Source organism: Flavobacterium soyae, from assembly GCF_021245985.1.
GTDB lineage: Bacteria > Bacteroidota > Bacteroidia > Flavobacteriales > Flavobacteriaceae > Flavobacterium > Flavobacterium soyae.
Genome location: NZ_JAJQXA010000003.1, coordinates 345,571 through 403,241, shown reverse-complemented (window position 1 = coordinate 403,241; position 57,671 = coordinate 345,571). Strand labels below are relative to the sequence as shown.

At 33.1% G+C, this 57,671-nt stretch carries 46 protein-coding genes, 2 tRNA genes and 1 other RNA gene (1 of these 49 running past the window's edge); 25 read left to right on the top strand and 24 right to left on the bottom strand.

All coding sequences use genetic code 11. The features are described 5' to 3' along the window. The 3 genes from LUU93_RS06125 to LUU93_RS06115 form a co-directional block, all read right to left on the bottom strand. Positions 1–523, bottom strand: partial view of a slipin family protein gene (locus LUU93_RS06125; RefSeq protein WP_232679366.1) — the beginning only. It extends 575 nt beyond the left edge of the window; 523 of the gene's 1,098 nt are visible here — the first part of the coding sequence; the start codon lies at positions 521–523; its stop codon lies off the left edge, out of view. A gap of 958 nt (positions 524–1,481) precedes the next feature. Then, a tRNA-Leu gene (locus LUU93_RS06120) sits at positions 1,482–1,555 on the bottom strand. Between the two features lie 315 nt (positions 1,556–1,870). Next, a tRNA-Asn gene (locus tag LUU93_RS06115) sits at positions 1,871–1,993 on the bottom strand. A gap of 925 nt (positions 1,994–2,918) precedes the next feature. Between LUU93_RS06115 and LUU93_RS06110 the strand changes: the two genes are divergently transcribed. Further along, positions 2,919–3,320: a helix-turn-helix domain-containing protein gene (locus tag LUU93_RS06110; protein WP_053471770.1), complete on the top strand. Its 402-nt coding sequence runs from the start codon at positions 2,919–2,921 to the stop codon at positions 3,318–3,320. 123 nt (positions 3,321–3,443) lie between these two features. On the opposite strand, the gene LUU93_RS06105 is transcribed toward LUU93_RS06110, so the two are convergent. The 5 genes from LUU93_RS06105 to LUU93_RS06085 form a co-directional block, all read right to left on the bottom strand. Next, the gene (locus LUU93_RS06105) at positions 3,444–5,468 is read right to left on the bottom strand and encodes a UvrD-helicase domain-containing protein (RefSeq protein ID WP_232679364.1); all 2,025 of its coding nucleotides are present in this window, start codon (positions 5,466–5,468) and stop codon (positions 3,444–3,446) included. Beyond that, a complete protein-coding gene (locus tag LUU93_RS06100; RefSeq protein WP_232679362.1) occupies positions 5,465–7,459 on the bottom strand; it encodes an ATP-dependent nuclease in 1,995 nt (664 codons plus the stop codon). Before LUU93_RS06100 ends, LUU93_RS06105 begins: the two co-directional genes overlap by 4 nt. A gap of 182 nt (positions 7,460–7,641) precedes the next feature. Continuing rightward, positions 7,642–8,439, bottom strand: coding sequence for a TatD family hydrolase (locus tag LUU93_RS06095; RefSeq protein ID WP_232679361.1), 798 nt, complete (start codon positions 8,437–8,439; stop codon positions 7,642–7,644). Between the two features lie 415 nt (positions 8,440–8,854). Then, positions 8,855–10,276 (bottom strand): RtcB family protein, encoded by a 1,422-nt coding sequence (locus LUU93_RS06090; protein WP_232679359.1) that lies wholly within the window; start codon positions 10,274–10,276, stop codon positions 8,855–8,857. Between the two features lie 1,035 nt (positions 10,277–11,311). Next, positions 11,312–12,838, bottom strand: coding sequence for a TROVE domain-containing protein (locus LUU93_RS06085; RefSeq protein ID WP_232679357.1), 1,527 nt, complete (start codon positions 12,836–12,838; stop codon positions 11,312–11,314). A gap of 122 nt (positions 12,839–12,960) precedes the next feature. Here LUU93_RS06085 and LUU93_RS06080 point away from each other — a divergent pair, with 122 nt between their 5' ends. From LUU93_RS06080 to LUU93_RS06045, 8 genes are all read left to right on the top strand, one after another. After that, positions 12,961–13,575, top strand: a complete 615-nt coding sequence (locus LUU93_RS06080) for an HD domain-containing protein (RefSeq protein ID WP_232679355.1) — start codon at positions 12,961–12,963, stop codon at positions 13,573–13,575. A 271-nt stretch (positions 13,576–13,846) separates the two neighbouring features. Further along, a complete protein-coding gene (locus LUU93_RS06075) occupies positions 13,847–14,884 on the top strand; it encodes a helix-turn-helix transcriptional regulator (protein ID WP_232679353.1) in 1,038 nt (345 codons plus the stop codon). 220 nt (positions 14,885–15,104) lie between these two features. Further along, positions 15,105–15,563, top strand: a complete 459-nt coding sequence (locus tag LUU93_RS06070; protein ID WP_232679351.1) for a MarR family winged helix-turn-helix transcriptional regulator — start codon at positions 15,105–15,107, stop codon at positions 15,561–15,563. Positions 15,564–15,615: 52 nt separating this feature from the next. After that, positions 15,616–18,006, top strand: coding sequence for a 3-hydroxyacyl-CoA dehydrogenase/enoyl-CoA hydratase family protein (locus LUU93_RS06065; protein ID WP_232679348.1), 2,391 nt, complete (start codon positions 15,616–15,618; stop codon positions 18,004–18,006). 30 nt (positions 18,007–18,036) lie between these two features. Further along, positions 18,037–18,417 carry a four helix bundle protein gene (locus LUU93_RS06060; protein WP_232679346.1) on the top strand — a complete coding sequence of 127 codons (381 nt, stop codon included), beginning with the start codon at positions 18,037–18,039 and terminating at the stop codon, positions 18,415–18,417. A gap of 32 nt (positions 18,418–18,449) precedes the next feature. Then, positions 18,450–19,631, top strand: a complete 1,182-nt coding sequence (locus tag LUU93_RS06055) for a thiolase family protein (protein ID WP_232679344.1) — start codon at positions 18,450–18,452, stop codon at positions 19,629–19,631. 168 nt (positions 19,632–19,799) lie between these two features. Continuing rightward, the gene (locus LUU93_RS06050; RefSeq protein ID WP_232679341.1) at positions 19,800–21,605 is read left to right on the top strand and encodes an acyl-CoA dehydrogenase FadE; all 1,806 of its coding nucleotides are present in this window, start codon (positions 19,800–19,802) and stop codon (positions 21,603–21,605) included. A gap of 438 nt (positions 21,606–22,043) precedes the next feature. Beyond that, positions 22,044–23,138, top strand: a complete 1,095-nt coding sequence (locus LUU93_RS06045; protein ID WP_232679339.1) for a glycoside hydrolase family 18 protein — start codon at positions 22,044–22,046, stop codon at positions 23,136–23,138. A gap of 53 nt (positions 23,139–23,191) precedes the next feature. Here LUU93_RS06045 and LUU93_RS06040 read toward each other — a convergent pair whose 3' ends face one another. The 3 genes from LUU93_RS06040 to LUU93_RS06030 form a co-directional block, all read right to left on the bottom strand. Continuing rightward, positions 23,192–23,677, bottom strand: coding sequence for a hypothetical protein (locus LUU93_RS06040; protein ID WP_232679337.1), 486 nt, complete (start codon positions 23,675–23,677; stop codon positions 23,192–23,194). 84 nt (positions 23,678–23,761) lie between these two features. Further along, a complete protein-coding gene (locus tag LUU93_RS06035) occupies positions 23,762–24,274 on the bottom strand; it encodes a DUF4251 domain-containing protein (RefSeq protein WP_232679335.1) in 513 nt (170 codons plus the stop codon). A 29-nt stretch (positions 24,275–24,303) separates the two neighbouring features. Beyond that, positions 24,304–24,741 (bottom strand): META domain-containing protein, encoded by a 438-nt coding sequence (locus LUU93_RS06030; RefSeq protein WP_232679333.1) that lies wholly within the window; start codon positions 24,739–24,741, stop codon positions 24,304–24,306. A 212-nt stretch (positions 24,742–24,953) separates the two neighbouring features. On the opposite strand from LUU93_RS06030, the gene LUU93_RS06025 reads away from it, so the two are divergent. Further along, positions 24,954–25,481 (top strand): superoxide dismutase family protein, encoded by a 528-nt coding sequence (locus LUU93_RS06025; RefSeq protein ID WP_232679331.1) that lies wholly within the window; start codon positions 24,954–24,956, stop codon positions 25,479–25,481. A 109-nt stretch (positions 25,482–25,590) separates the two neighbouring features. After that, a complete protein-coding gene (locus LUU93_RS06020) occupies positions 25,591–26,793 on the top strand; it encodes an LETM1-related biofilm-associated protein (RefSeq protein WP_232679329.1) in 1,203 nt (400 codons plus the stop codon). Between the two features lie 33 nt (positions 26,794–26,826). Here the strand turns inward: LUU93_RS06020 and can are convergent, their stop codons facing one another. From can to LUU93_RS06000, 4 genes are all read right to left on the bottom strand, one after another. Further along, entirely contained in the window at positions 26,827–27,465 is a 639-nt protein-coding gene (can, locus tag LUU93_RS06015; protein WP_232679327.1) for a carbonate dehydratase, read from the bottom strand. Positions 27,466–27,584: 119 nt separating this feature from the next. Continuing rightward, complete coding sequence (locus LUU93_RS06010) at positions 27,585–29,231, bottom strand: SulP family inorganic anion transporter (RefSeq protein ID WP_232679325.1); 1,647 nt, start codon at positions 29,229–29,231, stop codon at positions 27,585–27,587. A gap of 81 nt (positions 29,232–29,312) precedes the next feature. Beyond that, positions 29,313–29,597, bottom strand: coding sequence for a hypothetical protein (locus tag LUU93_RS06005; protein WP_232679323.1), 285 nt, complete (start codon positions 29,595–29,597; stop codon positions 29,313–29,315). A 133-nt stretch (positions 29,598–29,730) separates the two neighbouring features. Further along, the gene (locus LUU93_RS06000; RefSeq protein ID WP_180858241.1) at positions 29,731–30,210 is read right to left on the bottom strand and encodes a Dps family protein; all 480 of its coding nucleotides are present in this window, start codon (positions 30,208–30,210) and stop codon (positions 29,731–29,733) included. A 110-nt stretch (positions 30,211–30,320) separates the two neighbouring features. Between LUU93_RS06000 and LUU93_RS05995 the strand changes: the two genes are divergently transcribed. Then, entirely contained in the window at positions 30,321–31,268 is a 948-nt protein-coding gene (locus tag LUU93_RS05995) for a LysR substrate-binding domain-containing protein (protein WP_232679320.1), read from the top strand. A 28-nt stretch (positions 31,269–31,296) separates the two neighbouring features. Here the strand turns inward: LUU93_RS05995 and LUU93_RS05990 are convergent, their stop codons facing one another. Together LUU93_RS05990 and mnmC2 are read right to left on the bottom strand one after the other, a co-directional pair. After that, positions 31,297–31,494: a hypothetical protein gene (locus LUU93_RS05990; RefSeq protein ID WP_053471796.1), complete on the bottom strand. Its 198-nt coding sequence runs from the start codon at positions 31,492–31,494 to the stop codon at positions 31,297–31,299. 164 nt (positions 31,495–31,658) lie between these two features. Next, a complete protein-coding gene (mnmC2, locus tag LUU93_RS05985; protein ID WP_232679318.1) occupies positions 31,659–32,324 on the bottom strand; it encodes a tRNA (5-methylaminomethyl-2-thiouridine)(34)-methyltransferase MnmC2 in 666 nt (221 codons plus the stop codon). A gap of 311 nt (positions 32,325–32,635) precedes the next feature. On the opposite strand from mnmC2, the gene LUU93_RS05980 reads away from it, so the two are divergent. After that, positions 32,636–33,706 (top strand): branched-chain amino acid aminotransferase, encoded by a 1,071-nt coding sequence (locus LUU93_RS05980; protein ID WP_232679315.1) that lies wholly within the window; start codon positions 32,636–32,638, stop codon positions 33,704–33,706. Between the two features lie 240 nt (positions 33,707–33,946). Here LUU93_RS05980 and LUU93_RS05975 read toward each other — a convergent pair whose 3' ends face one another. Beyond that, positions 33,947–34,327 carry a pyrophosphohydrolase domain-containing protein gene (locus LUU93_RS05975; protein WP_053471798.1) on the bottom strand — a complete coding sequence of 127 codons (381 nt, stop codon included), beginning with the start codon at positions 34,325–34,327 and terminating at the stop codon, positions 33,947–33,949. A gap of 343 nt (positions 34,328–34,670) precedes the next feature. Between LUU93_RS05975 and LUU93_RS05965 the strand changes: the two genes are divergently transcribed. From LUU93_RS05965 to LUU93_RS05950, 4 genes are all read left to right on the top strand, one after another. Continuing rightward, the gene (locus LUU93_RS05965) at positions 34,671–35,888 is read left to right on the top strand and encodes an SRPBCC family protein (protein ID WP_232679313.1); all 1,218 of its coding nucleotides are present in this window, start codon (positions 34,671–34,673) and stop codon (positions 35,886–35,888) included. Positions 35,889–35,962: 74 nt separating this feature from the next. Beyond that, entirely contained in the window at positions 35,963–36,505 is a 543-nt protein-coding gene (locus LUU93_RS05960) for an RNA polymerase sigma factor (RefSeq protein WP_073484753.1), read from the top strand. A 33-nt stretch (positions 36,506–36,538) separates the two neighbouring features. Then, entirely contained in the window at positions 36,539–36,952 is a 414-nt protein-coding gene (locus LUU93_RS05955) for a hypothetical protein (RefSeq protein WP_232679311.1), read from the top strand. An 18-nt stretch (positions 36,953–36,970) separates the two neighbouring features. Further along, positions 36,971–37,426 (top strand): sensor of ECF-type sigma factor, encoded by a 456-nt coding sequence (locus LUU93_RS05950; protein ID WP_232679309.1) that lies wholly within the window; start codon positions 36,971–36,973, stop codon positions 37,424–37,426. A 76-nt stretch (positions 37,427–37,502) separates the two neighbouring features. On the opposite strand, the gene LUU93_RS05945 is transcribed toward LUU93_RS05950, so the two are convergent. Then, positions 37,503–38,564, bottom strand: coding sequence for a WD40/YVTN/BNR-like repeat-containing protein (locus LUU93_RS05945; protein WP_232679307.1), 1,062 nt, complete (start codon positions 38,562–38,564; stop codon positions 37,503–37,505). 239 nt (positions 38,565–38,803) lie between these two features. Here LUU93_RS05945 and LUU93_RS05940 point away from each other — a divergent pair, with 239 nt between their 5' ends. The 3 genes from LUU93_RS05940 to LUU93_RS05930 all read left to right on the top strand — a co-directional run bounded on the left by LUU93_RS05940 (position 38,804) and on the right by LUU93_RS05930 (position 43,603). Next, positions 38,804–40,123: a hypothetical protein gene (locus tag LUU93_RS05940; RefSeq protein ID WP_232679305.1), complete on the top strand. Its 1,320-nt coding sequence runs from the start codon at positions 38,804–38,806 to the stop codon at positions 40,121–40,123. 132 nt (positions 40,124–40,255) lie between these two features. After that, complete coding sequence (locus tag LUU93_RS05935) at positions 40,256–42,235, top strand: KUP/HAK/KT family potassium transporter (protein WP_232679303.1); 1,980 nt, start codon at positions 40,256–40,258, stop codon at positions 42,233–42,235. A gap of 150 nt (positions 42,236–42,385) precedes the next feature. Then, complete coding sequence (locus tag LUU93_RS05930; protein WP_232679301.1) at positions 42,386–43,603, top strand: RsmB/NOP family class I SAM-dependent RNA methyltransferase; 1,218 nt, start codon at positions 42,386–42,388, stop codon at positions 43,601–43,603. A gap of 671 nt (positions 43,604–44,274) precedes the next feature. Here the strand turns inward: LUU93_RS05930 and LUU93_RS05925 are convergent. Beyond that, the gene (locus tag LUU93_RS05925; RefSeq protein WP_232679299.1) at positions 44,275–45,315 is read right to left on the bottom strand and encodes an AMP-binding protein; all 1,041 of its coding nucleotides are present in this window, start codon (positions 45,313–45,315) and stop codon (positions 44,275–44,277) included. A gap of 7 nt (positions 45,316–45,322) precedes the next feature. Next, positions 45,323–46,276, bottom strand: a complete 954-nt coding sequence (locus tag LUU93_RS05920; protein WP_232679297.1) for a CPBP family intramembrane glutamic endopeptidase — start codon at positions 46,274–46,276, stop codon at positions 45,323–45,325. A gap of 115 nt (positions 46,277–46,391) precedes the next feature. On the opposite strand from LUU93_RS05920, the gene arsC reads away from it, so the two are divergent. Together arsC and LUU93_RS05910 are read left to right on the top strand one after the other, a co-directional pair. Further along, positions 46,392–46,736, top strand: coding sequence for an arsenate reductase (glutaredoxin) (gene arsC, locus LUU93_RS05915; RefSeq protein ID WP_232679295.1), 345 nt, complete (start codon positions 46,392–46,394; stop codon positions 46,734–46,736). A gap of 93 nt (positions 46,737–46,829) precedes the next feature. Beyond that, entirely contained in the window at positions 46,830–49,283 is a 2,454-nt protein-coding gene (locus LUU93_RS05910) for a TonB-dependent receptor (protein ID WP_232679293.1), read from the top strand. Between the two features lie 156 nt (positions 49,284–49,439). Here the strand turns inward: LUU93_RS05910 and LUU93_RS05905 are convergent, their stop codons facing one another. After that, positions 49,440–49,619: a hypothetical protein gene (locus LUU93_RS05905; protein WP_056202312.1), complete on the bottom strand. Its 180-nt coding sequence runs from the start codon at positions 49,617–49,619 to the stop codon at positions 49,440–49,442. A 471-nt stretch (positions 49,620–50,090) separates the two neighbouring features. Between LUU93_RS05905 and fumC the strand changes: the two genes are divergently transcribed. Continuing rightward, positions 50,091–51,476 carry a class II fumarate hydratase gene (fumC, locus tag LUU93_RS05900; RefSeq protein ID WP_232679291.1) on the top strand — a complete coding sequence of 462 codons (1,386 nt, stop codon included), beginning with the start codon at positions 50,091–50,093 and terminating at the stop codon, positions 51,474–51,476. Between the two features lie 121 nt (positions 51,477–51,597). On the opposite strand, the gene LUU93_RS05895 is transcribed toward fumC, so the two are convergent. Beyond that, positions 51,598–52,800, bottom strand: a complete 1,203-nt coding sequence (locus LUU93_RS05895; RefSeq protein WP_232679289.1) for an NAD(P)-dependent oxidoreductase — start codon at positions 52,798–52,800, stop codon at positions 51,598–51,600. Between the two features lie 241 nt (positions 52,801–53,041). Here LUU93_RS05895 and LUU93_RS05890 point away from each other — a divergent pair, with 241 nt between their 5' ends. Together LUU93_RS05890 and ssrA are read left to right on the top strand one after the other, a co-directional pair. Beyond that, positions 53,042–54,244 (top strand): serine hydrolase domain-containing protein, encoded by a 1,203-nt coding sequence (locus LUU93_RS05890; protein ID WP_232679287.1) that lies wholly within the window; start codon positions 53,042–53,044, stop codon positions 54,242–54,244. Positions 54,245–54,498: 254 nt separating this feature from the next. Beyond that, positions 54,499–54,896, top strand: a transfer-messenger RNA (tmRNA) gene (ssrA, locus tag LUU93_RS05885). A gap of 268 nt (positions 54,897–55,164) precedes the next feature. On the opposite strand, the gene LUU93_RS05880 is transcribed toward ssrA, so the two are convergent. Further along, on the bottom strand, positions 55,165–57,636 hold the full coding sequence (locus LUU93_RS05880) for a glycoside hydrolase family 95 protein (protein WP_232679285.1): 2,472 nt from the start codon (positions 57,634–57,636) through the stop codon (positions 55,165–55,167). Positions 57,637–57,671: the final 35 nt, after the last annotated feature.

Genomic DNA, 57,671 nt, shown 5'->3' with positions numbered 1-57,671 from the left:
TCGTTTTAACTTCGATCGTAATCGAGTTATTCCAAAAGTAATGCGTTCCGGATTTTAATTCTTTAACGAAGGTTCCATTCACAAACAACAAAGCTTTGTCGTTGCTTGCTACAATAAATTTTCTAACAAAGTATTTCAATTGATTATGTTCCAATAAGTTTACCGGAATATTTTCTGTGATTTCAATTTTAGAAAGATCTGCTTTTTTGAATTCGTTTTTCACAATTCCTTTCCAGAAAGGGTGTCTTCCCGGAGTCAGCGTTCCTTTAAAGTTTCCGTTTACGAAATGCAAAACAATCTCGTTATCGGCAGCCTCAACAACTTCTAACATTGAAGCCAGAACTTCATTCTGCAATAAAATGTTTAATTCAAAAGGAGCGTGAAAAATTGCATTCATATCATAGATCATCACATTTTTGTTTCCAAAAATCCAGTGCAAACCTTCTTCTAATACCTTAATTAATTTTCTGTTTTCGAAAAGCAAACCCACTTGGTATGCTTCGATTTTGATTTTTTTTATCATGGTTTATATTTTGTTTAATTTGTTTCACTTTTCAAGTTTCAAGTTTCAAGTTTTTGAAACATGTGAAAATCTTTGTTTATTTTTTGCCACAGATTTCACAGATTAGAATGATTCTCTTTATTCTATTCTCTTTATTCTATTCTCTTTATTCTATTCTCTTTATTCTATTCTCTTTATTCTATTCTCTTGCTTCTATTCTCTTGCTTCTATTCTCTCTTTCTAAATAAAAAAACCTCTTTGCCTTTCTCCTCCGAAAAAAACGGATGAAGAGTTTGTAATTTGTTTACCCGAATTGTTTTCGATTGTATTTTGCAGAGACGATCCCCAAATCATCTTAACAATCAAATCGAGAAGAAAACAAGTGTTTCAAAAAACATTGCTTTTCGCACTGGCTTTATCATGAGTGTGAAATTTTAGTCCCGAAGCCTCGGGAGAAAATCTTAGTTTCACTGACAAAGACAAATCAGCTTTTTTTCTGGTCATCTTTTTAAGAGTGATGGTCTCTTTCAACAGGTTTTTGAGACCCGCGTGACTAACCAATTGTCAAACTGAGCGTATCAGTACAGGATACGAACCTGCAAATTTCTATTGCTCTACCGAACTGAGCTATCGCATTGCTGCGAATGGGATTCGAACCCATGACCCATAGAGTGACGGATAATTTTTTGGAAAACCATCCAAAACCTCCAAACCAAGCTGCATAGAAAAACATAATTCGCTTTCGCGGAAAGTTCCCTACAATGGTGCTATACAGAAACACGCAACTGGGCTTGTTTGATATTTTTAATCAAAGCTGAAACTTTGATGTATTTCATTTTATAAAAGAACTTGTTTTATTTCCTGAACAAATATTCAAATTACACTGCGCAATTATTCTGCGTACTTTTTTTTCTGCCACCAAGGCGCCAAGGCACTAAGTTTGTTTCTCTTTGCGTCTTTGTGACTTTGTAGCGTATAGTACAGGAAGAGAGACTCGAACTCTCAAAAAACTGATTCTAAGTCAGCCGCGTCTACCAATTGCGCCATTCCTGCATTTTTTTTTCTGCCACTAAGGCACTAAGTTTATTTTTCTTAGCGTCTTTGCGTCTTTGCGCCTTTGCGCCTTTGCGAGAAAATTGCTCACCAGCTCTTTTTACAATACTTTGTTAATCTCTCGCAAAGTCGCAGAGTCGCAAAGTTTTTACTTTAAGTAAATCTGCTTAATCTGCGTGAAACAAAAAACTTTGCGTCTTTGTGCCTTTGCGGCAAACTCGCGGCCCATACGGGAGTCGAACCCGTTTCTCCCGAGAGACAGTAGGGAAGGTTAGCCAGTAACCCCAATGAGCAAGTTCCTTCTAGAGAACAATGCGATTTCGGAAGGATTATTCATGCTTCTATTATTGTTTTTTTTGTATTCATGAATGCTCCGCATTTCGAACCTTCAACCTATTGATTAACAGTCAAGCGCTCTGCCAATTGAGCTACGAAATCATAATTTTTGGGCATAAAAAAAGCACCCGGTTAAAGGTGCTTTATAAATTCAATATGATATAACTATCCTATTGCCTGTATTGATGCACCTGTGTTGTTAAACGTCCAAGATCGAATCTCGGGTCTAGCAGTTGTGTGTTATATATGTTGTTATGTAAAGCCATTTTATATGTTGTATTATATTTTGAAATCGTTGTTGATATTTGAATTTCTGTTTTCAATTTTTCTTCGGCAAAGATAAAGTCGAAAAAATCAATTATCCAAATCATTTTTAAAATTATTTTATTGATTATCAAATAGTTATACTCAAAATTAAAACATAGAAATCCTTGTCCGCATACTGGTGCAGATTCCTTTTTGTATCAAATGACTGTCTCTCATCAGATTACTTTTCAAGATTATATTTCGCTATTTAGATTATGCATTAAACATTTGGTCAATTATTTTTTTAATTATTTTTAGTTATGGTTTATTTTTTATCATTTTTCTTGTCATGTTGAGCGAAGTCGAAACATTTTTTTGTCACACTGAGCGAAGTCGAAGTGCCTAAAAACAAAAAAAGCGTCCCGAAATAAGGACGCTTTTATATTTTATGTTGAGTTGAACTCTAAAATTTACATTTCAATTTCATAAAAATACATGATACATCCTGATATTTTAGCCGGAAGATTTCCTGCTAAGTGATCAAAATATTGTCTTACTGAAAGTATCATCTGTATTTTTTGTTTTTTTATTACGGGTGCAAATGTAGAAGTTTTTTTCTATTTATATAATTCTCTTGTTAATTTTAAAAATGTTTTTTTAACTAAAGTAAGAAAAAGAGTATTTTTACTTTTTCAAAAAACAACAGAATTGTATTTTATCAAATCGATCTTGTATTTTACGGACACTTATTTTTCTCAAAAATTTTAAATATCTTTGAATTATGAGCACAGAAACCAGACCCAGAAATATTGGCCGAAATATCAGCCGAATAAGAGAGCTTCGCGGAATGAAACAAGGAGCACTTGCGGATGCCATTGGCACAAGCCAGCAGACTATTTCCAGCATTGAAACCAGCGAAACTGTTGATTTCGAAAAATTGGTACAAATTGCAAAAGCACTTGGCGTGACGGTAGAAGCTATTGAAAATTTTACGGAAGAATCTGTTTTTAATTTCTTTAATAACTTTTACGATAATAGTGCTAATAATGGTGCTCAAGGAAATACAACTAATAATCATTGTAACTTCAATCCTCTTGATAAAGTTGTAGAGCTTTATGAACGTTTGGTTCAGGCTGAAAAAGATAAGGTTGAATATTTAGAAAAATTGATGAAAGGGAAATAAAGATTTTTTTTTGTCTTTTATATGAAATTGGAAAAGCGCAAACTTTTAAAAAGGGTTTGCGCTTTTTCAATTCTATTAAATTGTTGATTTGAAGTTGAAAAATTCACCAAACATTTAAATCCATTATAAATTTACTTTTTCGATTTTAAATCCTTTAAAAAACTCTAGCAATTGTTGTTCTTCTTCATTATCAGAAACTAATCTAACACAAACTAAATTTTTAATTGCTCTTGAACATGCTACATAGAAAAGCTTTTGATTTTTGGATTTTTTATTTAAATCTTGTTCATTAATATCATAGATTGATTTAAAACTATATTTATTCCAAAAATATTCATCCATTACAACCATTACATTTTCAATTCCCGAACCTTTAGTTTTATGCATTGTAATATAGTTTGATTCAGTATTACCATCAATATAATTATAATAATTTAATATCTCTGCAAACTTCAATTCATCTGAAAACAATTTAATGTAGAAATTTTTCTTTTTCCTATTTTTATCAAACTCTTCAAATTCTTCTTCAGATATATTAGAATCTATTTTTGCAATTTTTGCAAAAGTATTTTCTCCTTTTGTGAATAGAGTTTCTAATTCTAAAAATCTCTTATCTGATTCAATATTTTTAAGAAAAGAATCCTTATTAAAAATGTAATTCAAATATGAATCTGATCTTTTTATTAACTTATTATTAAACGCGAAACGCAAAATTCTGTCAGCAGAACCAGTAGAATTTAATAATACATCAAAAATTCTTTTTACTCTAATCTTATCTCTAACAGATTTTAATTCAAAACCACATTTCTTCAATTTAGTAAGAACAAAATTATAATTTTTATTTTTATACGCTGCACAAAGATCATACAACTCAATCAATTGAATTCTTGCTAAAGTCTTTTCAATTTCTTCTTTAACTTCTGAATATCTGTCATTAAAAACTTCATAAAGAAAACTAAAACCTAATTCACTTGAAATAGACTTATTTGTCAGCATTAGCTTTTTAATTTCTGGATTATCAATTGAACATTTAGCAATTAACTTGTTGAGAACGTCAAAGTAATTACTTTTATCCTCAAAATTACTGTGCGTCGTTGGCTTTTTACCATAAATAGAGTAATAAAGTGTAACTTCTCCTTTCCTATTTTCAATAGTTTCCCCGTGTTTTAAAGCCAATTGCTGTTTCAAACCATCATTTCTGATTTTGTTAACGAAATCTATTACTTTATCAGAACATCTAAAATTATCTTCTTTTTCAATCTTAATTAATTTAAGTTCTTCTATTTCTTTTTCAACATCGCCAATCCCGTCATCGTAAATTCCTTGCATTGAATCACCGAAAAATCCAATTGTTGTCTTATTAACTTTGGGTAATGTGCTTAAAAAAACATCAACTATTTTTTCATTTGTATCCTGATATTCATCAATTAATACAAAGTCAAATTTATCACTAACAATTTTGCCTAGTAAATCATGCTTTTTAAAAAGTAAAGAAGCTACATATAATAATTCATCATGTCCAAAAGATAGTTCTTTAAAATTATTATAACGTGTCTCGTTATATCTTACTTTGTTATAATCGATTGATCTAATTTCTGATAATATAACTTGATTTAATTTTTCTATTTCTTCATTTAACTTATTATTAAAATCTATTGAAGTTTTATCATATTCTCTTTTACCTACAACTTTAGGCGTTTTATTTCCTGTGGTCGTAAACAGCATTCTGGAATATTTACCATAAGCTTTCTTAAACTTCTCATGCTCATTTAAATTATACTCTTTTTCATCATCTTCAAGATTAAAAATTGCTCTGTTCATTTGCTCAATTTTAAAAACTTCAAAAATTACCTCATGAATATTTTTTTTGTAATTTTTAATTAAATCATTCAAAAAAGAATGTATTGTACAAACTAAAAAGTTGCTTCTTTCTCCAATCCTAGCTTCTATTTCTTCTACAGCAACATTTGTAAGAGTAATACATATACCTTTTTTATCAGGATAATTTTCAGTAATATATTCAAGAATTTGTTTTAAGGATTCTGTTTTTCCACTACCTGCTCCGCCTTGCAAAACAAAATTTTGAAATTTCTCTTGAGGCTTTTGATTATTATCAATAACTACTTTTATTTTTTCAATTGCTATCATTTAGCTATCCATTTTAATCCTTCAACAATATATAATGGGGTTTTCCACTCTACCTTATCAGTTAATGCTAGATATAAGATTGAAGAAGCAAAATCCGATTTTCCATCATCCTTTAAAACTTCTTGATTTAATTCATAAAAATCAGTTCGTCCATCTATTAACTTATCTTTTTTCTTTAGTCCTGAAATATCATCTTTAGAATCAACTATCTTTTTTAAATTGATACTTAAAAAGGCATCTTCAAAACTTCTGCCATGATAATTCTCCTCTTCAATTTGATAAGCTATTTTTATAAAATAATTATCGTCTTGTAATGAATTTGCTTTAAGCGCTTCAAACCATTTTCCAAATTCAGGAGTTGTTAATCCTGGCTTATTTAAAAAATCAGCTATTGAATGATTACTTGTATTTTGACCATCAGATACTGCACATGCCTTAAAACTTGATTTTTCCTTTTCTGCCGCTGTCTCTGGAGTAATAACTAATTTAGTTGTATCAATATCTGTAATAATTAAGGTCTTAATTTCTAAAAATTCAAGAAAATATTTAAACACTTTTGAATTTGCTCCAACTTCTATTATAGAAATATTCTGGGAAGATATTTTATTTTCTGGGGAAGTAATTAATTTATCATATTCACTGATGAAATAAGGCAACAACAATTTCTCTGTAGTTCCTTCAATAAAAATAATTTTTTCAGCAAAAAACAGTTCAGATGAATATAGAGTCAAATACTGTTTCAAAAATTTAAAATATTCTTCTTTACCCTTATATTTAACTTCTAAATCTGAATAAAAGTTTTTAATATTAATGTTTCCATCTTTAAGCTTAAAATATCTTAAATCAGAAAAATTACATTGAGAAACAATGTGCGAGGAATGTGTAGATATAAAAGTTTGCAAATTGACTTTTCCATTAATTTCTTTTATTATTTCCTGAATTTTTTGGCTAAAAACATATTGCATTTGAGGATGGGTATGTGCTTCAGGTTCTTCAATAAATAATAAATTAATATCTTTTTTCTCATCTAAAAAATATTTTCTCTTTACTTCAATTTGAAGTAATAAATAAAGAATATTTAAATATCCTAAACCGTTTAAATGTTCGGGCAGATTATTGGCCCCGTCCCCGTAAACAATCTTAGAGTGATTTGTGAACAACTGTTTAGACTCTAAATCTGAAACAACTCTTAAGTCCTTTATATCAAGAAATTTTTTAGCATTTTCTAAAAAAGGCTCAAAGTGTGTTTTATACTTTTCATCCAAAGTAATATCCATGTTAGATATTGCATCATTAATATCAAAAAAATCTGCAGATGATTCCTTATGCTCTTTATTAAAATACTGCGTAGTCATTTCAGACAATGCTTTTTTTCCATTTCCAGTCGTTTCAGAACTTGAAACATTTCTTTTTGCATGGATAACTTGAAAATTAATCAATTTTCTAATTGAAGAAATATCTTTCTTAACTAAATTTCCTCTATTAGCTAATTCTAAATCAGAATCATTTTCAAAAACATATATATCCTTGTTAATTAAATAATCTTGTAAATTCTTTTCAATAAATTTTTCTCTTTTAGTTTTTGATAATGATAAGTCCTTAAGTAATTTATCTTTATCAATCGAACATTCAAATAGAATTTTCACAATATTTATATCAGGATCCAAGTCTAAAATGAAATCAGAAATATTTTCTAAAGAATCTTTAGCATCATATTTTATTTCAAGAATCATCTGAATAGACAAATCCTCAATAACTGTTGTATCATCTATCTTAAAAATACGATCTCTCAATGATGTGGAAAAATCATAAAAGTTAAATTTAAAACTTTCATTTCTATAAAACTTATCAAAAAGCATTATAAAAGAAGTTTTACCACTATTATTTCTTCCAATTAAAAGAGATAATTGTTGTTTTTCATCTTCATTAAGTAAAAGAGTTGTTTCTTTTAGCAATCTAAAATTTCTAATTTTAATTTTACTTATATACATATTTTCGCATTTATATTTTCTCAAATCTAATAACAAAAGAACTATTGGTATTACGGTAATCCGTAACTGTGAATAATTCCATTTTTTTTACAATTGCCTCAAATATATATAAACAAAAAGCCTTCAAACCAAGTACAAACACCTGATTTAAAAGCCAACAAATAATCTTTATAAATTAAAACCTAAATCCCAAAAAAACTTTTAGTATTCCTAGTCGTTTCCTCCGCCACTTTATCTAAAGTAATTCCTTTAAACTGTGCAATTGTTCCGGCAACAAAAGGCAGAAAAGCAGGTTCGCATCTTCGTTCGTGATATTTCTTCAAAAGGCTGTTTGGAATATTTTTTGGAAGCATAAATGGCGCATCGGTTTCAATCATCATTCGGTCAAGCGGAACGTATTGAATGACTTCTTTTAAATGACTGAAACGTTTGCTATCAGAAATCGCTCCCGTAAAACCAAGATAAAATCCGTTATCGAGATAGGTTTTGGCTTCTTGCAAAGTTCCCGTAAAACAATGCACAACGGCTTTTGGCAATTGCGGTAAATAGTCTTTGGTGATATTCATAAAACTATTAAAAGCGGCTCTTTCGTGCAAAAACAAAGGTTTCTGGACTTCAATCGCCAATTCTAATTGGGCTTTATAACATTCTTCCTGTTTGTTTCTGGGTGAAAAGTCACGATCAAAATCCAGTCCGCATTCGCCAACAGATACGACTTGTTTCTGCTTTAATAAATTCCGCAGTTTCGAAATGCTTTGCGCATCAAAACTCTTCGCATCATGCGGATGAATTCCGGCTGTGGAATATAATATTCCCTGATATTGGTTTGCGATTTTTAATGATGCTTCGCTGTTTCGTACGCTTGTTCCGGTCAGGATCATTTGCGATACGTCGGCGTCGAGCGCGTCTTGTACGACATCGTCTATGTCGTTTTGAAATTGTTTATTGGTTAGGTTAATTCCTATGTCTATGTATGTCATTTTTTTTTAAGTTGCTAAGGTTCTGAGAGACTAAGATGCTAAGTTTTTTCTCTTGGAACTTTTATTTTTATATTATTTTTTTGCCCTAAGTCACTAGGGCGCTAAGTTTTTTTATTTCACGCTCCCGATAGCTATCGGGATTGCAGATTTGAAATGATTTTTATAAATAATCTGCGAGCATCTGCTTAAATCTTTTTAAATCTGCGTGAAAAAATCTTTAACCGCAAAGTTTGTCATCCTGAGGAACGAAGGATCACATCCAATATTCCTCAAAGAGAATCGACAATCTTTGTAGAGTTTCTAGTATGATCCTTCCTTCGTCAGGATGACAAACTGGGCGTTAGACGCACTGCAGTGCGTCTCTACACTGAATACTGCGACCGCGACTGAACACTAAAAAACTGATCACTAACCACTAATCTTCACGACTCCCATCATCGGCCATTCTCACTAATTTTGGAGTAAATTTGGCTACGACATCAACTAAGTCTTGCTGCGCTTCCATAACCTGATTGATATCTTTATAAGCCATTGGGGCTTCGTCAATTCCTGCTCCAATAAGCGTAACGCCATGATCTTTCAGGATCGATTTCATCTCGGTTTGAGTGATGTTTTTTATCGCCTGCGTTCTGCTCATTTGCCTTCCTGCTCCGTGTGAAGCGGAATTTATGGCGTTCTCCTCGCCTTTTCCTCTCACCAAAAATCCTGGTGCGGTCATACTTCCGGGAATAATTCCCATAACGCCTTTTCCGGCTGGGGTTGCTCCTTTTCTATGTACGATTACTTCTTCGCCGTTCCAGATTTCTTTCCATGCAAAATTATGGTGGTTTTCGACTTTGGCTAAAATTACTGCTCCCAAAGCTTTTTCCATTTTGTTATGAATAATCTCGTGACAAGCTGAAGCGTAATCCCCCGCAAGATTCATCGCCAGCCAATATTCTTGTCCTAATTGTGAATTCATATCCAAATACGCCAAGTTTCTGGCTACTTCCGGAAGTTTACATTCGTCTTTCGCAATTTTGGTATAATGTCCGGCAATTGTTGCCCCCATTCCACGTGAACCTGAATGCGTTAATAAAGCAACATATTTACCTTTTGGAATATTTAAAACCGCATCGTCTTTTGAAAATTCCATGATTCCGAATTCGACAAAATGATTTCCACCGCCAGAAGATCCTAATTGCGACCATGCTTTATCTTTTAAATTCTTCACAAACGGATTCATATTGAAAGTATCGTTCTCTAAAACCGCGTGATCTGATTTGTACTGACCGTGAAATCCGTGACCTGCTCCGAAAATAGAATTGGCTATTAATTCTTTTTTGAATTTGGTTTCGTTTTCAAAGTAAAAATCTTCTGGAATATCATAAACCGATAACGCCATTCTACATCCAATATCAACTCCAACACCATACGGAATAATGGCATTTTTTGTGGCTAGAACTCCGCCAATTGGTAATCCGTAACCTTGGTGCGCATCTGGCATTAAAGCTCCGGCAACCGTCACAGGAAGTTTCATGGCAACTTCCATTTGTTTTCTGGCTCCGTCTTCGATATGATCTAATCCGTAAGCTGAGTAGGCATTTGGAGTTTCATTTAAAGCGATGAAATCTTCTGGTTTTTCATTTGCTTTTTCGATTAAAGCTACAGCCAGTTTGCTGAAGATTTTATCGTCGATATAATTCTCCGGAGTTTCTAAGACGTTTTTGAAATTTGTCATCATTTCGTTTCTTGTGAATCCGTTTCTTTTGCTGTTTATTTTTAAGGCAATTCCAATTATTTTTCCTTCTGGGAATCCTAATTCTAATATATCTGTACCGTTTATTTGTGTGTTCATTTGTTTTTTTATTTTAAGGGGCAAAGCTGCAGAGGTTCAAAGGAACAAAGGTTTTTTAATCGTACGCAGTTATTTTGCGTAGATTAATTTAGTTTACTTTTTTGCCACTGATTAAAAGGATTAAAATGATTTTTTCACATTTTATGTCATTTCGACGGAGGAGAAATCGCACTTGTGAATCTACAACGAGAATCGCCAATCTTTGTCGAGTTTCTAGTGCGATTTCTCGTTCCTCGAAATGACAAACTGTGTGTTTTATTTAATTGGTGTTTTTTCTACATTCATTTTTTTAATTTTAAAAGAGGTAACATTTAGGAATGGTTTAATTTTCTTGGAACGAAGGAACCATTTCCTGACGACACTCTTTTTTTAAGAGCAATAATCTATAAGCGACTTTTAGGATTCGAACCTAATATTATCATGCCGCGAAGTAGCGCTTTATAGACGGCATCTTATTTTTTGAAAAAGTAATAATTGATGAGAGTATTTTGAACCCTATACGAAGCAGCTCTCACACACGACATTTTTCATTTTTTAAAAGAAGTAAAAAGCAATAAGAGAATTGGGCGGGGCTTTGTCTGTGCCAGAGTCGAACTGGATAACCTTGCTGATTTTACAACTTCGTTATTCCTCCCCTAAATTTGAGACGAAGTATCTCTTATTTACGACATTCTTTTTATTTTATCGGGTTATGAGCGACAAGAGACTATTTATGCGTGTTTCCACTTACACCATCAGATTACCTGAACAGGATTCGAACCTGTAACACAATTCCCTCGAAGTAACTCTTGTCTACGACACCAATGTTTTTTTAAACAAGGCAATAAGTAATAAATGACATATCCTGCTCTAACCATCTGAGCTATATTTTTATAATTAAACAAAAATAGTGAGAATCGAACTCACGACCCGGGCGTTAAAAATGCGAAGTAACACTTATTTACGGCACTTGTTTTTTCTTTATTTTCAATGAACTTTTCCTTTTACAAATATTTGAATACTACTGCGCAATTATTTTGCGCAGCAGATTCTTTTTTACAATTCTATACGGTTGATGTAATTCAACGCGCTGTTTTTATCTTCTAAAGCATTCAAAACATCAAATACTTTATCTGACCAGCCGGCTATTAAATATACATCGTTTTTTTCGATGTTTATTGGCGACTGACCGTAACCTGCCAAATCAAACAAATATAATTTTGCATTTGGTGCGATAGTTTTGTATCGGTTCCAGGAGTTTGCAAATGAGTCTTTTGTGTACGCATTATTCCACATTTGAACATCTGTAAACAACATTACTTTATCTACAATTTCTTTTCGGCTGATTAAATCTTCTACGACCAAATGACCGTTTGTAGCATAACCTACTTCACCTTCGCGTTTGTAATATTCGTTAACGTTGGCCAATATGCTTCGTTTTGGCATGTTGATTATTTTCCAACGGTCACCAAACATACCGCTTACCACATTTTGGCAACGACTTTGCATTAACATACCTAACATCAAACCGATATCGTAAAGCATTATTTTACTTTTTGGCGATATTGCTTTTTGCATAGAACCCGAAACGTCGCAGGCAATTACAACCGATGTATTTACATCAAAACCTTTTATGTTTTGTGAACTTGCCATAACAGCATCTTCCAATGCATCTAAAACCATTGAAGTGTATTTAGAATTCAAGTCTTTCACTTCACGATACGCTGCTAAAAATCGGAATGGCAATTGTTTTGAGTTGGCGACTGCTTTTTCGCTAGAAAGGTAATCGCATACTTTCAACATATGAGAACCTGAAACATTTGCTTCTAAGATATTTCGTAAGTTACGTAACAAAGCCATGTAACCTATTTTACCGCTATCGATTAATTCCTCCCATTTTTGTTTGAATGCTTTTTGTTTTTCAATGTGGTTGTAAAATTTTACTTGACCTAATTGCGACAATTCTGTTTCCCATGTATATGGCGTTTGCAAAGTGTTGTTTACCAATTTATCAAAGATTAATTGCTGCGCTTCATCTTTTGCTTTTGGATGAACCAAAAACAAAGCATCTTTTAATTTTACAGCACCGTCACGATTGTATTTTGCGAATTGGTATTCGTCAAATTTGTTGAACGAAACAGCTAAACCTTTTTGTATTTGTTTTGATAAACGGTTTAATTTCTTAACACCATTTCGTTCGTTTGCCATTTGGTAATAAGCCAATAATTCTGTTATCTCGTCTGCACGTTGAATTACGTGAGTAATCATTTTACTGATTAATGAATCGCCAGAATATATTTTGGCTAATTCTACTACCAAAACTAATGGTACAGAACGCATATGCATTTCGTTACGGGCATAGACAGCCAATTTTGCTACAAATACCGGATTGCTTTTTTTGATTAGGCTTTGTATTCTTTGTAAACGAGTTGTATCTTTTTCATAAAATGAAGCGTTTAAACTTGTAGTTACAACTGCTGCGTACAATTCGTATTCTGATGTTAAAGAAAAAGCTGGTGCATTTTCGTGATTAACTATATTGCTTTTATTGTTTTTCTCTTTTGCTAAAAAATTGAATTTCATAATTTCTGGTTTTTAAAATTAGACAATGGTTATTGTTTTATTTCCTGAGCAAAGATTTCAGAACTACTGCGCAATTATTTTGCGCAGTAAAAAAGAAATTTTAAATTTGAGTAAAAAAGATTATGAATTTAGAGAAAATCTATTCTGAATTACTTTTGAATATTGGCTTTTCAGCAAATGAAATTCAGCAGAACTGGAAGGATTTAGAAAAGGCATATTCAACAAAATCAAGGCATTATCATAACTTAACTCATATTTGGGCTATGATTGAGAGTTTTGAAACGTATCGTGATAAACTTCTAAACCCTGATGAAATATTATTTTCAATCTTTTATCATGATTTTGTTTATTCGGCTTCTAAAAAAGATAACGAACTCAAAAGTGCCGAATATGCTTTGGCCGTTTTATCTGAAAATAACAATCTAAATCGACAATTAGTTTTTGATGCGATTTGCGCAACACAGCAGCATCAGCATAATAAAATTGAAGATATTAACTGGTTAATTGATTTTGATTTGAAAATCCTCGCCAAAGACTGGGAAGATTATAAAATCTATTTTGAACAAATTAGAAAAGAATATCGCATCTATCCAGATTTTCTATACAAACCCGGGCGCGCGAAAGCGTTGAAACATTTTTTGGAGAATGAGTTTATTTTTCAAACGGAGGAATTTCGGAATTTATATGAAGAGAAAGCGAGAATTAATATTGAAAAAGAGATAAAGTTATTAAGCTAAAAATTGAATCTCGCAAAGACGCTAAGTCGCAAAGTTTTTATTAAAGTTTTAATTACACACTGTTTGTCATCCTGAGGAACGAAGGATCACACAAGAAACTCTACAAAGATTGGCGACTCTCTTCGAGGAATATTGTATGCGATCCTTCGTTCCTCAGGATGACAAAAACTGAGTAAAAACCCTTTTAATCCTTTATCCCGATAGCTATCGGGAGTGGCTTAAAAACAAAAAACTTTGCGCCTTCGCGCCTTTGTGGCAAACCAACACAAAAATGTCACAAAACAAGAATGCCTTAATACGATACAAAACCATCGACAAATGCCTTCAGAACAAATACAGACAATGGACACTCGAAGATTTAATTGAAGAATGTTCTGAAGCTTTATTTGAATATGAAGGCCGGGAAAATCCTATCAGCAAGCGAACCATTCAAATGGATATTCAGTTAATGCGAAGTGAAAAGCTGGGTTACAATGCGCCAATTGTTGTTTACGATAAAAAGTATTATAAATACGAAGACGAAGATTTCACAATAACCGATATTCCGCTGACGGAAACGGATATCAATGTTTTGACCGAAACGGTTTCGATGTTAAAACAATTCAAGGATTTCTCTCTATTTAACGATGTATCTGATATTTTACAGCGTCTGGAAGATAAAATCTATGCTGAAAAGTCGCATACAAAACCTGTAATTTATTTGGATAAAAATGAAAACCTAAAAGGGCTTCATTATTTAGATGAAATTTATCAGGCAATTATAAAGAAGATGGTTCTTATAATTACTTATAAATCTTTTAAATCGAGAGAGGAAACCAAATTTCATTTTCATCCTTTTATATTAAAGGAGTTCAATAATCGATGGTTTCTTGTTGGGAAGAAAAAAGACGGACAGCCTATTACCAATTTAGCGCTCGACAGAATTATTTCAATTGATTACGATTTTAATCTTGCTTATTTAGAAGAAGATTTTGATGCCGATTCTTATTATAAAGATATAATAGGTGTAACGGTAAATTCTGGTTTGCAGCCCAGACGTATCGAATTATGGATTGATGCCGCAAATGCACCTTATGTTATTACAAAACCGCTGCATCCTTCACAGCGATTAATTAAGGAAAATGAAGATCAAAGTATTATTGTGCATTTGTTCATTTCGCCAAATTATGAAATGGAGCGCCTTTTATTAGGTTTTGGAGATTCGATTGAAATTTTAAGACCCGAAAATCTGCGAAACCGGATGAAAAAGATTCTGCAAAGAGCCATTTCGAGATATGATCCCGAAAATACAATTAAAAATAACTTATAATTTTTTAAAGAATACAGAATTAAAAGCGATTTAAAAACCAAAAAATGATTTTGACAGTACGAAAAATGTTAAAATCTAAAAAAAGAATAGTATATTTCACTCTAAATAAACCACCAAACCACACTAAATCAGTGGGATTTTTAACTAACCAAAAATTTATTAAAAAATTATATGCATGCATAGTATTTTTTAATTATATTTGAAATCGATATAGTTACCTATGAAAGACAAAACAATAGATTATATTTTGAGAGCTACATGGCAGGCTGTTTCAAGAATGTATAATGAAGAGGCTGCAAAGTACGATGCTACCATGGCAACAGGATTTGCTCTTTTAAGTATGGATAAGGAAGAAGGAACTCCATCAACCGCTTTAGGCCCAAGAATGGGTATGGAAGCAACCAGCTTAACAAGAACATTAAAATCTATGGAAGAAAAAGGTTTAATAGTTCGCAAAAAGAACCCAAGTGACGGACGAGGTGTTTTAATCTACCTGACCGACTTTGGAAAAGAAAAAAGAGATTTATCTAAAAATACAGTTCTGAAATTTAATGAAACGGTTAGAAAACATGTATCAGATGAAAAGCTAAAACATTTTATCGAAGTTTCTGAAATCATTAATGAATTAATTCAGGACAAAAACATATTTAATCAAACAGAAAACACAGAAAATGAGTAATCTTTTGTAAAGGAAAATTCAGATTCTACCCAAAAAAACAAATTTTACAAATATGAAACGCACAATTAAAAAAGTTGCTGTAATTGGATCCGGAATTATGGGTTCAGGTATAGCTTGTCATTTTGCTAACATTGGTGTCGAAGTTTTACTTCTGGACATTGTACCGCGTGAACTGACCGAAGCTGAAGCTAAAAAAGGATTAACACTTGAAAGTAAAGCCGTTCGCAACCGTGTGGTAAACGAACATTTGGCGAATTCATTAAAATCAAAACCATCTCCTATTTACAGTCAGAAATTCGCAAATAGAATTACGACTGGAAATACGACAGATGATATGGCAAAAATTGCTAATGTTGACTGGATTATCGAGGTTGTTGTGGAGCGTTTAGACATTAAGAAGTTAGTTTTTGAACAAATCGAGAAATTCCGTAAACCGGGAACTTTGGTTACTTCTAATACTTCTGGTATTCCAATTCATTTTATGAGTGAAGGAAGAAGCGAAGATTTTCAACAGCACTTCTGCGGAACTCACTTTTTTAACCCTGCGCGTTACTTAAAATTATTTGAAATTATTCCTGGTCCAAAAACTTCTACTGAAGTATTGGATTTCTTAAACGAATACGGATCTAAATTCTTAGGAAAAACTTCGGTTGTTGCTAAAGATACTCCGGCATTTATTGGAAACAGAATTGGTATTTACGGAATCCAAAGTTTATTCCACTTGGTAAAAGAAATGGGATTAACGATTGAAGAAGTTGATAAATTGACAGGACCAGTAATTGGTCGTCCAAAATCGGCTACTTTCCGTACGGTTGACGTTGTTGGTTTGGATACTTTGGTACACGTTGCTAACGGTATTTACGAAAACTGCCCTAACGACGAACAACACGAATTGTTCAAACTTCCTGATTTCATCAACAAAATGATGGAAAATAATTGGTTAGGAAGTAAAACTGGACAAGGTTTCTACAAAAAAGTAGATAAAGACATTCTTTCTTTAGACTTAAATACATTAGAATACCGCGCTGCAAAAAAAGCGAATTTTGCTACTCTTGAACTAACAAAAACTATCGATAAACCTATCAACCGTTTTAAAGTTTTAGTAAAAGGAACAGACAAAGCGGGAGAATTCTACCGTAAGAGTTTCGCCGGAATGTTTGCTTATGTGTCAAACAGAGTTCCTGAAATCTCAGATGAATTATACAAAATTGACGATGCCATGAAAGCTGGTTTTGGATGGGAAAATGGTCCATTCGAAATCTGGGATGCTATTGGTGTTGCAAAAGGAATTGAAATCATGAAAGCTGAAGGTTTAGAGCCTGCTGCTTGGGTTAATGAAATGCTGGCTTCTGGAAGCGAAAGTTTCTATTCTGTAAAAGAAGGAGCAACTTATTTCTATAACATTCCAACAAAATCACAAGTAAAAGTTCCTGGACAAGATTCATTCATTATCCTAAACAACATTCGCGAAAGCAAAAAAGTTTGGAGTAACAGTGGAGCAATCATTCAGGATTTAGGAGACGGAATCTTAAACTTAGAATTCCAATCTAAAATGAATACAATTGGTGGTGACGTTCTACAAGCTATCAATAAAGCAATTGACTTATCTGAAAAAGAATATCAAGGTTTAGTTATTGGTAACCAAGCAGCTAATTTCTCTGTTGGAGCTAATATCGGAATGATTTTCATGATGGCAGTTGAGCAGGAATACGACGAATTGAACATGGCGATTAAATTGTTCCAAGACACAATGATGCGTGTTCGTTACTCTTCTATTCCAGTTGTAGTGGCACCTCACGGAATGACTTTTGGAGGTGGATGTGAAATGAGCTTACACGCTGATAAAGTGGTTGCTGCTGCAGAAACTTACATGGGATTAGTTGAATTTGGTGTTGGAGTTATCCCTGGTGGTGGTGGTTCTAAAGAAATGACTTTAAGAGCATCTGATTTATTCCGCAAAAACGATGTGGAATTGAACGTTCTTCAAGAGTATTTCTTGACAATCGCAATGGCAAAAGTATCAACTTCTGGTTATGAAGCTTTTGATACTGGACTTTTACAGCACGGAAAAGACGTTATCGTAGTAAACAAAGATCGCCAGATTGCTGAAGCTAAAAAACATGCTTTGTTAATGGCAGAAGCTGGTTATACGCAACCAATCAGAAGAACGGATGTTAAGGTATTAGGAAAACAAGCTCTTGGTATGTTCTTAGTGGGAACAGATCAAATGCAGGCTGGAAAATACATTTCTGAGCACGACAAGAAAATCGCAAACAAACTGGCTTACGTAATGGCGGGTGGTGATTTATCTGAAGCAACTTTAGTATCTGAACAATACTTATTAGATATCGAACGTGAAGCTTTCTTGAGTTTATGTACAGAACGTAAGACGCTAGAAAGAATCCAGTACATGTTGACTAAAGGAAAACCTTTAAGAAACTAGTATCAAGTAATAAGAATTAAGTATTAAGAAATGCATCAGTTTGAGAAATTAAAGATTTGGCAGAAAGCAATGGATATTGCAGTTCATGTTTATGAAATTTCTTCCTTATTACCGAATGACGAAAAGTTCAATTTAATTCATCAAATAAAAAAATGCGCCGTTTCTATTCCTTCAAATATTGCAGAAGGTTCGGGAAGAAATTCTGAGAAAGAATTTATGAACTTCTTAGGAATAGCAAATGGTTCAACTTTTGAATTAATAACACAATTAATACTTGCTAAAAGACTTAAGCTTGTTAGTGAAGATCTTATTCAGCCCACTATTAATCAATTAGTAGAGGTTTCAAATATGAACTTTTCCTTTCAAAGAACATTAAAAGATAAAATCAACAAAACAATTGGAAAATCTTAATACTTAATTCTCCAATCTTAATACAATCATTTATGAAAACAGCATATATAGTAAAAGCATATAGAACAGCAGTTGGAAAAGCTCCAAAAGGTGTTTTTAGATTTAAAAGACCTGATGAATTAGCAGCAGAAACCATTCAGTTTATGATGGACGAGCTGCCTAATTTCGACAAAAAACGTATCGATGACGTTATGGTAGGAAATGCCATGCCAGAGGCGGAACAAGGTCTAAACGTTGGACGTTTGATCTCTTTAATGGGATTAAAAGTGGAAGACGTTCCTGGAGTTACGGTAAACCGTTACTGTGCTTCTGGATTAGAAACTATCGGAATGGCGACTGCTAAAATCCAATCAGGAATGGCAGATTGTATCATTGCTGGTGGTGCAGAAAGTATGAGTTATATTCCGATGGGAGGTTACAAACCAACTCCAGATTATAAAGTTGCCGCTGCAGGTCACGAAGATTACTACTGGGGAATGGGTTTAACTGCTGAAGCGGTTGCAAACCAATATAAAATCTCAAGAGAAGATCAGGATGAGTTTGCTTACAACTCTCACATGAAAGCTTTGAAAGCTCAGACAGAAGGAAAATTTGACAAACAAATCGTTCCTATTACTGTTGAGCAGACTTTCATCAATGAAAATGGTAAAAAAGAAACAAAATCATATGTTGTAAATAAAGATGAAGGTCCAAGAGCCGGAACTTCTGTTGCTGCTTTAGCTGGTTTAAGACCTGTTTTTGCTGCTGACGGAAGCGTAACTGCGGGGAACTCTTCTCAAATGAGCGACGGTGCAGCATTCGTCTTAATCATGAGCGAAGAAATGGTAAAAGAATTAAACCTTGAGCCAATCGCAAGATTAGTAAACTTTGCTTCTTCCGGTGTTGAGCCAAGAATTATGGGTATCGGTCCGGTAAAAGCAATTCCGAAAGCATTAAAACAAGCGGGATTAACATTAAACGATATCGAATTAATTGAGTTAAACGAGGCATTTGCTTCACAAGCTTTAGCAGTTACTCGAGAGTTAAACATTAATCCAGAAATCGTAAACGTAAACGGTGGAGCAATCTCTTTAGGACACCCGCTGGGATGTACTGGAGCTAAACTTTCTGTTCAGTTATTTGATGAGATGAAACGCAGAGGTAACAAATACGGAATCGTTTCGATGTGTGTGGGAACCGGACAAGGTTCTGCAGGGATTTACGAAGTGTTGTAAGAAAGTATTCGTGTAGTTTGTCATTTCGACGAAGGAGAAATCACACTCGGGAATCGACAAAGATTGGCACATTACGATGCGGAGCTTCAAGTGCGATTTCTCCTTCGTCAAAATGACAAGATTGGAGATCTAGATTATAAATAAAAAATATACAAAAAAACATTAACAATGGCAGATACAATCGAAAAAAACGTAACCCGTGGTGGTCAGTTTTTAGTTAAAGAAACAAAATGCGAAGATATCTTTACACCAGAAGATTTCTCGGAAGAGCAGTTAATGATGCGTGACTCTGTAAAAGAGTTCGTAGACAAAGAATTATGGGCGCATAAAGATCGTTTTGAGAAAAAAGATTACGCTTACACAGAATCATCTATGCGTAAAGCTGGTGAACTTGGACTTCTTGGAGTTGCAGTTCCGGAAGAATACGGTGGATTAGGAATGGGATTTGTTTCTACAATGTTGGTTTGTGACTACATTTCTGGAGCAACAGGTTCTTTCTCAACTGCTTTTGGTGCACATACAGGAATTGGAACTATGCCAATTACACTTTACGGTACTGAAGAACAAAAGAAAAAATACGTTCCGAAATTGGCTTCTGGAGAATGGTTTGGAGCATACTGTTTAACTGAGCCAGGTGCAGGATCTGATGCTAACTCAGGAAAAACTAAAGCAGTTTTATCTGAAGACGGAACTCATTATTTAATTACAGGTCAAAAAATGTGGATTTCGAATGCAGGTTTCTGCAGCGTTTTCATCGTTTTTGCCCGTATTGGAGATGATAAAAATATTACAGGTTTCATCGTAGAAAACGATCCTTCAAACGGAATTTCTATGAATGAAGAAGAGCATAAATTAGGAATTCGTGCTTCTTCTACTCGTCAGGTTTTCTTCAACGAAACAAAAGTTCCTGTTGAAAACATGTTATCTGAAAGAGGAAACGGTTTCAAAATTGCGATGAATGCTTTAAACGTTGGTCGTATTAAATTGGCAGCAGCATGTCTTGATGCTCAAAGAAGAGTTACTACAGGAGCTGTAAAATATGCTAACGAAAGAATTCAGTTCAATACTTCTATTTCATCTTTTGGAGCTATCCGTTCTAAATTAGCTGAAATGGCTACTAGTGCTTACGCTGGAGAAAGTGCTTCTTACCGTGCTGCAAAAGACATCGAAGACAGAATCGCTGCTCGTGAAGCCGAAGGAACAAGTCACCAGGAAGCAGAATTGAAAGGTGTTGAAGAATATGCTATCGAGTGTTCTATCTTGAAAGTAGCTGTTTCTGAAGACGTTCAAAACTGTTCTGACGAAGGTATTCAGGTTTTTGGCGGAATGGGATTCTCTGAAGATACTCCGATGGAAAGTGCCTGGAGAGATGCTCGTATCGCTCGTATCTACGAAGGTACAAACGAAATCAACAGAATGCTTTCTGTTGGTATGCTGATCAAAAAAGCAATGAAAGGGCACGTTGATTTACTTGGACCAGCAATGAAAGTTCAGGAAGAATTAATGGGAATTCCATCTTTTGATACTCCGGATTTCTCTGAATTATTTGCAGAAGAAAAAGTAATCGTTGCTAACCTGAAAAAAGTTTTCTTAATGGTTGCAGGAAGTGTTGTTCAAAAACACGGTCCAGATTTAGATTCTCACCAACAATTATTAATGGCTGCTGCTGATATCTTAATCGAAATCTATATGGCTGAAAGTACTATTCTTAGAACTGAGAAATTAGCTAAAAAAGAAGGTGAAGATAAAGTACAAGAGCAAATCGCTATGGCAAAATTATACTTGTACAAAGCGGTAGATATCGTAAACTTAAGAGGAAAAGAAGGAATTGCTTCTTTCTCTGAAGGTGACGAGCAACGTATGATGTTAATGGGATTAAAACGTTTCACTAAATACACTAACCTTCCAAACGTTGTTGCATTAAGAGAAAAAATCGCAGAAAAATTAGTTGCAGAAAATTCATACTGCTTCTAATAAAAAATAGTTTTTAGCTTTTAATTTGTTTAAACCCGCACAAGTCCGAAACTGTGCGGGTTTATTTTTTTATTTTTTTTTGAACCATATAAGTTATATAAGTTCATTTAAAAAGAATGTTTTTTTTTGTAGAGACGCACAGCAGTGCGTCTAACTATGTTTTTTTTTTATGTTTTGCCACAGATTACAGGATTAAAAAATCTGTGAAAATCCTGTAATCTGTGGCATTTTTTTGTAGAGACGCACTGCTGTGCGTCTCTACGGAATATTGGAACGGAATAAAATTAAGTTCTATCTAAAATGAACTTATATCACTTATATGGTTTAACCCTCATTTCACAAATATTTATTAAAATTGAGGTTATGTTACAGAATCAATAGTAAAGTTTCGATTCTAATGTTATAAATTTAGCGTTCTAAAACTTCAAAAAACATAAAATGAAACAAATTAGCCTAATTGCCCTTTTATTTATCTGCCTTTTATCCACAAACATTTTTGCGCAGAAGAATAAGAAATTCGACATCATCGCTTATTACACTGGTGATTCTAAACTAATTGACGAATATGAAGTCAATAAATTAGATCAAATAATCTTTAGTTTCTGTCATTTAAAAGATGGAAAACTAAGTGTAGATTCATCTAAAGATTCTATTACAATAAAGCATTTAGTTTCTCTAAAAACTAAAAATCCACAATTAAAAATCGTTTTATCTCTTGGCGGCTGGGGTGGCTGCGAACCATGTTCTAATGCTTTTTCGACTGCTGAAGGGCGTTTAAAATTCGCAAAATCAGTAAAAGAAGTAAGTGATTATTTTAAGGTTGACGGTTTAGATTTAGATTGGGAATATCCTGCGATTGAAGGACTCCCTGGACATTTATATCAAGCTGTTGACAAACCAAATTTTACCGAATTGCTTAAAATTCTTCGTTCAACTTTAGGAAAAAAATATGAATTGAGTTTTGCTGCGGGAGGTTTTCAAAAATATCTCGATGAATCGATTGACTGGAAAACGGTTGCGCCATTAGTTAATCGTATCAACATTATGAGTTACGATTTAGTGAACGGATATTCTAAAGTTACGGGACACCACACACCATTATATAGTACAAATCCAAATGAAGAATCTACAGACAGAGCGGTTACTTATTTATTAAAACAAGGAGTTCCGTCTGAAAAATTGATTATTGGAGGCGCATTTTATTCCAGAACATGGAAAAATGTTGAAAATATAAATAATGGTCTTTATCAGGCCGGAGAACATATCGAAGGTGTTAACTTTAAAAACTTTGCCACAACATATACAGAAACAAACGGCTGGAAATATTTCTGGGATGATAAAGCAAAAGCTCCATATTGGTATAATGCAGGTACAAAAACTTTTGCGACATCAGATGATATCAAATCTATTAAAGCAAAAACTGAATATGCAAAGTCTAAAAAACTGGGTGGGATCATGTTCTGGGAACTGACTTTAGACAGCCCTCACGATGGCATGGTGAATGCGATTTACGAAGTCAAAACAACTAAATAAAAAATAAAAGGGCAGTTCAAGAACTGCCCTTTTATTTTTTATTTAGTAAATACTTATTTTACTTTAACTTTATCTAATTCTCCAATAAACGGGATTGATTCTAAAGTTTCAGCACGAATGATCGCTTGAAGATAAACTTCTAACTGAATAAATTTTGCCGCATTAATAGCTCCAATTGCTTTTTTAGCCTGTCCGTAGGTTTTAGAGTATAATTTTTCATACCCTAAATTATTTTTCAAAGTTCCTTTTGCAAGTTCATCTGCTTTTTCATCTGTAAGCGTATCATAATTAACTGCATAATCGTTAATTAATTGAATTTTTGCTTGTCCTAATGTTTTACGTTCAGTTTCATAAGCATCGTAAACTTTAGAAAATGCCTGAGATTGAGTATCTGATAAATTCATGTAATCTTTTACCAAATCCCCTTTAGATTTTCCGTAAACACTTTGAAGAACATCTATGTCTTCTTTGTAAGTAGATTGTGCATAACAAGAAAACGAAGCCACGGCCATCATTAAGGCAATAATTAATTTTTTCATAATTTATATATTAAGTATTAAACAAAGTAAAAGTAAGTAAATTATTACAGTTTAAAACATTTTTTAACATTACTCAATTCAAATTTATTTATCGGCTTTGGGAGCACTTATTTCTCCATCATAAAAAATTGGGGCTCTATTATTACTGGTGACTGAAAGCGAGGCTCCTCCATCAAAAAAAATAGTAAACATTAGATTATAAACATCATCCCTGCCTTTAACCTCAGCTTTCACACTAAATTTATTTTTCTTCTTCCCTGCTTTTATGTTTTCAGGCATTCCTTCAAATTTAATTCCGCCGTCGCTTCCGTAACCAACATTATATGCACGTCCAAAAAATGGAAGGTCACACGTTGTTTTTTCAGCATTAAACTTTAAGAAATAAGTGTTATAATCTAAAATAATAAGTCGTCCGCCTTGTGGTGTGGCTTTTCGAGCTTCAAAAACAAAATTTTTAGAATCAATTAAAGCTTCTATTTCTTTTTGCTTCTGCAATTCTTTTTCAGCTTTTAGCTCTTTTTTGCTTTTTTCCTGTGCAAAAACAGAAAAATTTAAAAAGCCTGACAATACTAATAAAAGGTATAATTTAGTTTTCATCTTACATCGTATTAAATAAAACAGATCATTTACTTTTTAGTAAATCTCATCATAGCAATATCTCCTGAAATAAAATTCAGCGTTTTTCCATCATCAGCAATATCAAAAGAAGCTATTTTTTTAAGTGTGTTCATGTAGGTTTGTTCACCTTGCAGTCCATCCATGCACATCATTTTGGTAACTGCCATTGGCTGTGTAAAATCAATTTTATTGCCATTTACAACAAGTTTTCCGGTATAGGAGTTGCAGCTGTTATTCCCCGAAACCTGCTTTTCTTTTGTATTGAAATTTATGGTCGGCTTTTTATTCGGATATAAACCTTCAAAAGTAATTCCAGGTCCGGTAATATAATTGAGTTCCCAGGTTCCGTCAAGTTTAGAAACGGCATCACTTTTTTTACATTTAAAAATATTGCAGGAAAGCAATATCAAACTCAAAAAAATAAGAATAGAAATCTTTTTCATCATAACATTAAGAATTAAATATGAACGAATTAGAGAGGTTTTTTCAGAAATTATTCGTTAAAACTATTACGAATTTAAGCAATATTTTTCGGTTTTATATTCAATTGACATTAAATTACCAAGTATAGTTTGACTTTTTTTTAACTTTTAAGATCAAACTATTCCATTCTTTTATGTTAAATTTACTTAATCTTTAATTTAAAATGCCCGCATATATGAAAAAACTGATCGTATCTTTCGCTATAATTACAGTCTTAATAATTGGCTGTAAGACAAATACAAAATCAAATGATGCAAAAACTTTAACCGTAGCGTTAGAGCCAAAAAGCAATAGCAATGTAACCGGAACCGCTACTTTTACAGAGAAAAACGGCAAAGTGACCTTTACTGCAAAAGTTTCTGGTTTACAGCCTGGGGTTCATGCTATACATATTCACGAAAAAGCTGATTGTACTGCTGCCGACGGAAGTTCTGCGGGCGGACACTGGAACCCAACTTTTAAAAAACATGGAAAATGGGGAGTTGGAGAATATCATAAAGGGGATATTGGAAACTTTACCGCTGATGAAAAAGGTAATGGAACAATTACATTAACTACTGATGAATGGTGCGTAGGCTGCGGCGATGCAACCAAAGATGTATTAGGAAAAGGTTTAATCGTACATCAGGGAACAGATGATTTTACAACTCAGCCAACCGGAAATGCCGGCGGAAGAGTTGCCTGTGCAGGGATAATTAAATAATAAAACACTAATAACCACTATATTTCACAAAAATCTAGTGGTTATTTTATTTTTAATTCACTCAAAAACAAGAAAAAAATATAGCTTTGCAGCTATAAATTTAATTTCAATGATTAACCCATCAGCACACGGCTGGATAGATAAGTTTTTTAGTGAACAGAAGTTTTCTGAGGCTATTCCTTTTGAAACTACAGATTTCTTTTACTATAAAGTTAGAGAAACCGGTTTTATCTACGGTCATATCATTGCAATTGATTCTCAAATTCCGATTCCGATAAAAGGCTGGTTTAAAACCGAAATTTCTAAAATTGCCTTATTAAATACACTTTATCATGTTTTTTGTTTAGAAAAAAGAAATTCTGAACCAAATAACTTTATCAGCGAAGCTTTAAAATTCTATAAGCAAATGAATCCGGAAGGATTTAATTTATTTAAGATTCTGCTTCCAAAAGACACTCCTTCCCATTCATTAGAAAGTATAATTGATGAAAGAGTACAGACAAATGACAGCATCATCAGCAAAAACTTTTCGCATTTAGTAACCAATGCACTTTTGTTTATTGATGTTTTAGCATTTAGACAATATTTACAGCATGGAGAAATTCCTGAAAAGTATCTAAAACGAATTGAAGAAACTGTTCTTGGAATTGTAGGTTTGGCTTTAAAAACAAAAACTATCAAATCGCAGCACGATGATTTATTAATTAAACTTTTTGAGGCTTCGATACGTTATTCTAAATTTTCGAAAGTTACCGTAGAGACTTTAGAAACTTTACAACTAGACTATTTCAAAAATACTTTAGAGCATTATTATTTAATTGACATGGCTGGAATGGCGTTATGGAGCGATGGTGTTGTCGAAAATGAAGAATCTTATTTCTTGTATTCTTTAGGTTCAATGATGGGCGTTTCTGATGATTTTGTAAAAACAAGCATCGACACCACTCACGATTTTATTACCACTCACAAAAAGAAAATCCCTTATTTTAATTATTCAAATCCGGTTAAGCATTTCTACGATCAGATGACGCATAGTGTTGTAAAACTAATCATAAGAAACAAAAACAGATTAATTAAGGAAATTGTTCAGAGTAAAGAATTAATGGTTCTATTAGCTTATTCTACAACAAGGGATCTGGATGCAAAGGAAAAGAAAAAAGTAAAAAAACAGCTTTTAGATATCTGTAAAACGATTCCGTCATTAACCATATTTTTACTTCCGGGCGGAAGTTTATTACTGCCAATTTTAATCAAGTTTATCCCAACAATGTTACCATCTGCGTTTAATGAAAATCTAGACGAAAACGAATAAAAAAAAATCGCCCTTTTGAGGCGATTTTTATTTTTATAGATTAGTAAGCTGGTAAACTTCATCTAACTCATCATTTGAACTGATATTTACATTTAAATCGGTTACAAAACCAGAATTTAATCCGTAAACCCAGCCGTGAAGCATTAAGTCCTGACCATTTTTCCAGGCTCCTTGTACAATCGAAGTTTTTGCTAAGTTGTAAACCTGCTCTTTTGCATTGATTTCTACAAATGCATTAAAACGCTCGGTTTCGTCAGTAATTGAATTTAAATATTTATCGTGTAAACGGTATTCATCTTTAATATGACGAATCCAGTTATCAATAATTCCAACAGACTGCTGTCCCATAGCAGCTTTTACACCGCCGCAGCCATAATGTCCGCAAACAATAACATGTTTTACTTTTAAAACGTTTACTGCATAATCCAGAACACTTAACATATTCATATCAGAGTGAACAACCATGTTAGCAATATTTCTGTGTACAAAAACTTCTCCAGGTTTTGCCCCAATAATTTCATTTGCAGGAACACGGCTGTCAGAACATCCAATCCACAATAATGGCGGAGATTGTCCTTTTGCTAAATCAGCAAAATAATTAGGGTCTTTTGCTAATGAATCTTCGACCCATTTTTTATTGTTTTCAAGTATTTGCTTATAAAACTCTCTCATTTTTTTAGGTTTTTTGTAGAATTGTCAATGCTTAAGCATATCAAAAAGACTTTTTTGTAAAGTTATTTAAATTTTGATATTTCTCAAGCCTGATCAATATCTTTATTTATATAATTTGTTTAAAATTTTTCTTTTTGTTCTTTCTTAACCAATGCTCGTTTTGCAACATCATAATAATGTTCAATCGAAACGTGATTGTTATTATCAGGAGTGTTTTCTAATTCGTATGCCTCTTTAAAACCTTTTAGTTTTACTTTGATATTTTCATCAATTGCACGTGTCTCTTTAAACTCACGGATTAAATCTAATACATCATGCGCGATATATTCTGTATCGTGCGCATTAATAATTACTTTACAATTCTCCGGAATTTCGTTTAACGTTTGCTTGATTGCAGCTTTATTTAAAAAAGAAACTTCCTGCGCTAAATCGATATGAATGATATCGCCATCTTCATATTCTTCTTTTTTAAAGATATAAGCTCTTTTTAAATTTCCTCTCAAAACAAAAATTATACTTATGATAATTCCTAAAGCAACTCCTTTAAGCAAATCTGTCGCAACGACAAAGACCAAAGTTGCAATAAAAGGGACAAACTGGTATTTCCCCTTTTCCCAGAAATGCATAAAGGTTGCTGGTTTGGCTAATTTATATCCAACCAAGATTAAAACCGTAGCCAAAGTTGCCAATGGAATTTTGTTTAAAATTGCCGGAATAGACAATACACTTATTAATAAAAGCACACCATGAATGATGGCTGACATTTTAGATTTTGCTCCTGCGTTATTATTTGCAGAAGATCTCACAACAACAGATGTCATTGGTAATCCGCCCAAAAGCGAACTTATTATATTACCAATACCCTGTGCTCTAAGCTCAACATTAGTATCAGTATAACGCTTTTGAACGTCCATTCTGTCTGAAGCCTCAATACACAAAAGTGTTTCAATTGAAGCTACAATGGCAATTGTAATACCTACAACCCAAACCTGCGGATTTGTAACTGCTGCAAAATTTGGTGTAACGATAATTGACTTAAAATCATCAAAAGACTTTGGAACCGGTAAAGAAACTAAATGCTCTTTTGCAATTGCTAATGAACTTCCTGTAGATATAAAAAATTCATTTAATAATACTCCCAAGATAACGGCTACAAGCGCACCCGGAACTAATTTTAATCTCTTTAAAAATGAAACTTTATCCCAGGAAATTAAAATTGCAAGGGAAATTAATGAAATTACAACCGCACCTAAGTGAATATGGTTTAAAACATCAAAAAGAAATGAAAATGAATTACTTCCATCATTTTGAATAAAAGCCTGATCGCCTTCAAAATCAGCATCGTAACCAAATGCATGCGGAATTTGTTTCAGAATAATAATAATTCCGATACCCGCCAGCATTCCTTCGATTACGTTTGTTGGAAAATAATTTGATATACTTCCTGCTTTTAAAAATCCTAATGCCAATTGAATTAGTCCCGCAATAAAAACGGATAGTAAAAACACATCAAAAGCACCAAAATCAGTAATAGCTGTTAAAATAATAGCTGTTAAACCAGCGGCAGGCCCAGAAACGCTAATATGTGACTGGCTTAAATAACCTACCACGATACCACCAATAACACCTGCAATAATTCCAGAAAATAACGGTGCTCCAGAAGCCATTGCAATACCTAAACACAACGGAAGAGCCACCAAGAAAACCACTAAACCTGAAGCAAAGTCAGACTTAAGGTTGGCAAAAAGATTGATTTTTTTTGTCATAATACAATACTAAAAATTGATACATTAGAACCATGCTGTATTTGCCGTAAATACAGTTGTTCTTCAAATAATTCAGAAGTATTATGCCAAGTTGGGCGGTGGAGCAAATATGCTCGGAGAAATATTATCTAATTTTACGATATTTTCAGAAACTATCGTTTTCTTTTCAATGTAAACCGGGATTACAACTTCATGCTGCAATATTGCCGGATAAACAGCTGCTTTTAATTCTTTATGAGAATGCTCTTCTTCAGAAAAACTGAAAAACATAGACGTATCACTGCTTTTCTTGATCATCGTTACAATTGTAGGCGTAGATAAGAAAGCAATAAATATGAATAATAATATGCGGGCAACTAATTTCATTGGGGCAAAAATAGTGTTAAACAAATAAAATCAAAGCGACTGGCTAAAAATTTTATACAATTTTAACAAAAAGATAAAAGCAGAAGGATCAAAATTGACCAATCTGCTTTTTAATGCATTCATAAATAATAAATTACAGCGATTCGTCAAGCCATGCATTCATCATCCAAATTGTTTTTTCCTGCTCTGCTATGAAGTCACTCATCATTGAATTTGTGCCTTCATCGTTAATTTCACCGGATTTATTCAGGATTTCTCTTTCAATTTTTAATAAATCAGACAATGAGTTTACAATTAACTGAACTGCTTTTTCATCATTTGAGATGTTTTTACCAACTGTTAATTTATTATTTTTGATATAATCTTCAAAAGTATGCAGCGGCGTTCCGCCAATTGTCAAAACTCTTTCAGCAATCATATCTATTTTTAATTGTGAATCTGTATATAATTCTTCAAATTTTACATGTAAATCGAAGAAACGTTTTCCACGAATATTCCAATGAATCCCTCTTAAATTTTGGTAGTAAACCTGAAAGTTTGATAATAAAACATTCAATTCTTTCACTAACAATTCTGACTCTTTTACAGGTAATCCTAAAATATTTGTTTTCATAATCTCCATTTTTTATAACTAAGTTTACTACAAAATTAAATTATCTTCATCAAAAAAATTATAAAAAAAAATTATATTTACTTATTTTTGTATCAAAAATTACTATCAAAATGACGATAACTCAATTACAATATGTGTTAGCAGTTGCAGAGCATAAAAACTTTACACTTGCGGCCGAAAAATGTTTCGTAACACAGCCAACATTAAGTATGCAGATTCAAAAAATTGAAGAAGAACTTAATATTTTAATTTTTGACAGAAGTAAAAAACCTATTCAGCTTACGGATATTGGACAGAAGATTGTAAATCAGGCAAAAAATATTGTAAATGAAGCTGATCGTATTAAAGATATTGTCGAACAGCAAAAAGGTTTTATTGGCGGTGAATTTCGCTTAGGAATTATCCCAACCATTATGCCAACGCTTTTGCCTATGTTTTTGAATAATTTTATTAAGAAATACCCAAAAGTGAAGCTTTTAATTGAAGAGCTTAATACAGATGAAATTATTGTAAAACTAAAAAATGGCCATCTTGATGCTGCAATTGCCGCAACTCCGCTTGAAGATGAAAAAATAAAAGAAATCGTTTTATACTTTGAACCATTTGTAGCTTACATTCCGGAACATCATCACAGTTTTCAAAAAGAAGAAATCGAAGTTGCTGATTTGAATATCAATGAAATCCTGCTTTTACAAGACGGGCATTGTTTTAGGGACGGAATTTTAAATTTATGTAAAAACGGTACTGATGTCGAGCAAAATAATTTTCAGATTCAAAGTGGAAGTTTTGAAACCCTGATAAAATTAGCCGACGAAGGTTTGGGTACAACGTTACTTCCGTACTTGCACACCTTAGACTTAAAAGATTCCGACAAACTGAAACTACGAAACTTTAAGGAACCAAAACCTGCCCGAGAGGTAAGTTTGATTTACCCAAAGAGCGAATTAAAAATGCAGATCATTGACGCAATTCGATCTACAATTGCCGGCGTTGTAAAAGGAGCAATTGTTTTTCAAAATGTTCAAATCATTAGTCCGCTGCTAAAAAAGCCAGCATAAAAAAAGGAGCCGTTCGGCTCCTTTTCTTTTATACTTTAATTAGTAGTAGACTTTGTTTTAATTCTGGTTTTTCAATAATGAAATTTAATAACCATTCTTGCAATTGTTCCATTTCATAAGGTAACAGTGTTTTGATAGCTTTTTCTAACTCTCTGCAGAAAAGTACCGGGTCGAAACTTACTCTCTCAAGTATTGATTTCGTGTAATCAAACATCATTTTTGACATAATAAAATAAGATTTTGGGGTTATCTATATTTTTAAACTCGCACCAAATGTAAACATTAATCACATATAAAGTTTCTTTTTAACTTATTTTTTTGAAAACTTTATCAACGAATACGTTTTCTTAGTACACATAAATCAATATAGAATAATTCTAAATAATTCGGTTATACCTTTTTAAAGGCCCTGAACATTTCTCGTTTTCCGGGCGGACCAGCCAATTTTTCGACTGTAAATCCAACAGAAATCATACTTCTTTTAACAACTCCGCGGGCGGCATAAGTAACCAAAACTCCATTAGGTTTTAAACTATTGTACATTTTCTGAAAAATTTCAGTACTCCAAAGCTCCGGCTGCACGCGATATCCGAAGGCATCAAAGTAAATCAAATCAAAAATTTCAAAATCGTTTATTTCATCAAAAAATTGTTTCCTTTTGGTTAACGAGAATTGGCTGCTAATTTCTGTTTTCTTATTCCATTCCGTTTTATGCATTTTCTCGAAAATGTTCCCAAATTCCAATGCTTCAAGTTCGGCAACATAATTCATTCCCAAAATTTCTTCTGCGTTTACAGGATAAGCCTCTACTCCAACATAATCAATTTCTTGTTTTTTATGTTCAGATTCTAAAAAAGTTATAAAAGCGTTCAAACCCGTTCCAAAACCAATTTCAAGAATAGAAACAGGATTACGCTCAAATAAGGACAAACCATTTTTTATAAATACATGTTTTGCTTCTTGTATTGCACCGTGTTTTGAATGATAACTTTCATTCCATTCCTCTAAATGAATTGTGGTTGAACCATCTAGCGTTTTAATTATTTCTCTTTTCACAATTTTCGAATTTTGCAATGGATAATTGTTGATCTGTAACCCATTTTCTCAGTCAAATTTAGTCAAAACAAATGCGTAAAGCCTTAAAAAATGACACTTTTTTCATAAATTCTTTATAAAACTCCGCTAAAATTTTAGGATTATTATAAGATAAATAAATCTCAGTTAAACACAGGAATTAATGCAGTTTTACTAAGTAAATTATATATTTTTCCGTAATTTTGCATTCAGGAAAACCTATTCTTCATTAGATCATTGCGTTAGATTTTCATCTGTTAAGAATACAAATTAGATAAAAACTTTACATAATTATGAGTACAACTCAAACAAGCAAAATTGAAATCAGAAAAGCTACTTCGTCTAAGATAAGTTCTGTAGACTTTGAAAACTTAAGCTTTGGTGCTGTATTTACAGACCATTTATTTGAATGTGATTACAAAAACGGAAAATGGCAGACTCCGGTCATTAAGCCTTATGCACCGATTTTAATGGATCCTTCTTCAAAAGTCTTTCATTATGGACAAGCGATTTTTGAAGGAATGAAGGCTTACAAAGATGAAAATAATGATGTTTGGTTGTTTAGACCTGATGAAAACTACAAACGTTTCAATAATTCTGCTGTACGTATGGCAATGCCAGAAGTTCCCGAAGATGTGTTTATGGAAGGTTTAAATGAATTATTAAAAATCGATCAGGAATGGATTCAAAGAGGAAACGGAGCGAGTATGTACATCCGTCCTTTTATGATTGCTACCGGCCCTGGGGTTATTGCAAATCCATCTGACGAATATAAATTTATGATCTTACTTTCTCCTGCAAAATCTTATTATGGAGGTGAAGTAAAAGTAATTATCGCAGAACATTACAGTAGAGCCGCAAATGGTGGAATTGGTGCTGCAAAAGCTGCCGGAAACTATGCTGCGCAATTCTATCCAACTAATTTGGCAAACAAAGAAGGTTTCCAGCAAGTTATCTGGACTGATGATGCAACGCATACAAAACTTGAAGAAGCCGGAACAATGAACGTTTTCTTCAGAATCAATGATACTTTATTAACAGCACCAACAAGCGAAAGAATTTTAGATGGTATTACCAGAAAAAGTTTAATTACAATGGCTGAAAAAGAAGGACTGAATGTTGAAGTTCGTCCGGTTATTGTTTCTGAATTAGTTGAAGCTGCTAAAAACGGATCTTTAAAAGAAATTTTCGGCGCCGGAACTGCTGCTGTTATAAGCGTTATTAAAGGTTTCTCATATAAAGGTGAATACTATGAAATGGCTCCAATCGAGAATTCATACGCTTCATTCTTAAAAGAAAAACTAACAAGTCTTCAAAATAAACTTTCTGAAGATACTTATGGATGGACCGTTAAAGTTCAATAATCCAAAATCAGAATAAAAACAAAACCCGACAACGAAATGCTGTCGGGTTTTTTATTATATATCTATTACTTATATCTAAACACATAGAAACATAGATTTAATGTGTTTAATAAAGAATATAAAAAGAAACATGTTTCTCACACATAGCTATGTGCATTAATGCAAGTGAAACGCCTTTTTTATAAGCACCAAAAAACTATGTCTCTATGTGTTTAAAACATTTACACACAGAATTTCTATTTATAGTAATTTAGAGAAATCAGGTTTAAAATAATTTGGACCTTTCATTACTTTTCCATCTTCGCGATAAATTGGTTTTCCGTCTTCTCCAAGTTTACTCATATTACTGCGTTGAATTTCATCAAAAACAGCTTCAATTTTATCCTGTAAGCCGTGTTCAATAATGGTTCCGCATAAAATATACATCATATCTCCAAGAGCATCAGCAATTTCTACTAAGTCATTATTTTGTACCGCTTCAAGATATTCTTCGTTTTCTTCTTTCATTAAATTATAACGAAGCAGTTTTTTAGTTTCTCCCAAATCAGCAATTGGAGTCTGGCTGTGACCTATTTTAAAAGCAGTATGAAATTCAGTAACTGCGTCTAGTTGTTTTTTCATGTTTTTATTCTATTAAATGAGTCGGCAAATTAGCAACAAATCGTATACAATTCTCTAAATTTGTCAAAAATTATTTTTAAATATGTTTAGTCAAGGACAATTAATATTCGGACTCTGTTTTTTTATTGCATTTGTAATCGTAATGATTTTTGCTTATCGCAAAGATCTTGCACTACACAAAATTTTTTACAAAGGAAATTACAAAGTATTACTTGTATTTCTTCTTTTTATCGCCCTTTTATTTGTCATCAAAATCTTTTTAAAGAGATAATACAATCTATTATTTTTAGTTATTAGTTTAGACTCCCAAGAAAATTTATAACTTTACGAAAAACCTGCACCAATGAAGATTCTAAAATATTTATTCCTTTTACTTTTATTAAGTTTAGTTGCTCTTACCGTTTTTGTTGCTACCCAAAAAGGGATTTTTTCTGTTGAAAGAAGTAAAGTAATCAATTCGCCAAAAGCAACTGTATATAATTATGTAAATGATTTTAGAAATTACGAAGACTTCGAATCCTGGGCAGTTGAAAATCCGTCTTTAAAATTTACTTTCCCAAATAAAACTACCGGTAACGGAGGTTCATTTTATTGGTCTGACGAAGAGGGAGCCGGAAATGCCATTACACTAAAAACAAAAGACGGAGAAAGTATTGAACAAAAAATGAAATACGATGGCACCGAAGCTGATGTAACCTGGACTTTTAAAGATACTCTTGCAGGAAAAACAAAAGTAACATGGAAAGCAAAAGGAACAATGAGCTTTATGTTCAAAATATATGCTGCATTAAATGGGGGATCTGATAAAGTTATTGGAACTATTTATGAAAAAAGCCTTGCAAACATAGACAAAAACCTTGATTACGAAACCAAAACTTATGCAGTAAAAGTGGATGGAGCAGTTAAAAAAACCGAAACTCCATATATCAAACAGACATTTACAAGCGAGATTTCTAAGGTTAATAAAAATGCAAGAATTGTAATTCCTAAACTTATTCATTTTAGCGAAACCAATGATTTAAGCACAAACGGAAAGCCTTTTATTATTTATCATACTTATGATTCTGCAAAAGGCTTGGCAAAAATTTCAATTTGTTTACCAATTAACAAAGAGATTTCGATTAGTGCCGGAAGTGATATTTTATCAGGAAAATTAAATGCTTTTGATGCTGTTAAAACAACTTTAAAAGGAGATTATACGCATACTAGTGAAGCAATTACAAAAACAACAGCGTATATTAACAATCAAAAAATTATACCTGAATTAAGCTGGTCACATCTTGAAATTCTATCTGTAAGCAAATTAGATGTAAAAAGTCCTTCTAAATTAGTTACAGAAATTTATTTCCCAATTAAACCAAAAGTAGTTCCTGCTTCTGTTACAACACCAGTTTACACTTCTGGAACTGATACTGGAATTGAAGTTGACGCTGAAACCGGAACGCCAACAACACCAAAACCTGCAGTACAGAAACCTGCAGTACAAAAACCAGTTACACCAAAACCCACAGCGCCCGCAACAACAACTCCTGCTAAAACAGAAGAAGACTCTGAATTTTAATTTTTTAAAGGTGAATTAAACCTTTTGTTTAAAATTCAATCTAAGTCAATATAAGGTTTGATAAATCAAAAAGTTTGATCGACGAAAAGGAATTTATACAACAATTATTAGATCCTAAAACGCAAAACACAGCGTTTCAAAAGCTTATATCTGATTATCAAAAACCGCTGTATTCTCATATTCGAAATATTGTTTTGAATCATGATGATGCAGATGATGTTTTACAGAATACTTTTGTAAAGGTATTTCAGTACTTAAAAAACTTTAAGGGAGAAAGTAAACTCTTTTCCTGGATGTATCGAATTGCGACAAACGAAGCTTTGACTTTTTTAAATCAGAAAGCAAAATTAAAAGGCATAACTTCTGAGGATTTACAAAACAAAACGATCGACAATCTAAAATCAGATGTTTATTTTGATGGAGATGAAATCCAGATCAAACTTCAAAAAGCAATTGTTACACTGCCAGAAAAGCAGCAGCTGGTTTTTAAGATGAAATATTTTCAGGAATTAAAATATGAAGAAATCGCAGAAATTCTTAGCACATCCGTTGGTGCATTAAAAGCATCATATCATCATGCGGTGAAAAAAATAGAATTATATGTTACAACAAATTAAACCTTTTATAGCAAATCTTATCTTACAGACATTATGAAAGAATTTAAATTAGAAAACGAACCGAAAGTAAAATCAGGATTTAAAACTCCTGATCATTATTTTGATACTTTTTCGGCAAAAGTTTTAGAACAGATTAATGAAAGAGAAGTAAAAGTAATTCCTCTTTATAAACGCAAAAAAGTTATTTCGATAGCTGCTGCGGCCGCGGTTTTTATTGCCTTTATGATTCCAACAGCAAATCACTATTATAAAGCATCAAAAGAGCTTGACGAAGCAACGCTGGAAACGTACCTGGCTTATCAATCGAATTTAAACCAATACGATTTAATTAAAGAGTTAGACAGTAAAGATATTGACAAACTAAATAAAAATGTAGCCCTTGAGGAGGAAACTTTGGAAGATGCTTTAGCTGCAAATCCTAATATTGAAAATTTAATTTCTGAATAAAAACAAAATTATACAAATATGAAAATCAAAAATATATTAGCATTACTTCTGTTTTTAGTTACTTTTTCATTTTATGCACAAAATGATAAAACAGATGAAAAGCGTGAAAAAATCAAAGCTTTTAAGGTTTCGTTTTTAACAACAGAACTTGAGCTTACACCTGCAGAAGCAGAGAAATTTTGGCCAATTTATAATGCGTATGATGACAAACAATTTGAATTGCGCCATGATAAAATGAAAACGTATCTAAAAAAATTGGACGATGACAATATAAATTCAATTTCAGAAAAAGAAGCCGTTACATTGTTGTCACAAATTGAATGCACAGATAAAGAATTGTATCTTTTGCGTGAAAAGTTTATGACAAACCTAAAAAAGGTATTACCGGCAAAAAAGATATTAAAGCTTAAAAAATCTGAAGATGATTTTAACCGAAAATTGTTGAAACAATATCGGGACAAAGCAGGAAAATAAATTTCCTTGAAGAAACAACAGCGATAAGAACCCTATATAATAATACTTACTTTATTATTTAGGGTTCTTATTTTTTTTATTTAAAGTTTAGTCGAACTACTTTATTATATCCTGCTGCAATTGCAACATTTCTGTTAACAAAACGAATTGTAAAAAGTTTAGAATCTGTAGACAATTGTGTCCAGTTTTCACCTCCATTTTGAGAATATTGAATCCCTTCAGAACCCACACAAATAATTTCTTTACCATTTCCACCCGGAACATATTGTATGCATGAAGCGTATCCAAAGCCCAGATCCTGGCCAATTAATTCCCATGTTTTTCCACCATCTTTGGTAAAAGCCTTATTACCCGATTTTTTATTTGGAAGATCATAATCACCGCCTGCAATAAAACCATGCTTTGAATCGTAAAAATCGGCAGTATAAATACCCGTCATAGTTTTTCCCTGAACAATAGGCGTTTCAACTACTTTCCATGTTTTTGCTTTGTCAGGAGAATAAAAAACACGTGCTTTTTTTCCACCAGAAACCAGCCATGTATCGTCACCTTTTACAACTATATTAGTATTACTTGCGGCAAAAGCCGCTTCGCCGGTTGCGTTTGTAGGCAATTTATCCGATAGTAATTTTGTCCATGTTTCTCCTCCGTCACGAGTTACAATTACTGAAAAAGTATCTTCTGTAGGGTCTCCAATTGCTATTCCTTCTTTATCATTCCAAAATTGCATACTGTCATAAAAAACCTTTGCATTAACTTCTTTATAAACTAACTTAACTTTATGGTCTTTCTTTGAAACTGAATAAAGCAACGCCGGATTAGCAACACTTAGCAAAAAGATATTTTTTGAATTTTGCGCAATACTTCTAAATTCTAATTTTAGTGTATCACGATAAATATGTTCTTCAAATTTTTCTTTTTTATTTAAATCATAATAACCAAAACGAGAGTTATCTCCCCCATACCAGACCTTATCTTTATCAATTAAGATTGCTCGTATGCTAATTTTATCCTGAAATAATGTATCGATTTTTACTGATATAAAACCACTATTATAAGCTTTTCTATTACTGATATTAAGCGTGCTAAAAGACATTAATAAAATAAAAACACCAAAAAATAAAATTAGTTTTTTCATAAAAATTAAGATTTGTTCAATGCTAAAATACAATTATTTCTAACATCTCAAATATGTTTTGTTTATTTTCAGAAAATAATAATTTTTCGGCTTTTTTTGTTCAATCAAAATTAAAATACAATTCAACAAAAAACATAACAACCTACAAATGTGTTATTTACATACATAAATATCAGATATTAATTTATGGCACAGTAATTGGATATCTCCTATCACAAATAATTTAATATGATTTAGTCATGAAAACGAAATTACTTTTAATAGCGGTTGTAGCATTAGTTTTTGGTTCTTGCGGGGCACAAAACCAAACTACTGTTTACGCAAAAAATTCAGATATAAGTGATAATTTAGATTTAAGAGCTGTTGCTTCAATGTTTGGAGAATCTGCTAATCTTCAAGATTTTGAAAGAAGATTAAATGATCCTAAATATCAAATCTCAAACCTTGATTTAAATGGTGATGACCAGGTTGATTATTTACGTGTAATAGAATCTGTAGAAGACAGAACTCACGTTGTAATTATTCAGGCCGTTTTAGACCGCGATGTTTATCAGGATGTAGCTACGATTGATGTTGAAAGAGACAATTACAACAAAGTAAGCGTACAAGTTGTAGGTAATACTTATTTATATGGTGACAACTATATTTATGAGCCGGTTTATAGTGTAGCTCCAGTAATTTATACTTCATTTTGGGTTACTAATTACAGACCATACTATTCAACTTGGTATTGGGGCTACTACCCTACCTATTATGCAGCATGGAGACCTTATCCTGTGTACAGATACAGAAATAACATAAATGTATGTATCAACGTTCATAACAGTTACAATTATGTAAACATCAGAAGAAGTTACAGAGCTCCGGTTCTTTATGAATCAAGACGTACTTACGGTTATGAAAGAATGAGACCAAACAATAGTTTTGCTCAAAGACATTCTAATGTAAGCAACAGATATGATTTAGATCAAAGAAGAGTTGCAAATAGAGAATCTAACAGAACTCAAAATACTTACAACTACTCTAACAGATCAAATACAGGAAGAGTATCTTCTACTGAAAATAGAAATACAAACAGAGATTACAACAACGGCAGAAATAATTCTGATAGAAGTTACAGCAATACAAATCGTGTAACAATTAATAACAGAGATAACGCAGCTACTGTTAATAATCCTGTTAGAACTGAAAATACCACGAGAACAGAACCAAGAATAGATTATAACAGAAATAACTCAGCTGCTGTTCAAAGAGGAAATTCAGAAAACAGAAATTATAATACTAATAGAGCATCTTCACAAACGAATGAAGCACCTAGAGGTTATTCTGAAAACAGAGCCAGCAGACCAAATGCAACTCAATCTGCTCCTGTTCAAAGAACAGAAGCTCCAAGAAGTTACTCTGAAAACAGATCAAACTCTCAAAACAGTTCAAACGCTTCAAGACCCCAAAGTGCCCCACAACGTTCTGAATCACCAAGAATGAGTCAGGAATCAAGAGGCAGCCAGCCACAAAGAGAAGGCGGTTCAAGCTCTAGAGGCGGTGGAAGAAGAGGTTAAGAATATCTAAATTTATATTAAAAATTAAAAGCACAATTTGGGGATTGTGCTTTTTTTTATCTTTTTAATTATAATTGTCGCTAATTTGTTTTAAAACAGTAAATTTGCAACCGTCTTTTATTAAAAATATACATGAGCGCATCGCATAAAAACTTACATAGTAAGTTGTCTATTGGGGGTTTATTGATAACATTAGGGATTATTTATGGAGACATTGGTACGTCTCCACTTTATGTAATGAAAGCTATACTTGGCGAACATACCATAAATGCTGACATCGTATTGGGAGGTATTTCTTGTGTTTTTTGGACTCTTACTTTACAAACTACAATAAAATACGTTCTTATTACTTTAAGTGCCGATAATCATGGTGAAGGTGGTATTTTTGCATTATATGCATTAGTCAAAAAGACAAAAATCCAGTGGCTTATTGTACCTGCCATTATTGGAGGAAGCGCCTTGCTTGCTGACGGTATTATAACACCGCCAATTTCGATTTCATCAGCAGTTGAAGGTATTAGGGCATTCTACCCTACAATGGAAACTAAGACAATTATTTCCATTGTTATTACTATTCTTTTTATCTTATTTACAATACAGCAGTTTGGAACTAAATTAGTTGGTAAGTTTTTCGCACCAATGATGCTTATTTGGTTTGCAATGCTGGGAACATTAGGATTTATCCAAATTTTACACTTCCCGGAAGTTATTAAAGCTATAAATCCATATTATGCTTACCATTTACTTTCGGTTCATCCTGATGGCTTTTTTGTTCTTGGATTTGTATTTTTATGTACAACCGGAGCCGAAGCTTTGTACTCAGACATGGGACACTGCGGTAGAAAAAACATTAGAATCAGCTGGGTTTTTGTAAAAGCAACTTTAGTATTAAATTATTTTGGTCAGGCTGCTTACTTAATTCATCATGAAGGAAGTACATTACAGCAATTAGGCGGAGAAAATGGAAACCCGTTTTATCTAATTATGCCACATTGGTTTTTACCATTCGGAATTGTAGTTGCAACTTTAGCAGCGGTAATTGCTTCTCAAGCCCTTATTAGTGGATCATTTACATTGATAAACGAAGCAATGCGTTTAAATTTCTGGCCAAAAGTAAAAATCAAATATCCTACAGAAGTTAAAGGACAATTATATATTCCGTCAATTAACTGGTTATTGTTTTTTGGTTGTGTTGGAATCGTATTACACTTCGAAAAATCAGGAAATATGGAGCATGCGTATGGTTTAGCGATCATTTTATGTATGATTATGACAACCGTTTTGCTGAACTATTATTTAATCATGAAACGTGTAAAACTATACTTTATGGTTCCGCTTATCACGATTTATTTATTGATCGAATTTAGTTTCTTAATCGCTAACATTACAAAATTTGCCGAAGGAGGTTATGTAACTTTAATCATTGCAATACTTCTTATTTCGATAATGACAATTTGGTACTTAGCTAAGAAAATCAACAAAAGCTATACTAAAATTATCAAAATTGAGGATTACAAAAAGGTATTGGTTGAATTGAGTAAAGATTTATCGATTCCAAAATATGCAACGCATTTGGTTTACATGACAAATGCTAACCGTGTTGACGAGCTGGAAGAAAAAGTAATTTATTCGATTTTACAAAAGCGTCCAAAAAGAGCTGATATTTACTGGTTTGTACACGTAAACATTCTTACTGAACCTTATAAAACACAATATAAAGTTACCGAAATCGCTAAAGATGATATCTACAGAATCGATTTTAACTTAGGTTTTAGAGAGCCTACGAAAATTAATTTAATGTTTAGAGAAGTTATTCGTGACATGGTAAAACGCGGAGAAGTTGATATTACGAGCCGTTACGAATCATTAAACAAAAACAATATTATTGGTGACTTTAAATTTGTATTGTCTGAGAAATTCTTATCAAATGATAATGATTTAAGGTGGCACGAAAATATTATCATGAACTCTTATTTCTTTATTAAGAAACTGAGTTTGTCTGAAGAAAGAGCTTTTGGATTAGACAGCAGCTCAGTAAAAATAGAGAAATTCCCGATGGTGCTTCACGCTCCGGAAAATATCGGATTGACAAGAATAATTACAAAAGAATAATCTGCCTGCAGAAAATATTTTCAGAAAAACACTCTTTTAAAAACTTTATCAGAGTGTTTTTCTCTTTTAAAAGGAAAGCTAAATAACAATCAAAATTAAAAATTTAACTTTCAATCAATTAATAGTACCTTTGCAACTCAAATAATTAAAATGAGATTACACAGAAATTTAGTTTATACTACCATCGATTCTTTGAACGCAATTTTCAATGAAGGCGAATATGCAGATAAAGTGGTAGCAAGAGCATTAAAAAAAGACAAACGTTGGGGAAGTTCTGACAGGAAATTTGTCGCTGAAACGATATATGAAATTGTTCGCTGGAAACGTTTATATGCAGAAATTGCAGAAGTAAAAGAACCTTACGACAGAGACAATTTATGGAGAATGTTTGCGGTTTGGGCCGTTTTAAGAGGATATCCAATTCCGGATTGGAGACAATTAGAAGGAACTCCGGAAAGAAAAATAAAAGGTCGTTTTGATGAACTTTCAAAAGTTAGAGCTTTAAAAGAATCTATCCCGGACTGGATGGACGAATTGGGCGTAAAAGAACTTGGCGAAAAAGTGTGGGCAAAAGAAATTGCTGCTCAAAACCAGCCTGCTAAAGTTATTTTAAGAACAAACACGCTTAAAGGAACTAAAGAAAGCCTGAGAAACACGTTGATGGATTTAAATATTGAAACTGAATATTTAAAAGACCAGCCTGAGGCTTTGGTTTTAAAAGAAAGAGCAAACGTATTCTTAACTGACGCTTTTAAACAAGGACTTTTTGAAGTTCAGGATGCTAACTCACAATTAGTTGCTGGTTTTCTTGATGTTAAACCTGGAATGCGTGTTGTTGACACGTGCGCCGGAGCTGGCGGAAAAACATTGCACATTGCCTCTTTAATGAAAAACAAAGGACAATTGATTGCAATGGATTTGTATGAAAGCAAACTAAAGCAATTGAAATTAAGAGCAAAAAGAAATGGTGCTTTTAACATTGAATACCGCATTATTGACACTACAAAAGTGATCAAAAAGCTGCACGAAAAAGCAGACCGTGTTTTAATTGATGCACCTTGCAGCGGTTTAGGAGTTTTAAAAAGAAATCCAGATTCTAAATGGAAATTACAGCCTGAATTTATTGATAACATTCGTAAAGTTCAGAGCGAGGTTTTAGAGAGCTATTCTAAAATTGTAAAACCAGGCGGAAAATTAGTTTATGCAACTTGTTCTGTTTTACCATCTGAAAATCAGGAACAAGTAGAGAAATTCTTAAAAACAGATATTGGAAAAGAATTTACGTTTATTCAGGATCGTAAAATATTGGCTTCAGAATCTGGTTTTGATGGATTTTATATGGCATTATTAGAGCGTAAAACAAAATAAAAATTCAATATTTTAAATTCTAATATTTTAAATTCCAAATTCCAATTTTATAGTTGGGATTTGGAATTTTTATTTTGGTATTTTTTGTTACCATAATTTGTTTAGTCCCTACGGGGCAATTTTATGGGGATCATTTTTTTTCTACCGATATGTAACTCCTAACGGAGTTTATCTTAGGATTTGAATATCTTAAAATATTCTACACTTTTTTCTACCGATATTAAATCTCTACGAAATATTCTTAAAAGATCTGTTTTTTTTTAACAAATCATTAATTTCTCTCTTAAAACTCCGTTAGAAGTTAAATATCGGTAAAAACGTAGTAGACAATATCAACATTTGTCCCGTAGGGCAATGTCATTAAGTTAAGAAGAAATCTATAAAATTACTTAACAGTTTAATTAAGAAAGTCATTAGAAAAATCAGTTTTTATCAGCGTTTTCGCTTTAGCGAATCAGTAAAATCAGCGTCTAATTGTGACGCGGATAAAACAGATTTACTTCGTAAAAACTCGGATAAACACGGATTTGATTTGCAATAATTTTATTTTCTAAAAGCTTAACTTAATGACATTGCCCGGAGGGACTTAACACTACGCACAAAAAAATTCCAAACCCCAACTATAAAATTGGAATTTGGAATTTAAAATATTGAAATTTTTATATATTTTCCTATCGCAAACTAGACTTACGTAATAACTTCCCGTTTTCGTTTTCCTTAAACTTCGGAACAAAAACAATCTCTTTTGGCTTTTCAAACTTTCCCAAAACATCAAAAAAGTCAGTAGAGAAATCATATTTTTCGCCTTCAATTACAAGAATTAGTTTTTCGCCTAAAACAGTATCAGGAACTCCTGTTACAAAAAAGCGGTTATTAATTCTGCCCGTTAATTTCGCTTCAATCTGCTCCGGAATCAGCTTCACTCCTCCACTATTAATTACATTATCGATTCTTCCCAAAAATATAAACTGATTTTCATTTACTAAATCAACCAGATCATTGGTTACAATTGGTTCTTCAGAAATCGAAGAAACATAAATTACCAGACAGCCGCGATCGTCTTTTTCGATTTTTACATTTGGAAGAATTGTAAAGGCACTTTCTCCCACTTTTTTAGCAGCAATATGCGTTATGGTTTCCGTCATTCCGTACGTTTCGTAAATCTCCGTTTTAAATGGCAAAAGTTTCTCTATAAGATCGCTGTCAGTTTTCGCTCCGCCAATAATTAACTTTTTAATGTTACCCAGTTTTTCAAGAGAATTCTGAACCTGCAGAGGAACCATAGCTGCAAAATCATATTGCTTATTATTGTAAGCCAAGGGTTCTGTACTCGGAACTACAACATCGAGTTCTAAACCTAAAATCAAACTTCGAACCAGCATCATTTTACCAGCAATAAACTGAGTTGGTAAACAAAGTAAAGCTTTATTTCCAGGCTCTAAACCAAAAAAATCTCCCGTTGCTAATGCAGACTGAATCATCGCTTGTTTTTCTAATCTAACCAACTTAGGAAGCCCCGTTGTTCCAGAGGTTGTCATTTCGATATAATCTTTATGATCAAACCAGTCCAGAAAAAATTCTCCGATAGCTCGTTCGTATACATCTCCTTCTTTAATAAAACTATATCCAATACGGCATAAATCTGCAGCATTTAAATGATAGCCATCAAGTTTAAAATAATTATGTACATTTTTATGAGTTAAGTTTGGCATGGTGATATTAATTTAAATTTAAAAATTCAGTTACCTCATTCTTTGGTTCATCAATTTTACCTGTTAATTTCTCTTTCCAATTGGTCCACTTATACTTTTTACTAAAAATAAAAAGCAAAACAGGATAAACAATTACAACCGGCAGAATAACATCTGCACCGGCAGAAGGATCTGACATATCTTTAAAAATAGAATGAGTTTGAAAAACCGACCAATCTGAAGTTACCAATAAAGCTCCAACAAGATTATTTGCAGCGTGAAACCCTAAAGCCAATTCTATTCCGTCATCCATTAAAGTAATAATTCCGAGAAACAATCCCGTTCCTATATAATAAACCATGATAATATATCCCATCTTGGTAACTTCGGGATTAAGAATATGCATGGAACCAAAGATCAGTGAAGTCATAACTAATGGGAACCATTTATTTTTGGCCAGATTCGCAAACCCCTGCATTAAATACCCTCTAAAAACATACTCTTCTGTACTGGTTTGAATAGGAATAAAAATTGTTCCTATAACCGCTAAAATCAAAAAGGGAACTAATTTAAAATTCCAAACAAATTTTTCTTGAGATTGAAAATAAAGCACCAGAAAACTGATTACAGAAAATAAAGCCCAAAGCAGGAAAGAAAATAAAACCCTGTTCCAATCTACTTTTTTTCGTCCCGTTGTTACTGATAAAAGTGTTTGATGGTGCATATATTTTACCACAAAATATATTCCCGCTAAAGCAAAAACAAACGAAAGCATTACTAAAAATAAGGTAAGATTTGGCTCAAACATTTTTAAAGCCGAATCATTATCGGCTGGAAAAGCAGCATTTTCTTTAAAACTTTTATAAAGAACCGCAATAGAAAAAGGAATTTGCCCTATAAATGACGCTGTAATAATAAAAACAGATCCTAAAAGATATTTCCAAAAATGATTTTCAGGTTTAACTCCTTGCTCTAAAAACATATATTTAAAAATTTTAAAATGAGAATTCGATTTAAATAGGAAATCCTATTTTTGCTGTATTAAATAAGAACTCTTTTTGAGAGATCTTATTTTAACAGACATTAAATATAAGAAAATGATACAAATTTACCATAATCCACGCTGCGGAAAATCGAGAAACTGTTTGGCTTTTATTGAAGATTCTAAACAAGAGTATGAAATAATTCCTTATTTAACAGAAACTCCAAGTTTTGATGAACTAAAAGGACTTCTTGAAAAATTAAATATTCATCCAGTTGAATTGGTTAGAACCAAAGAAAAAATCTGGATCGAAAATTATAAAGGAAAAAAATTGAGCGACGATGAAACTATTCAGGCAATGGCAGATAATCCAATTTTAATAGAAAGACCTATCGTTGTAAAAAACGGGAAAGCAATTATTGGAAGGGATTTAGACAAGGTTGCATCTTTTTTAGATTGATTACAAAACAATCAATTAACATTTTTTTATGATCTTTCTCTTTAAACCAAAAGGTACATTTACTGTCTAAGAAGAAAAGAAACCAGAAAAAAAATGAAACAAATTAATTTTGTTGTAATGCTCGTGTTATTTTTTACAGGCTTTTACAACTATGCGCAACAAGGACCGCCTGCAAGAAATAAGGTTAAGGTTACGGGTAAAGTTTTCGAAAAAGTAAGCAAGCAGCCACTTGAATATGCTACTATTTCGATCATGGCCCCAAATGATACAAAAGCTATTGCCGGCGGAATAACCAACCCAAAAGGTGAATTTGAAGTAGCTGTTGCTCCGGGAACTTACGATATAAAAATAGAATTCATTTCGTTTAAATCGACAGAAATTAAACAAAAAAATATTCAGGAAGATACCAATTTAGGCGTCGTAAATTTATCTGAAGATGCTGCACAATTAAACGAAGTTGTTGTTCGTGCCGAAAAATCAACAGTTGAAATTAAACTTGATAAAAAAGTTTACAATGTTGGTCAGGATATGATGGTAAAAGGCGGAACGGTAAGTGATGTTTTAGACAACGTTCCTTCTGTTTCTGTTGATACTGAAGGAAATGTAAGCTTAAGAGGAAGCGACAACATTCGAATTTTAATTGACGGACGTCCTTCAAATGCCATAAATGTTGCCGAAGCTTTACGTCAGCTTCCTGCAGATGCAATTGACAAAGTAGAAGTTATTACGAATCCATCTGCGCGTTATGATGCAGAAGGCGGATCTGGAATTATCAATATCATTCTTAAAAAAGGTAAAAATCAAGGTTTTAACGGAACATTTATCGCTTCTACAGGAATTCCTGAAACATACGGTTTAAGTGCTAACTTAAATTACAAAACAGAAAAATTAAACTATTTCACTACAGCAGGTTACAACTACAGAACTAATGAAGGCGGCGGTTTAACTAACTCTCAATATTTTAATGAAGATGGTTCTACAAAAAGTTTCCTTGATGAAGACCGTGATACAAAAAGAATCAGAAATGGTTTTAATGCCAGAGCGGGTATAGAATGGACCATTGCACCAAATACTTTTTGGACAAATGCCATCAATTACCAAAAAAACAGCGGTGAAGATAAAGATTTAATCAACTACAATAATTTTGATGCTGGCCACAATTTTACAGGATCTTCTTATCGTTTAAACAATGCAGACACCGGAAGTGATAACGTAGAATTCACTTCGAACTTAATCAAAAACTTTAACGACAAAGGACACAAACTTACTGCCGATCTTTCTATTTCAAGAAATACAGACGACAGCAACAGTGTTATTGATGCTTCGCCAAATTTTAATAATACCTTAAACGATCAGGTACAAAAACAAGTACAATTACAAGCAGATTATGTTTTGCCTTTAGGAAAAGGAGGGCAATTTGAAGCTGGCTATAAAGGAAGTTTTGGAGATTTAAATAACGAATATTACGTTACAGACGAAAATAATGTAAAAGATCCAAATTTATCTAACAACTTAGAATACAAAGAAAACATTAACGCATTGTACACTCAATACGGATTTAAGGTAAATAAATTCTCTTATTTATTTGGTTTACGTTGGGAAGACACCAATATCCAGGTTAACTTATTAGACACAAACGATTTCAATACTAAAAAATACAACAACTTATTTCCAAGTGCTTTTATTAGTTATGAAATTTCAGATCAAAGTAATTTCACGGCAAGTTACAGTAAACGTTTAACAAGACCTAGAGGGCGTTTTATGAACCCTGCCACAAATTACTCAAGTAATATTAATATTTTTCAAGGAAATCCGGACTTAGATCCATCTTTAACAGACAAGTACGATATTGGATATATTAAGCGCTGGGACAAAGTAACATTTAATACTTCGGCGTATTTTGAAGACACAAAAGATGTTTTCAGCTTTGTTAGAACGCCAACCGGAGAATTAGTAAATGGAATTCCGGTAATTTTAAGCCGACCTATAAACTTAGGAAAAGAGCAAAAATTTGGTTTTGAATTTACATTAAATTATACTCCATTTAAATGGTGGAAATTAAACAGCAACTTCAACTTCTTCAACGTAAAATCAACAGGAGAAAACAACTATACAGATGCTGTTACTGGTGAAACTGTAGTTCAAAATCTTGATAACCAAGCAAATTCCTGGTTTGCAAGAATCAATTCAAAAGTTACTTTACCGTATAAAATTGACTGGCAGTTAACAGCAATGTACAACGGCGAACAAAAAACAGCTCAGGGAAAAAACCTTGGTCAGTTCGGGATGAATACTGCTCTTAGCAAAGATGTAATGAAAGACAAAGCAACAATTGCTTTCAACATTAGTGACGTTTTCAATTCAAGAATTATGAAATCATATACTTATCTTGAAAATCAAACATCTTACAGCGAAATGCAGTTCCGTAAACGTCAATTTAATTTATCGTTCACTTATCGTTTCAACAAACCTAAAAGCGAAAGAGATAAAAACGCACAGCCTAAAAATGACGGCGGCGGCGATGGCGGTGGAGAATTCCCGGGATAAACTAGGTTAAATTTCAAAATTAAAAATTCCAAATTCCAATTAGTAAGACTTAAAATGAAGTTTTAGAAAATTGGAATTTGGATTTTTTTTATTGGAATTTATTTTTTTCATAAAAAAAAAGGACTCATTTTCACGGGTCCTTTTTTATGAAATCAATTAATATTTAACTGATTGTTCTTCTTGTCTTTTTTTAGCTCTCTTTTCTTTGAACATTTCCCAGCTAGCTCCCGTAACCCAATAAGATACGAAACCAACCAAGAAAAACATTAACCAAAACCCTATAGTTAGTATGGTTAAGAAAAGTAAAAAGCCTAAGTACTGTGAAAATTCAAACATGTTTTCCGGAATTTTTGAATGTTACCACAAATGTAGGCTATATATTTTTCCTCAGCAATAAAATCTAAATCAATTTTCGTGAAATAACATTTATACGTATATTTATACTCATTTTAAATAAGCTTTCTTTTCGGCAAATTATCCAACTATCTAAACTAGAAGAACATGAGTATTTTCAGGAGCTGTTTCCCGCTATCCGTTACAAACGAAGTTCACTGAACTCCGATTAAAATAAATGTTTAGTGAAGTAATCTTTTATGTTTTTAAAGAAAAAACATAAAAGGATTTTCTCCCGAATCTTCGGGACTATCGGAGCTAGAATCCGTATTTAAAAGAAAATTAAAACACCAAAATAAAAAATCCGTTTCAATCAGCGTCTTTACGAAGTAAATCAGCGTTATCAGCGTTCCATTTACCCAACAAATTCACAACTCACAAAATACATTTTTACAAACAATATATTTACACAAAATGAAATACAGAATAGAAAAAGACACCATGGGCGAAGTTCAGGTCCCTGCCGATAAGTATTGGGGTGCACAAACAGAACGCTCAAGAAATAATTTTAAAATTGGAAATGCAGCTTCAATGCCGCAGGAAGTCATCGAAGGTTTTGCTTATCTAAAAAAAGCCGCTGCTTATGCCAATTATGATTTGGGGGTTTTACCAATCGAAAAAAGAGATGCAATCGCTGCTGTTTGTGATGAAATTCTTGAAGGAAAACTAGAAGATCAATTTCCATTAGTTATCTGGCAGACAGGCTCAGGAACGCAGAGCAACATGAATGTGAATGAAGTAATTGCCAACCGCGCTCAGGTTCTTAAAGGTTTTGAAATTGGCGAAGGCGAACAATTTATAAAAGCAAATGATGATGTAAATAAATCACAGTCATCAAATGATACTTTCCCAACCGGAATGCACATTGCAGCTTATAAAATGGTAGTTGAAACTACAATTCCGGGAGTTGAAAAACTACATGCTACTTTAGTAAAAAAAGCAGCTGAATTTAAAGATGTTGTAAAAATTGGCCGTACACATTTGATGGACGCAACGCCATTAACTTTAGGCCAAGAAATTTCAGGATACGCAGCACAATTAGCTTTTGGATTAAAAGCACTTAAAAATACTTTAGCACATTTATCTGAAATCGCTTTAGGAGGAACCGCTGTTGGAACGGGATTAAATACTCCAAAAGGTTACGATGTAAAAGTAGCCGAATATATCGCTCAATTTACCAAACATCCATTTATTACTGCCGAAAACAAATTTGAAGCTTTGGCCGCGCACGACGCAATTGTTGAAACACACGGAGCATTAAAACAATTGGCTGTTTCATTAAACAAAATTGCCAATGACGTCAGGATGTTAGCTTCTGGCCCTCGTTCAGGAATTGGAGAAATTCATATTCCGGAAAATGAACCAGGATCTTCTATTATGCCGGGAAAAGTAAACCCTACACAATGTGAAGCCCTAACAATGGTTTGCGCTCAGGTTATTGGAAACGATATGGCAATTGCGGTTGGCGGAATGCAGGGACATTATGAATTGAATGTTTTTAAACCGGTTATGGCAGCAAACTTCCTGCAATCAGCACGTTTATTGGGAGACGCTTGTGTTTCTTTTGACGAACATTGCGCTCAGGGAATCGAACCTAATCACAAACGTATTAAAGAATTAGTAGATAATTCTCTTATGCTTGTAACCGCTTTAAATACTAAAATTGGTTACTACAAAGCTGCCGAAATAGCTCAAACCGCTCACAAAAACGGAACTACACTTAAAGAAGAAGCAGTTCGTTTAGGCTATGTTTCTTCTGAAGATTTTGACGCTTGGGTGAAACCGGAGGAAATGGTTTAGATTAATTGTGAATTGTTAATGGTTAATTATAAATTATTTGACCATCTATTATAATAAAAAAAGAGCCTCCTTAATTTTAAGAAGGCTCTTTTTTTTAATTAACAATTCACAATTAAATAAATTATTTCCCGTCTACATAATCCTGCAGATAACTGAATCTTTCTGTAAGTTTTCCGTTTTCTGTGATTTTGGCACGTTTTAAAATTCCATCTTTGTCTCCGTTGAAAAAAGCAGGAATTACATGCTCCATAAATTGTTCTCCAAATCCTTCGCTGGCATCTTTTGGAATTTCGCACGGAAGATTATCAACAGCCATAACAGCAACTGCTGCCGGATGAAAAATATCCACTTCTTTATCCTCTAAAGGAAAATAACCGTATAAAGGTTCTGCAATTGTCGAAGAACGAAGTGTACTGGCAATTGGCCCGTTTACATCGCAGGAAATATCTGCTACAACTTTTAGTTTGCAGTCACTTGCATTTAACATTTCTCTGGTCAAAATCATCGGGGCGTTACTCGCATAAAAATGACCTGCAAAGTAGATATCTGAAACTTTAGTAAATTTCTCAAAATCTGAGGTATAAGCTTCGGGATTTTCGACAAAATCATTAAAATCTAAAACCTGACCGTCAATACGTTTGTTATATTCTAAAACGTCTAACTGAACATACACTGCCTGCGCATATTTTTTAGTGAGATAATTATCTACCGTGATTTCTTTTACTTTAATAGCATCTAAAATTTCTTTTGCGCCGCTCCCAACCTTTCCTGTTCCGGTAATTACAAATTTTAAAGCCGGCATTGTAATACGCTTTAAATGCATAATCAATGCTTCTTTTCCGGAAAGGGTTTCTGCTTTTGGGAGTTTAAACAATTCGAATTTAATTCCAAAAGCGCGGATTCCGTTATAAACACCAACCATTCCGGCATATTTTCCAAAACCAATTAATCTGCGGTCCAGCGAATCAACAATTGTTTCATGATCGTATAAATCAATTTTTTTTTCTAAAATCGCCTGAAGTAATTTCCTGTTATGAGGTTGTTTTTTTATGGTATGAGAAAAAAAGAAATAAGCTTTGTTTGGAATTAAATTTTCAACAGGAACTTCCTTAACACCAAATAGAACATCACAGTCAGAAACATCTTCTGTAACGGTTATTCCCATATTTTTATATTCTGCATCAGAAAAAACTCTAATATCTGAACTCTCAACTTCAACTGATGCTTCATGATAAAGCTGTTTTAGTTTTGTTAGTTCATTTGGAGAAAAAACAACTCTTCTGTCTGGTGGGTTTTTTCTTTCTTTTATTATTCCAAATTTCATTTAAATAAATTTAAAGCACTTAATAATATAACTTTTTACATCGTATTTGTTTCAAATATAACAAATATAGTTAAATTTTTGTTTCTAATTTACTATTTAGAATGTTTAAAAACCGTTAATAACTGAAAAACAAAGAAATAAAAAAAACATCTGTTAATATTGTGTTAAAACAACCTTTTTAAACCATCAAAAATTGAGAAAACAACAAAATTGAATTCGATATATTTGTTTTTCAAGAACGATGCAAATGATTTTCCTTAAAAAAACAAAGATACTACAAATACTTTTCTCTCTACTAGTTTTAAGCTCATGTGGTAATGACAATAAAACAAAAACAGCTGCTACTCCAACAGTCGAAGATACATTACCTAAAATGAAGCCGTTAGGTCCTGAAAAGAAAATTTCACAGGCATATAAGAATTCGGTAATTGGCAGAATAAATCATTTTTACTATAAAAACTGGCCAAATAACAGCATGAACGGGAGTTTTTTAGTTGCCCGAAATGGCCAGATAATTTTTGAAAAATATAATGGTTATGCCAATAAAAATGAAGGAACCAAAATAACAGCTGAAACATCTGTACAAATTGCTTCTGTAAGCAAAGTATTGACTGCAACAGCGGTTCTAAAACTTGTGAACGCCGGTAAAATAGATTTAGACCAAAAAGTAAATACTATTTTAAAAACATTTCCTTACGAAGACTGTACGATTAGAATGCTTTTAAGCCATCGCACCGGAATGCGTAATTATGCTTATTTTACAGATCATGACAAATCGGTTTGGGACAGACATAATCAGCTGACAAATAAAGATATCTTAGATCTTCTGGCAACTAAAAATATTGGTTTAGAATCTAAAACCGGAACTCGTTTCAGCTATTGCAATACCAATTATGCAATGCTGGCACTTATCATTGAAAAAATTACTGGTTTGAGTTATAAAGAAGCAATGAGCGAAATGATTTTCAAACCTTTAGGAATGACTCATACATACGTTTTTGATGATGATAAAGACAGAAAAAAGATTGTTCCATCATACAAAGGAAGCGGTGTCGAAATTGGTTTTGATTATCTGGACAATGTTTACGGAGATAAAAATATCTTTTCGACAGTAAGAGATCTTTTAAAATTTGATCGCGCAAGACAATCACCTGATTTTTTGAAACCTGAATTATTAAAACAAGTTTATACCGGTTATAGTAATGAACGTAAAGGAACTAAAAATTATGGTTTAGGAATTAGAATGATTAATTGGGAAACAGGTCAAAACTATTATTTTCATAATGGCTGGTGGCATGGCAACACCTCATCTTACATTACTTTAATAAAAGAGCATGTTACCATTATTGCATTGTCTAACAAAATGACAAGAAACACTTATGCTGTTCGCAAATTAGCTCCAATTTTTGGGGATTATCCTTTTAATTTCAAAGACGAAGAATAAGACAATAGTCGAAAGTCTTAAAGTCAAAAGTCAAAAGTCGAAAGTCGTAAAGCGGTAAAGTCGTAAAGTGGTAAAGCTTTTGTCGATAATTGAGTTTTCAGATTAGACCAATTGAGTAAAAATAAAAACAAGCAAACGCAGTTTAAGTATTGGACTTTAAAACTTTACGGCTTTTGACTTTCGACTAAAGGAATTTTTCTGAAAATTTTGGCAGAAAGTAATTTCAAATACTCTAAATTTGCAGACTTATTTTTGGGGTCGACTGGTTTTGACAGCAAGTCGAATTGAACAGTAAGCACGTCGAGCATTGAGACCTTGCTCGTAAATATAAGATCTCAAACTTTTACACGGCGAAAATAATTACGCTTTAGCTGCATAATCCGAATCATAGTACGATTGCGCCACGTCTCTACAAGGTAGAGAAGCTGGATTCTCCTGGAAAGCCTTGGTTTGTGGCGTTCCGTCAAGGGGAACCGTAAAAATAAACCTAGATATCCATGAGCTTCGGGTGGGTTTCGAAACTTAAGAAGATAAGTGTTCGGTGGCTGTTTCTGGCCTGGCTTAACATCGAAAATCTAATCAGGAAATAAGCGTGTAGAAAGCTCTTTAGTTGCTTGTTTGGACCCGGGTTCGATTCCCGGCGACTCCACAAAAAGGCAGAAAATCATATGATTTTCTGCCTTTTTTATTTGGGTCTTCCATAATATGATGATATAGCTATGCAAATGACCGCAGTTAATAAAAATTTCTTTCTTATCATAGGTATCTGTAAATTGGCTGGGCGGTTTGCTTCAGTATCAAATCCACGTCCGTCTACAAATGTAAACTCTCTGGTTAGGTAATTACTAACCAGAGAGGGAAATATTCTCAAATTTTTAGAGGAATAATTTAAGTTGATATAAGGGTTCTGCTGCAGAACCCTATTTTGAAGGTATTAAGATATAAGAAGTTCCTTTTTTAGTTTCAAATACGGCAGTATAACCAATCGACGATTTCTCACTTTTGATATTAAGTTTTTCAATTATAAATGGCTCTGCAGCCCTTACAGAACAAGTACTTCCATTATTGGACACTATTTTTGCCTGACTCATTTTACCATCATTCCACTTTATATCTACAGTAAAATTACCTTTTGCCGTAATACCTTTAATTTCGCCGTCTGTCCATGAATCCGGCAGAGCAGGCAGCAGATGAATTTCTTTATTCTGGCTTTGCATCAGCATCTCAATTACACCTGCTGTTCCGGCAAAATTTCCATCTATCTGAAAAGGCGGATGAGCATCAAAAAGATTTGGATAACATCCTCCGTGTCCACCGTACTCTGTACTATTTTCTTTTGTTAATCTCAATTGATTTTTGAATAATTTGTAAGCATGATTTCCGTCTAAAAGTCTCGCCCACATATTTACTTTCCATGCTAAACTCCAGCCCGTTCCGTCATCGCCGCGCAATTCTAATGTTTTCTTTGCGGCAGCTGCCAGTTCTGGTGTTTTTAAAGGAGAAATTAAATTAGCAGGATGCAATGCATAAAGGTGCGAAGTGTGCCTGTGATGCGGATCTTCATCCTCAAAATCTTTATACCATTCCTGAAGCTGTCCTTTGCCTCCAATTTTAAAAGGCAGTAATTGATCTGCTGCTTTGTTTACAGTTTGTCTGAATTCTAAATCGGTATTGAGTACTTTAGAGGCTTCAATAGTGTTTTCAAATAAATCTTTTATGATTCCGATATCCATAGTCGAAGCTGTCGTGACAACACCTTCTTTTTTTCCATCATAATAATATTTATTTTCTGGAGAAGTCGAAGGCATTGTTACCAGATAACCATTTTTGTCTTTTTGAAGCCAGTCCAAGCTAAATTCTGCAGCACCTTTTATAATTGGATATACTTTTTTTAGATATTCCTTATCGCCTGTATATTGATAATGTTCCCATAAATGTCTGCTAAGCCAGTTGGCGCCCATGTACCAGTTTGCCCACATAGGATCTCCTTTTCCAAAATCGCCTACAGGATTTGTCGCTGCCCAGATATCCGAATTATGATGCAATACCCAACCATTGGCATGATAATAACTTTGGGCAGTTTCAGCTCCTGTTACAGAGACATTCTTAATAAATTCATCAAGCGGAAAAAACAATTCAGACAAACTTCCTGATTCAACAGGCCAATAATTCATCTGTAAATTAATGTTTGTTGTATAATTACTGCTCCAGGGCGCACGAAGTTTATTGTTCCAAATTCCCTGTAAATTGGCTGGCGTATTGTGTGCGCGGGAAGATGAAATTAAAAGATAACGTCCGTATTGAAAAAATAAAGCTTCAAGTCCGGAATCTTTTTCTCCTTTTGCGTATTGTTCTAGTCTAGTATCAGTTGGCAGATTTGATTTATTGGTTTCTTTTTCATTAAGTTTTAATGAAACCCTATTAAAGAAATGCTGAAAATCTGTAATATGCTCTTTTAATAAACTATCATATTTTTTACCAACAGCTTTTTTAATTGGACTTTCTGCCAGTTTATGTTCGTCTTTTCCCTGACTGTCCGGGCATTTATCAAAGCCATTGAAACTTGTTCCCGCTGAAACGAAAAGTACTATTTCAGATGCATTTTTAATAACTAATTTATTCCCGTCAGAACTTATTTCACCATCTTTTATAACTGGTTTAATAATTAATTCAAAACGCATTCCTCTACAGCCCGCTGCATCTTCATAAACAATGGGTTCTTTATTGTAATCAATATAATTGGGGTCTGCATGTGAGGGCGCTTTACCCTTTAAAACCACTGACTGATTTTTTATTGTTTTTTCATTTTTTAAAAGACTTGCGGCATCAATTGCCACCGAAAGTTTTTCTAGCTGATCTGCCGAAAGTTTAATTACAATACATTGTGCAGGTGCCGAAGCAAATATTTCTCTTTTGTAATTTACACCGTTAACGCTAAAATTCGTTACCGCCAATCCTGTTTGTAAATCAAGACTTCTGTTGTAGAGATCCGGTTTGTTTCCTCCAAAATCCTGTGTCAAAATAAGATCTCCCAACGGCATAAAACTTTCACTGTAAGCACCCTGCATGTTTTTAGTCAGCAAATATGCTTTTTCAAAATCTTCGTTGTTAAGTGCTTCCCTAATTAACGCCAGGTTTTTAAAAGCATCCGGGTTTACATTTTTCTGCACAGGCCCGCCGCTCCAGAAAGTCGCTTCATTTAACTGAATTAATTCAGAATCTACCCTTCCAAAAACCATTGCGCCGAGTGTACCATTTCCTATAGGTAAAGCTTCCGTCCATTCAACAGCCGGCTGATTGTATTGCAGTTTTAAATCTTGTTGTGCAGAAACAGAAAATCCTGCCATTATAGATAGAAGAAAAAAGCTTTTTTTAAGAGAGTTGTACAGCATGTATTTTTAATTTTAGTTTGAAAATAATATTCTAA

Bases quoted from the DNA above. Each gene is read 5' to 3' on its own strand.
- LUU93_RS05880 (WP_232679285.1), bottom strand. From the start codon at position 57,636: ATGCTGTACAACTCTCTTAAAAAAAGCTTTTTTCTTCTATCTATAATG.
- can (WP_232679327.1), bottom strand. From the start codon at position 27,465: ATGAGAGAGTTTTATAAGCAAATACTTGAAAACAATAAAAAATGGGTC.
- LUU93_RS05920 (WP_232679297.1), bottom strand. From the start codon at position 46,276: ATGTTTTTAGAGCAAGGAGTTAAACCTGAAAATCATTTTTGGAAATAT.
- LUU93_RS06070 (WP_232679351.1), top strand. From the start codon at position 15,105: ATGAAAGACAAAACAATAGATTATATTTTGAGAGCTACATGGCAGGCT.
- LUU93_RS06085 (WP_232679357.1), bottom strand. From the start codon at position 12,838: ATGAAATTCAATTTTTTAGCAAAAGAGAAAAACAATAAAAGCAATATA.
- LUU93_RS06105 (WP_232679364.1), bottom strand. From the start codon at position 5,468: ATGATAGCAATTGAAAAAATAAAAGTAGTTATTGATAATAATCAAAAG.
- LUU93_RS05935 (WP_232679303.1), top strand. From the start codon at position 40,256: ATGAGCGCATCGCATAAAAACTTACATAGTAAGTTGTCTATTGGGGGT.
- LUU93_RS06065 (WP_232679348.1), top strand. From the start codon at position 15,616: ATGAAACGCACAATTAAAAAAGTTGCTGTAATTGGATCCGGAATTATG.
- LUU93_RS06075 (WP_232679353.1), top strand. From the start codon at position 13,847: ATGTCACAAAACAAGAATGCCTTAATACGATACAAAACCATCGACAAA.
- LUU93_RS06095 (WP_232679361.1), bottom strand. From the start codon at position 8,439: ATGACATACATAGACATAGGAATTAACCTAACCAATAAACAATTTCAA.
- LUU93_RS05945 (WP_232679307.1), bottom strand. From the start codon at position 38,564: ATGAAAAAACTAATTTTATTTTTTGGTGTTTTTATTTTATTAATGTCT.
- LUU93_RS06050 (WP_232679341.1), top strand. From the start codon at position 19,800: ATGGCAGATACAATCGAAAAAAACGTAACCCGTGGTGGTCAGTTTTTA.
- arsC (WP_232679295.1), top strand. From the start codon at position 46,392: ATGATACAAATTTACCATAATCCACGCTGCGGAAAATCGAGAAACTGT.
- LUU93_RS06045 (WP_232679339.1), top strand. From the start codon at position 22,044: ATGAAACAAATTAGCCTAATTGCCCTTTTATTTATCTGCCTTTTATCC.
- LUU93_RS06005 (WP_232679323.1), bottom strand. From the start codon at position 29,597: ATGAAATTAGTTGCCCGCATATTATTATTCATATTTATTGCTTTCTTA.
- LUU93_RS05940 (WP_232679305.1), top strand. From the start codon at position 38,804: ATGAAAACGAAATTACTTTTAATAGCGGTTGTAGCATTAGTTTTTGGT.
- LUU93_RS06060 (WP_232679346.1), top strand. From the start codon at position 18,037: ATGCATCAGTTTGAGAAATTAAAGATTTGGCAGAAAGCAATGGATATT.
- LUU93_RS05950 (WP_232679309.1), top strand. From the start codon at position 36,971: ATGAAAATCAAAAATATATTAGCATTACTTCTGTTTTTAGTTACTTTT.
- fumC (WP_232679291.1), top strand. From the start codon at position 50,091: ATGAAATACAGAATAGAAAAAGACACCATGGGCGAAGTTCAGGTCCCT.
- LUU93_RS06110 (WP_053471770.1), top strand. From the start codon at position 2,919: ATGAGCACAGAAACCAGACCCAGAAATATTGGCCGAAATATCAGCCGA.
- LUU93_RS05895 (WP_232679289.1), bottom strand. From the start codon at position 52,800: ATGAAATTTGGAATAATAAAAGAAAGAAAAAACCCACCAGACAGAAGA.
- LUU93_RS06090 (WP_232679359.1), bottom strand. From the start codon at position 10,276: ATGAACACACAAATAAACGGTACAGATATATTAGAATTAGGATTCCCA.
- LUU93_RS06055 (WP_232679344.1), top strand. From the start codon at position 18,450: ATGAAAACAGCATATATAGTAAAAGCATATAGAACAGCAGTTGGAAAA.
- LUU93_RS05905 (WP_056202312.1), bottom strand. From the start codon at position 49,619: ATGTTTGAATTTTCACAGTACTTAGGCTTTTTACTTTTCTTAACCATA.
- LUU93_RS05980 (WP_232679315.1), top strand. From the start codon at position 32,636: ATGAGTACAACTCAAACAAGCAAAATTGAAATCAGAAAAGCTACTTCG.
- LUU93_RS06040 (WP_232679337.1), bottom strand. From the start codon at position 23,677: ATGAAAAAATTAATTATTGCCTTAATGATGGCCGTGGCTTCGTTTTCT.
- LUU93_RS05925 (WP_232679299.1), bottom strand. From the start codon at position 45,315: ATGCCAAACTTAACTCATAAAAATGTACATAATTATTTTAAACTTGAT.
- LUU93_RS06035 (WP_232679335.1), bottom strand. From the start codon at position 24,274: ATGAAAACTAAATTATACCTTTTATTAGTATTGTCAGGCTTTTTAAAT.
- LUU93_RS06010 (WP_232679325.1), bottom strand. From the start codon at position 29,231: ATGACAAAAAAAATCAATCTTTTTGCCAACCTTAAGTCTGACTTTGCT.
- LUU93_RS05930 (WP_232679301.1), top strand. From the start codon at position 42,386: ATGAGATTACACAGAAATTTAGTTTATACTACCATCGATTCTTTGAAC.
- LUU93_RS05890 (WP_232679287.1), top strand. From the start codon at position 53,042: ATGCAAATGATTTTCCTTAAAAAAACAAAGATACTACAAATACTTTTC.
- LUU93_RS05990 (WP_053471796.1), bottom strand. From the start codon at position 31,494: ATGTCAAAAATGATGTTTGATTACACGAAATCAATACTTGAGAGAGTA.
- LUU93_RS05995 (WP_232679320.1), top strand. From the start codon at position 30,321: ATGACGATAACTCAATTACAATATGTGTTAGCAGTTGCAGAGCATAAA.
- LUU93_RS06025 (WP_232679331.1), top strand. From the start codon at position 24,954: ATGAAAAAACTGATCGTATCTTTCGCTATAATTACAGTCTTAATAATT.
- LUU93_RS06030 (WP_232679333.1), bottom strand. From the start codon at position 24,741: ATGATGAAAAAGATTTCTATTCTTATTTTTTTGAGTTTGATATTGCTT.
- LUU93_RS05955 (WP_232679311.1), top strand. From the start codon at position 36,539: ATGAAAGAATTTAAATTAGAAAACGAACCGAAAGTAAAATCAGGATTT.
- LUU93_RS06000 (WP_180858241.1), bottom strand. From the start codon at position 30,210: ATGAAAACAAATATTTTAGGATTACCTGTAAAAGAGTCAGAATTGTTA.
- LUU93_RS06020 (WP_232679329.1), top strand. From the start codon at position 25,591: ATGATTAACCCATCAGCACACGGCTGGATAGATAAGTTTTTTAGTGAA.
- LUU93_RS05910 (WP_232679293.1), top strand. From the start codon at position 46,830: ATGAAACAAATTAATTTTGTTGTAATGCTCGTGTTATTTTTTACAGGC.
- LUU93_RS06100 (WP_232679362.1), bottom strand. From the start codon at position 7,459: ATGTATATAAGTAAAATTAAAATTAGAAATTTTAGATTGCTAAAAGAA.
- LUU93_RS05965 (WP_232679313.1), top strand. From the start codon at position 34,671: ATGAAGATTCTAAAATATTTATTCCTTTTACTTTTATTAAGTTTAGTT.
- LUU93_RS06080 (WP_232679355.1), top strand. From the start codon at position 12,961: ATGAATTTAGAGAAAATCTATTCTGAATTACTTTTGAATATTGGCTTT.
- LUU93_RS05975 (WP_053471798.1), bottom strand. From the start codon at position 34,327: ATGAAAAAACAACTAGACGCAGTTACTGAATTTCATACTGCTTTTAAA.